This is a genomic window from Leisingera sp. SA215 (assembly GCF_055902035.1).
Genome location: NZ_JBVVXU010000002.1, coordinates 55,915 through 112,043 on the forward strand (window position 1 = coordinate 55,915; position 56,129 = coordinate 112,043).

50 protein-coding genes and 1 tRNA gene are annotated in these 56,129 nt (G+C 61.9%); 24 read left to right on the forward strand and 27 right to left on the reverse strand.

The features are described from left to right. Nucleotides 1–64: 64 nt before the first annotated feature. From AC0KW6_RS04765 to AC0KW6_RS04780, 4 genes are all read left to right on the forward strand, one after another. Entirely contained in the window at nt 65–1,081 is a 1,017-nt protein-coding gene (locus tag AC0KW6_RS04765; protein ID WP_323775790.1) for an amino acid ABC transporter substrate-binding protein, read from the forward strand. Between the two features lie 126 nt (nt 1,082–1,207). After that, nucleotides 1,208–2,476, forward strand: coding sequence for an amino acid ABC transporter permease (locus AC0KW6_RS04770; protein WP_323775789.1), 1,269 nt, complete (start codon nt 1,208–1,210; stop codon nt 2,474–2,476). A gap of 1 nt (nt 2,477) precedes the next feature. Continuing rightward, nucleotides 2,478–3,797, forward strand: coding sequence for an amino acid ABC transporter permease (locus AC0KW6_RS04775; RefSeq protein ID WP_323775788.1), 1,320 nt, complete (start codon nt 2,478–2,480; stop codon nt 3,795–3,797). A 12-nt stretch (nt 3,798–3,809) separates the two neighbouring features. Further along, complete coding sequence (locus AC0KW6_RS04780) at nt 3,810–4,601, forward strand: amino acid ABC transporter ATP-binding protein (protein WP_323775787.1); 792 nt, start codon at nt 3,810–3,812, stop codon at nt 4,599–4,601. Nucleotides 4,602–4,654: 53 nt separating this feature from the next. Here AC0KW6_RS04780 and AC0KW6_RS04785 read toward each other — a convergent pair whose 3' ends face one another. The 4 genes from AC0KW6_RS04785 to AC0KW6_RS04800 form a co-directional block, all read right to left on the reverse strand. Continuing rightward, nucleotides 4,655–5,107, reverse strand: a complete 453-nt coding sequence (locus AC0KW6_RS04785) for a DUF411 domain-containing protein (protein WP_474034250.1) — start codon at nt 5,105–5,107, stop codon at nt 4,655–4,657. A gap of 136 nt (nt 5,108–5,243) precedes the next feature. Next, nucleotides 5,244–5,672: a GNAT family N-acetyltransferase gene (locus tag AC0KW6_RS04790; RefSeq protein ID WP_474034251.1), complete on the reverse strand. Its 429-nt coding sequence runs from the start codon at nt 5,670–5,672 to the stop codon at nt 5,244–5,246. Nucleotides 5,673–5,875: 203 nt separating this feature from the next. Continuing rightward, complete coding sequence (locus tag AC0KW6_RS04795) at nt 5,876–6,373, reverse strand: SixA phosphatase family protein (RefSeq protein WP_474034252.1); 498 nt, start codon at nt 6,371–6,373, stop codon at nt 5,876–5,878. Next, on the reverse strand, nt 6,370–7,080 hold the full coding sequence (locus tag AC0KW6_RS04800; RefSeq protein WP_474034253.1) for a ferredoxin: 711 nt from the start codon (nt 7,078–7,080) through the stop codon (nt 6,370–6,372). The genes AC0KW6_RS04795 and AC0KW6_RS04800 overlap by 4 nt, the downstream gene beginning before the upstream one ends. A gap of 363 nt (nt 7,081–7,443) precedes the next feature. Between AC0KW6_RS04800 and AC0KW6_RS04805 the strand changes: the two genes are divergently transcribed. Next, nucleotides 7,444–7,776 carry a GYD domain-containing protein gene (locus AC0KW6_RS04805; protein ID WP_323775782.1) on the forward strand — a complete coding sequence of 111 codons (333 nt, stop codon included), beginning with the start codon at nt 7,444–7,446 and terminating at the stop codon, nt 7,774–7,776. Nucleotides 7,777–7,957: 181 nt separating this feature from the next. On the opposite strand, the gene AC0KW6_RS04810 is transcribed toward AC0KW6_RS04805, so the two are convergent. The 4 genes from AC0KW6_RS04810 to argB form a co-directional block, all read right to left on the reverse strand. Beyond that, nucleotides 7,958–8,332, reverse strand: coding sequence for a response regulator (locus AC0KW6_RS04810; protein ID WP_323775781.1), 375 nt, complete (start codon nt 8,330–8,332; stop codon nt 7,958–7,960). A 114-nt stretch (nt 8,333–8,446) separates the two neighbouring features. Then, nucleotides 8,447–10,618, reverse strand: a complete 2,172-nt coding sequence (locus AC0KW6_RS04815) for a PAS domain S-box protein (RefSeq protein WP_474034254.1) — start codon at nt 10,616–10,618, stop codon at nt 8,447–8,449. Continuing rightward, a complete protein-coding gene (locus tag AC0KW6_RS04820; protein ID WP_474034255.1) occupies nt 10,593–11,126 on the reverse strand; it encodes a methanogen output domain 1-containing protein in 534 nt (177 codons plus the stop codon). The genes AC0KW6_RS04815 and AC0KW6_RS04820 overlap by 26 nt, the downstream gene beginning before the upstream one ends. 644 nt (nt 11,127–11,770) lie before the next feature. Then, nucleotides 11,771–12,631, reverse strand: coding sequence for an acetylglutamate kinase (gene argB, locus AC0KW6_RS04825; RefSeq protein WP_323775779.1), 861 nt, complete (start codon nt 12,629–12,631; stop codon nt 11,771–11,773). 158 nt (nt 12,632–12,789) lie between these two features. On the opposite strand from argB, the gene AC0KW6_RS04830 reads away from it, so the two are divergent. Next, entirely contained in the window at nt 12,790–13,518 is a 729-nt protein-coding gene (locus tag AC0KW6_RS04830; protein ID WP_323775778.1) for an SDR family NAD(P)-dependent oxidoreductase, read from the forward strand. A 21-nt stretch (nt 13,519–13,539) separates the two neighbouring features. Here the strand turns inward: AC0KW6_RS04830 and AC0KW6_RS04835 are convergent, their stop codons facing one another. The 10 genes from AC0KW6_RS04835 to rpmH form a co-directional block, all read right to left on the reverse strand. After that, nucleotides 13,540–14,937, reverse strand: a complete 1,398-nt coding sequence (locus AC0KW6_RS04835; protein WP_474034256.1) for a PepSY-associated TM helix domain-containing protein — start codon at nt 14,935–14,937, stop codon at nt 13,540–13,542. Between the two features lie 72 nt (nt 14,938–15,009). Beyond that, nucleotides 15,010–15,375 (reverse strand): DUF2946 family protein, encoded by a 366-nt coding sequence (locus AC0KW6_RS04840; protein WP_474034257.1) that lies wholly within the window; start codon nt 15,373–15,375, stop codon nt 15,010–15,012. A gap of 4 nt (nt 15,376–15,379) precedes the next feature. Then, nucleotides 15,380–16,027, reverse strand: a complete 648-nt coding sequence (gene yihA, locus AC0KW6_RS04845; RefSeq protein WP_474034258.1) for a ribosome biogenesis GTP-binding protein YihA/YsxC — start codon at nt 16,025–16,027, stop codon at nt 15,380–15,382. Beyond that, complete coding sequence (locus AC0KW6_RS04850; protein WP_474034259.1) at nt 16,027–16,776, reverse strand: MOSC domain-containing protein; 750 nt, start codon at nt 16,774–16,776, stop codon at nt 16,027–16,029. The genes yihA and AC0KW6_RS04850 overlap by 1 nt, the downstream gene beginning before the upstream one ends. Then, a complete protein-coding gene (yidC, locus tag AC0KW6_RS04855) occupies nt 16,776–18,578 on the reverse strand; it encodes a membrane protein insertase YidC (RefSeq protein ID WP_323778344.1) in 1,803 nt (600 codons plus the stop codon). The genes AC0KW6_RS04850 and yidC overlap by 1 nt, the downstream gene beginning before the upstream one ends. Before the next feature lie 133 nt (nt 18,579–18,711). Beyond that, nucleotides 18,712–20,253, reverse strand: coding sequence for a putative bifunctional diguanylate cyclase/phosphodiesterase (locus AC0KW6_RS04860; protein WP_323778342.1), 1,542 nt, complete (start codon nt 20,251–20,253; stop codon nt 18,712–18,714). Nucleotides 20,254–20,319: 66 nt separating this feature from the next. Continuing rightward, entirely contained in the window at nt 20,320–21,207 is an 888-nt protein-coding gene (gene ttcA / locus AC0KW6_RS04865) for a tRNA 2-thiocytidine(32) synthetase TtcA (RefSeq protein WP_323778340.1), read from the reverse strand. A gap of 55 nt (nt 21,208–21,262) precedes the next feature. After that, nucleotides 21,263–21,493 (reverse strand): membrane protein insertion efficiency factor YidD, encoded by a 231-nt coding sequence (gene yidD / locus AC0KW6_RS04870; protein ID WP_323778338.1) that lies wholly within the window; start codon nt 21,491–21,493, stop codon nt 21,263–21,265. A gap of 64 nt (nt 21,494–21,557) precedes the next feature. Then, nucleotides 21,558–21,986, reverse strand: coding sequence for a ribonuclease P protein component (gene rnpA / locus AC0KW6_RS04875; RefSeq protein WP_323778336.1), 429 nt, complete (start codon nt 21,984–21,986; stop codon nt 21,558–21,560). Nucleotides 21,987–22,009: 23 nt separating this feature from the next. After that, the gene (gene rpmH / locus AC0KW6_RS04880; protein ID WP_008554144.1) at nt 22,010–22,144 is read right to left on the reverse strand and encodes a 50S ribosomal protein L34; all 135 of its coding nucleotides are present in this window, start codon (nt 22,142–22,144) and stop codon (nt 22,010–22,012) included. A gap of 375 nt (nt 22,145–22,519) precedes the next feature. Here rpmH and AC0KW6_RS04885 point away from each other — a divergent pair, with 375 nt between their 5' ends. From AC0KW6_RS04885 to AC0KW6_RS04900, 4 genes are all read left to right on the forward strand, one after another. Then, entirely contained in the window at nt 22,520–23,296 is a 777-nt protein-coding gene (locus AC0KW6_RS04885) for a TVP38/TMEM64 family protein (RefSeq protein WP_323778326.1), read from the forward strand. 2 nt (nt 23,297–23,298) lie between these two features. Then, on the forward strand, nt 23,299–24,717 hold the full coding sequence (locus AC0KW6_RS04890; RefSeq protein WP_474034262.1) for a dihydrolipoyl dehydrogenase family protein: 1,419 nt from the start codon (nt 23,299–23,301) through the stop codon (nt 24,715–24,717). 15 nt (nt 24,718–24,732) lie between these two features. Continuing rightward, nucleotides 24,733–26,118: a sensor histidine kinase gene (locus AC0KW6_RS04895; RefSeq protein WP_474034263.1), complete on the forward strand. Its 1,386-nt coding sequence runs from the start codon at nt 24,733–24,735 to the stop codon at nt 26,116–26,118. 99 nt (nt 26,119–26,217) lie between these two features. After that, nucleotides 26,218–26,294, forward strand: a tRNA-Arg gene (locus AC0KW6_RS04900). Nucleotides 26,295–26,527: 233 nt separating this feature from the next. Here AC0KW6_RS04900 and hmpA read toward each other — a convergent pair. Continuing rightward, nucleotides 26,528–27,718 (reverse strand): NO-inducible flavohemoprotein, encoded by a 1,191-nt coding sequence (gene hmpA, locus AC0KW6_RS04905; protein WP_474034264.1) that lies wholly within the window; start codon nt 27,716–27,718, stop codon nt 26,528–26,530. A 144-nt stretch (nt 27,719–27,862) separates the two neighbouring features. On the opposite strand from hmpA, the gene AC0KW6_RS04910 reads away from it, so the two are divergent. Beyond that, on the forward strand, nt 27,863–28,300 hold the full coding sequence (locus AC0KW6_RS04910) for an RrF2 family transcriptional regulator (protein ID WP_474034265.1): 438 nt from the start codon (nt 27,863–27,865) through the stop codon (nt 28,298–28,300). A 415-nt stretch (nt 28,301–28,715) separates the two neighbouring features. Continuing rightward, complete coding sequence (locus tag AC0KW6_RS04915) at nt 28,716–29,828, forward strand: HPP family protein (protein ID WP_474034266.1); 1,113 nt, start codon at nt 28,716–28,718, stop codon at nt 29,826–29,828. A 292-nt stretch (nt 29,829–30,120) separates the two neighbouring features. On the opposite strand, the gene AC0KW6_RS04920 is transcribed toward AC0KW6_RS04915, so the two are convergent. After that, complete coding sequence (locus tag AC0KW6_RS04920; RefSeq protein WP_323778316.1) at nt 30,121–30,537, reverse strand: RrF2 family transcriptional regulator; 417 nt, start codon at nt 30,535–30,537, stop codon at nt 30,121–30,123. Between the two features lie 239 nt (nt 30,538–30,776). Here AC0KW6_RS04920 and AC0KW6_RS04925 point away from each other — a divergent pair, with 239 nt between their 5' ends. From AC0KW6_RS04925 to AC0KW6_RS04980, 12 genes are all read left to right on the forward strand, one after another. Further along, on the forward strand, nt 30,777–31,817 hold the full coding sequence (locus tag AC0KW6_RS04925) for an NAD(P)H-dependent flavin oxidoreductase (RefSeq protein WP_474034268.1): 1,041 nt from the start codon (nt 30,777–30,779) through the stop codon (nt 31,815–31,817). Then, the gene (locus AC0KW6_RS04930; protein WP_474034269.1) at nt 31,814–32,515 is read left to right on the forward strand and encodes a 5-formyltetrahydrofolate cyclo-ligase; all 702 of its coding nucleotides are present in this window, start codon (nt 31,814–31,816) and stop codon (nt 32,513–32,515) included. Before AC0KW6_RS04925 ends, AC0KW6_RS04930 begins: the two co-directional genes overlap by 4 nt. A 234-nt stretch (nt 32,516–32,749) precedes the next feature. Beyond that, on the forward strand, nt 32,750–33,640 hold the full coding sequence (locus AC0KW6_RS04935) for a LysR family transcriptional regulator (protein WP_474034271.1): 891 nt from the start codon (nt 32,750–32,752) through the stop codon (nt 33,638–33,640). Between the two features lie 86 nt (nt 33,641–33,726). Continuing rightward, complete coding sequence (locus tag AC0KW6_RS04940; RefSeq protein WP_323778309.1) at nt 33,727–34,203, forward strand: formate dehydrogenase subunit gamma; 477 nt, start codon at nt 33,727–33,729, stop codon at nt 34,201–34,203. Beyond that, entirely contained in the window at nt 34,200–35,717 is a 1,518-nt protein-coding gene (locus tag AC0KW6_RS04945) for a formate dehydrogenase beta subunit (RefSeq protein ID WP_474034272.1), read from the forward strand. The genes AC0KW6_RS04940 and AC0KW6_RS04945 overlap by 4 nt, the downstream gene beginning before the upstream one ends. Next, nucleotides 35,714–38,611, forward strand: coding sequence for a formate dehydrogenase subunit alpha (gene fdhF / locus AC0KW6_RS04950; protein WP_474034273.1), 2,898 nt, complete (start codon nt 35,714–35,716; stop codon nt 38,609–38,611). Before AC0KW6_RS04945 ends, fdhF begins: the two co-directional genes overlap by 4 nt. Nucleotides 38,612–38,615: 4 nt before the next feature. Then, nucleotides 38,616–39,437, forward strand: a complete 822-nt coding sequence (fdhD, locus tag AC0KW6_RS04955) for a formate dehydrogenase accessory sulfurtransferase FdhD (protein ID WP_474034274.1) — start codon at nt 38,616–38,618, stop codon at nt 39,435–39,437. Then, nucleotides 39,427–39,648: a formate dehydrogenase subunit delta gene (locus AC0KW6_RS04960; protein WP_323783327.1), complete on the forward strand. Its 222-nt coding sequence runs from the start codon at nt 39,427–39,429 to the stop codon at nt 39,646–39,648. The genes fdhD and AC0KW6_RS04960 overlap by 11 nt, the downstream gene beginning before the upstream one ends. Nucleotides 39,649–39,940: 292 nt before the next feature. After that, nucleotides 39,941–42,442, forward strand: a complete 2,502-nt coding sequence (locus tag AC0KW6_RS04965) for a cation:proton antiporter (RefSeq protein ID WP_323783330.1) — start codon at nt 39,941–39,943, stop codon at nt 42,440–42,442. A gap of 561 nt (nt 42,443–43,003) precedes the next feature. Next, complete coding sequence (locus AC0KW6_RS04970) at nt 43,004–43,456, forward strand: hypothetical protein (protein WP_323783332.1); 453 nt, start codon at nt 43,004–43,006, stop codon at nt 43,454–43,456. A gap of 425 nt (nt 43,457–43,881) precedes the next feature. Further along, entirely contained in the window at nt 43,882–45,141 is a 1,260-nt protein-coding gene (locus AC0KW6_RS04975; RefSeq protein ID WP_323783335.1) for a D-amino acid dehydrogenase, read from the forward strand. A 257-nt stretch (nt 45,142–45,398) separates the two neighbouring features. Beyond that, nucleotides 45,399–45,668, forward strand: a complete 270-nt coding sequence (locus AC0KW6_RS04980; protein WP_474034276.1) for a hypothetical protein — start codon at nt 45,399–45,401, stop codon at nt 45,666–45,668. 416 nt (nt 45,669–46,084) lie between these two features. Here the strand turns inward: AC0KW6_RS04980 and AC0KW6_RS04985 are convergent, their stop codons facing one another. From AC0KW6_RS04985 to AC0KW6_RS05015, 7 genes are all read right to left on the reverse strand, one after another. Beyond that, on the reverse strand, nt 46,085–47,740 hold the full coding sequence (locus tag AC0KW6_RS04985) for a GmrSD restriction endonuclease domain-containing protein (protein ID WP_474034277.1): 1,656 nt from the start codon (nt 47,738–47,740) through the stop codon (nt 46,085–46,087). Nucleotides 47,741–47,803: 63 nt separating this feature from the next. Then, on the reverse strand, nt 47,804–48,439 hold the full coding sequence (locus AC0KW6_RS04990) for a hypothetical protein (protein WP_474034278.1): 636 nt from the start codon (nt 48,437–48,439) through the stop codon (nt 47,804–47,806). Next, nucleotides 48,436–49,926 carry a restriction endonuclease subunit S gene (locus AC0KW6_RS04995; protein ID WP_474034279.1) on the reverse strand — a complete coding sequence of 497 codons (1,491 nt, stop codon included), beginning with the start codon at nt 49,924–49,926 and terminating at the stop codon, nt 48,436–48,438. Before AC0KW6_RS04995 ends, AC0KW6_RS04990 begins: the two co-directional genes overlap by 4 nt. Beyond that, nucleotides 49,923–51,377: a class I SAM-dependent DNA methyltransferase gene (locus tag AC0KW6_RS05000; RefSeq protein WP_474034280.1), complete on the reverse strand. Its 1,455-nt coding sequence runs from the start codon at nt 51,375–51,377 to the stop codon at nt 49,923–49,925. Before AC0KW6_RS05000 ends, AC0KW6_RS04995 begins: the two co-directional genes overlap by 4 nt. Before the next feature lie 46 nt (nt 51,378–51,423). After that, nucleotides 51,424–54,774 carry a type I restriction-modification system endonuclease gene (gene hsdR / locus AC0KW6_RS05005; protein WP_474034281.1) on the reverse strand — a complete coding sequence of 1,117 codons (3,351 nt, stop codon included), beginning with the start codon at nt 54,772–54,774 and terminating at the stop codon, nt 51,424–51,426. 61 nt (nt 54,775–54,835) lie between these two features. Next, nucleotides 54,836–55,390, reverse strand: coding sequence for a recombinase family protein (locus AC0KW6_RS05010; RefSeq protein ID WP_474034283.1), 555 nt, complete (start codon nt 55,388–55,390; stop codon nt 54,836–54,838). Between the two features lie 110 nt (nt 55,391–55,500). Continuing rightward, nucleotides 55,501–56,031 carry a hypothetical protein gene (locus AC0KW6_RS05015; protein WP_474034284.1) on the reverse strand — a complete coding sequence of 177 codons (531 nt, stop codon included), beginning with the start codon at nt 56,029–56,031 and terminating at the stop codon, nt 55,501–55,503. Nucleotides 56,032–56,129: the final 98 nt, after the last annotated feature.

A 56,129-nucleotide genomic window follows, 5' to 3' on the forward strand; every position in this document is an offset into this window, starting at 1 on the left:
TCAATAAGAACCGCTGAATGGCGGACTATGCCGCTGAATGGCGGGCTATCAGGAAGAGGTAAATATGAAAAAATCCGTAATTTTGGGCGCAATGGCTTTTGCCGGTCTTGCGGCGGGTGCAGCATCCGCCGGAACACTCGACGATGTGAAGGCGCGCGGCAAGCTGAACTGCGGCGTTACCGTCGGCCTGGTCGGCTTTGCGGCTCCGAATGCGAACGGGGAATGGGAAGGGTTCGACGTTGCCGTGTGCCGGGCTGTGGCTGCAGCCGTTCTGGGCGACTCGAAAGCCGTTGAATTCGTGCCGACCACCGGCAAAACCCGCTTCACCGCGCTGGCCTCCGGCGAGATCGACATGCTGGCCCGCAACACCACCTGGACCTTCAGCCGCGATGTCGACCTGAAGTTCGAATTCGTCGGCGTCAACTATTATGACGGCCAGGGCTTCATGGTCCCGAAAGAGCTGGGCGTGTCCTCGGCCAAGGAGTTGGACGGCGCCACAGTCTGTATCCAGACCGGCACCACAACCGAGCTGAACCTGGCGGACTTCTTCCGGTCCAACAACATCTCCTACGAGCCGGTTCCGATCGAAACCAATGCCGAAGCGCAGCAGCAGTACCTGGCCGGTGCCTGCGACGTTTACACCACCGACGCCTCCGGCCTGGCGGCGACCCGTGCCACCTTTGATGATCCGGGCGCGCATGTGCTGCTGCCGGAAATCATCTCCAAAGAGCCGCTGGGCCCGCTGGTCCGCCACGGCGACAACGAATGGGGCGATGTGGTCCGCTGGACCCTGAACGCGCTGATCGCGGCTGAAGAGCTGGGCATCACCTCGGCCAATCTGAGCGAAATGTCCGCCGGCACCGAGAACCCGGAAATCAACCGTCTGCTGGGCAGCGAAGGCACCCTGGGCGAGATGCTCGGCCTGGACGCCGCCTGGGCCCAGAATGCGGTCGCTTCGCAGGGTAACTACGGTGAGATCTTTGCCAAGAACATCGGCGAGGACACTCCGGTCGGCCTGGCCCGCGGCCTGAACGCACAGTGGACCGAAGGCGGCCTGCTGTACGCACCGCCGTTCCGCTAACCACACCACCGGGAGGGGCGCAGGACATTCCTGCGCCCTTTTCCTATCAAATAACAACCTCCGGACCGCTGCGGAGCGGGGACAACCCCGCCGGGACAGACCACCGGAGACAGGGGATCACAATATATGTCAACGTTAACTGACCCTCCAAAGGAGCAGTTCCGGCTGTCGATGCTTCTTTACGACACCCGCTACCGGTCGGCGACCATCCAGGTCATCGCGATGTTCGGGTTCATGCTGCTGGCCGCCTGGCTGATCAACAACACGCTGAGCAACCTGGCCGCGCAGGACAAGGCCATCGACTTTGGGTTCTTCACCGAGTCGGCCGGCTATGACATCAACCAGCGCCTGCTGGAGTACACCTCGCGCGACAGCCATCTGCGGGCCGCGCTGATGGGGCTTCTGAACACGCTGGTGGTTGCCGTCCTCGGCTGCATCACCGCCACCATTCTGGGTGTGATCATCGGTGTTCTGCGGCTGTCCTCGAACTGGCTGGTGGCGCGTCTTATGACGATCTACGTCGAGCTGTTCCGCAACGTGCCGGTGCTGCTGTGGATCGTCTTTGTGATGGCGATCCTGATCGAAACCCTGCCGGCGCCACGGGCGTTCCGGGGCGAAAATCCCGAAGCCACGATGAGCCTGGCTGACAGCGTTGCCGTGACCAACCGCGGTGTCTACATCCCCGAGCCGCTGTTCTCGCGCACGCTGGGCGACGTTCATGTGTTCGGCGAGGGCTCGCTGCGGTTTGACGTCAGCCTGGACCTGGTTGCGGTTCTGCTGGTGCTGGGCCTCAGCCTGTGGGGCGCCCACCGGGTGACGCTGCGCGCCAACCGCATTCAGGAAGCCACCGGCGACCGGCCGAAAACCTGGCATATCCGCACCGGCATCATCGTGCTGCCGATGCTGGCGCTGCTGATCGCCCTGGGTTTCCACCTGGGGTACCCGGCGCTGAAGGGCTTCAACTTCCAGGGCGGCACCCATCTGCGCAACTCGCTGATCGCGCTGTGGCTGGCGCTGTCGCTGTACACGGCCGCCTTTATCGCGGAAATCGTGCGCGCCGGAATCATGGCGATCTCCAAGGGCCAGACCGAAGCTGCCGAGGCATTGGGCTTGCGCTCCAACAGGATCATGTCGCTGGTGGTTCTGCCGCAGGCGCTGCGGGTGATCATCCCGCCGCTGATCTCCAACTATCTGAACCTGACCAAGAACTCGTCGCTGGCGATTGCGGTGGGCTATATGGACATCACCGGCACCCTGGGCGGCATCACCATGAACCAGACGGGGCGCGAGCTGGAATGCGTTCTCTTGCTGATGCTGGTGTACCTGGCGATCTCGCTGACCATTTCCGGGGTCATGAACTGGTACAACGAAGCCGTGAAGCTGAAGGAGCGCTGAGATGAGCGGTACCCATTCCCATACCGTCGCCTTTGTCCGCGACACCATGCTTCCGGAACAGGCGCCGCCGGCCTCTGAGGTCGGGGTCATCGGCTGGGCGCGCCATAATCTGTTCTCCAGCTGGTTCAACGCGATTCTGACCATTGCCTCGCTGGCGGCGATCTACTTTGTGCTGGCCGCCATCGTGCCTTGGATCTTGTCGCCGACCTGGGACGGCACCTCGCTGTCCAACTGCCGCGAAACGCTGGCGGCCGCGGGCCATGGCGATGCCCATGGCGCCTGCTGGGGGGTGATCAAGGAGCGCTGGATCCAGCTGATTTTCGGCTTTTACCCGAGCCATCTGTATTGGCGCCCGGTTGCCGCATTTGTCCTTTTGGGCGTGGCGCTGGCCCCGGTGCTGTTCTCGGACAGGGTGCCGTCGAAACTGCTGATCTTTTCGCTGCTTTACCCGTTCATCTTCCCCTGGCTGTTGTGGGGCGGCACCATCTGGATGCCGGTCGCCGCGCTGGCGGGGTTTGTCATCGGCGGGCTGGTCTACAAATTCGCCTCGCAAGCGCTGAGCCCACTTCTGGGGATGATCCTGGGGGTTGCGGCGGCTGTGATCTGGTGGATGCTGCTGGCGGCGCCGGTATCGGGCGCGCTGGATACGATCCTGCCGATTGGCATCGAGGCGGTGGAAAGCCGCAAGTTCGGCGGCTTCATGCTGTCGGTGACCATCGGCGTGGTGGCGATTGCCTGCTCGCTGCCGATCGGCATCGTGCTGGCGCTGGGCCGCCAGTCGGACCTGATGATCGTCAAATACATCTGCGTCGGCTTCATCGAGTTCATCCGCGGGGTGCCGCTGATCACCCTGCTGTTCGTGGCGTCGACGCTGCTGAACATCTTCATGCCGCCCGGCACCAACTTCGACATCATCCTGCGGGTGCTGATCATGGTGACGCTGTTTGCCTCGGCCTATATGGCCGAAGTGATCCGCGGCGGCCTGGCGGCGCTGCCCCGCGGCCAGTACGAGGGGGCGGATTCGCTCGGTCTCGACTACTGGCAGGCGCAGCGGCTGATCATCATGCCGCAGGCGCTGAAGATCTCGATCCCCGGCATCGTTTCGACCTTCATCGGCGTCTTCAAGGACACCACGCTGGTCTCGATCATCGGGCTTCTCGATCCGCTGGGCCTGTCGAACGCCATCCGCGCGGACGCCAATTGGAACGGCATTGTCTGGGAACTTTACGGCTTTATCGCCCTGTTGTTCTTCGTCTTCTGCTTCTCCATGTCCCGCTATTCCATGTACCTGGAGCGCAAGCTTCAGACTGGCCACCGTTAAGGAGTTCAACATATGTCTGAACTTATGACCGACCGTCAAATCGACCGTTCCAAGATGCAGGTGAGCGACAAGGTCGCCATCGAAATCTCCAATATGAACAAGTGGTACGGATCTTTCCACGTGCTGCGCGATATCAACCTGACGGTGAACCAGGGCGAGCGCATCGTCATTGCCGGCCCGTCGGGGTCGGGGAAATCCACCCTGATCCGCTGTCTGAATGCCCTGGAAGAGCATCAGCAGGGCAGGATTGAGGTCGATGGCACCGTCTTGTCCAACGACCTCAAGAACATCGACAAGATCCGCTCGGAAGTGGGAATGGTGTTCCAGCACTTCAACCTGTTCCCGCATCTGTCGATCCTTGAGAACTGCACGCTGGCGCCGATCTGGGTCCGCAAGACGCCCAAGAAGGAAGCCGAAGAACGGGCGATGCACTTCCTGGAAAAGGTGAAGATCCCCGAGCAGGCGGACAAATACCCCGGCCAGCTGTCGGGCGGCCAGCAGCAGCGGGTGGCGATTGCCCGCAGCCTGTGCATGATGCCGCGCATCATGCTGTTCGACGAGCCGACTTCGGCGCTGGACCCGGAGATGATCAAGGAGGTGCTCGACACCATGATCGAGCTTGCCGAGGAAGGCATGACCATGCTCTGCGTCACCCACGAGATGGGCTTTGCCCGGCAGGTGGCGAACCGGGTGATCTTTATGGACGCGGGCCAGATCGTCGAGCAGAACGAGCCCGAGGAGTTCTTCAACAACCCCAAGAGCGACCGCACCAAGCTGTTCCTCAGCCAGATCCTCGGCCACTGAGCCGGGCGGCAGTGCAAATCGGAAAGGCCGGGCACAGCGCCCGGCCTTTTTGTTTACCGGTGGCTGGCAAAGACTTCGCTGCGGCCGTCCGCCGTGATCAGCAGCGTGTCGAACGGCTCGCGCTCATCGCCCATTTCCATTCCCGGCGAGCCGATCGGCATTCCCGGCACCGTCAGCCCCAGCGCCGCAGGGCGCTCCGCCAGAAGCCGCCGGATGTCGGCGGCCGGCACATGGCCCTCGATCACATAGGCGCCGGCCAGCGCGGTGTGGCAGGAGGCCAGCTCGCGGGTGATGCCCAGCTGCTCCTTCATCTGCCACAGCTGGTCATCGGGAACCTCCCGCACCTCAGTTTCCATTCCGGCGGCGGCCAGCCGGTCCGCCCAGGCGGTGCAGCAGCCGCAGCTGGGCGATTTCATGATCCGGATGGTCTCCTGTGCCGCGGCTATGGCAGGCAGCTGGGCAAGCGGCAGGGCAGCTGCGGCGAGCAGCAGGGAACGGCGGTGCATGGCGGTTTCCAATCCTGAAGAACTTTGATCCGCGGCAAGATCTAGGCCCGCGGGGGCGGACATTCCAGATCCCTCCCGCGCGGGATGCGGCCGGGTGCCGCAGGGGGCCGGGGCAGTGCCCGGCCCCCTGCATTGCCTAGCGCGGGTCCAGGATCATGCGGATTTCCGCATGGCCGAAAAACGGGTTCACCTGGCGGCGGGCTTCTGTGAAGCCATACCGGCGGTAGAACCGCTGCGCGCGCGTGTTTGCAGCAAAGACGTCAAGTTCCAGCCGCGGGCGTGAGGCGCAGGCCGTGTCCAGCAGCAGACGGCCAAGCCCGCGGCCCTGCCAGGCGGGCAGGATGAACAGGCCGCCGACCTCTTCGCCGAGCAGCGAGATGAATCCCGCAGGCGTGCCTGCCGGCGCGCTGATCCAGGTCTCTGCCATGTCCAGAAAGGTGTCGCGGATCATGGTCTCGGCCTGAATCACCCGTTCCGGGCTCAGAAACGGATGGGCGAGGGCATTGGCGTCCCGCCAGATGGAAAGAACGGCTTCCTTGTCGGAAGCCTCATAGGGTCTGATCATTGTCAGGGGTTTCCCAGGTTGCGCTGCGCTTTCGGCAGCAAGTGTCCGGTTTTGTCAAGCAACACCATCACGCCGTCAGCCTGAAGGGCTGGCGTTCGCGTTTTGGTCAGTGCATACGGCGCCGCGGCGCTGTAATTCAACGGGACATAAAATCTCCTGGTTTTGTGCGGGCAGACTAGCCTGCGCGCGCAGGCCCCGCAAGCTCACTCCCCCAGCAATTCCCGCGGCACCGCAAAATCGATCGGTTTGCCGCTGCTCCAGCTCAGCTCGCGCCAGCTGCTGATCGCAAATTCCGCCACCAGCGTCGCGCCGGTCGGGTAGTCGTCAAACCGCGCATGGTCCGGCGGGCTGGAGACAATGGAATGGGCAAAGGCAGCGATGCCGGGATTGTGGCAGATCAGCATGACGCGCGGCTGGCTGGCCTCGCTCAGCACCTTGAAGATGATTTCCGAATTGGCTTGATACAGCCGTTCTGTGAATTGCGCAGGCACCCCCAGATCCATCAGCTCGCAGGTCTCGCGGGTGCGCTGCGCGGAGGATGAGATCACCTGATCCGGCACATGCCCGTTCTCGCGCAGCCAGGCGGCTATGGCCGGGGCAGACCGGCGCCCGCGTTTGTTCAGCGGACGGGCGTGGTCGCTGGGAACATTGGTGTCCCAGGCGGATTTGGCATGGCGGGTCAGGATCAGGGTGCAGGTCATCGGGGGTGAAAATGCCTCATGTGGTGCGCGGTTTGTTGCGGGTCCCGGCCGGCGTTGCGGCTGAGCGGGCAGGCCCGGCGGGCAAGACAGCCGCCAGCCATGCAGCCGCCGCCGTCTGGGGTGTCGAGATAGTCGTGGCAGGCCGCCAGATTGTAGGGGCCGCCGTCTGCCAATGCGCTGGCGGGGCAGGCGCTGAGACAGGGGCGGGAGGGGCAGCTGCGGCAGGGGGATTCTGCCAAAGGCGGAGGGGGGATGTCAATTTCCTGTTCGAAATGAAGGGCCCCCCGCAAGGATATCAGCATTCCAGCGAGATCATGCACCATCATCTGTGACGGTGATGTGAAAAACCGCCCCGAGGCCAGCGCCCAGTTGACAAACGGCGTGTAGGGCGGCCCGCCAAAGGGAAAATGGGCCTTGCCGCCCAAATCCTCCGCCAAGGCGCCGACCACCCGCTCAGACCAGCGGTCGACCGGGTGCGGGGCGCCGTCCTTGTGTTCCGGGCTGGTCTTGAAGGCGGGCCAGAACGCCCCGGCGGTGCCGAGCAGGACCAATGTGCCGCCGGCCAGCGCCTTGACGGGCTGCCGGGCTGGATGCAGAGCGCCGCAGACCGCCAGCCCGGCCTGCCGGGCGGCGGCGTCGATCTCGGGATAGGACGGCGCGGCTTGGGCGCGGTGGTCTGGCAGGTCGGTCAAGGGCACATGCGGCATCCGGTCAGGGGGCTTGGCGCGAGACTAACAGCGTAAGCCCGTTTGCCAGAGCGCAAAAACGTCCCGTCCTGTCCTGCCGGCGCCTTCCCGCCGGCGCGGTCAGAAGCGGCGGAACGGCCGCCGCGGGGTCCGTTCCAGCCCGGCCGGGCCGGGCCAGGAAGACAGCAAGGCGGAGGCGGCCCTGATGATCCACATATGCAGCAATGCGCATGTACAGACACAAAGCAAGCCCTGCTGCCGGCCGCGCGCTGATATGCCGGAACGCCGGACTGTGCTATGATCCGTCCCCGGGGGGATGCGGGCCGGACTGTGCGGCATCGGGCCTATGGGCGGCTTGCAGGTTTCGCCCCAGGGAGAGCCAGAATGCCAAGATATATCGTGACCGGCTGCTACACGTCCTCTGCCATGAACGCGATGATTGAAAGCCCCAGTGACCGCGAGGCGGCGGCCCGCGCAATTGTCGAAGCGGCAGGCGGCGCATTGGAAAGCTACTATCTGACCACCGGCGACAGTGATTTTGCGATCCAGGTGACAATTGATGACGCGTCCAGCCTGCTCGCCGGTTTGCTTGCGACGGGCGCCAGCGGGGCCGTCAGCAATCTGAAAACCGTGCGGGCGTTCACCTCGGACGAATTTACCGCCATGCAGAAGAAAGCCGGCAGCATCGCCAAGGCGTATAAAGCGCCAGGAAGCTAAGGCAGCCTGCGGCGGCCGGGGGGGACCGGGGCGGCTGCGGGCTGCCACCGCGTGATGGCCGGCGGTGCGCCGCGGCCCGCGTTGGAAAACCTTCAGGGAAACGGACAACGCTGTCCAAGCGTCGATCTGTTGGCTCCTGGGCGGTCAGTCAGTGTAAATCCGTCAACCAAGGGCAGGAATTTCATAGCCGATCTGATCGCTTTGCCGCCGCGTCCGCGATCATTGCAACAAATACTGATGGGATTGCGGGCTTGCTGATGACCGGTGCTTCTGGCCAGCTGGAGGTGCCCAGCAGGGATTTCCGACCAGTGTGATAAACAAAGGGGATCTGATCACCGGTCAGTCTTTCTGCAACGGCGAGCGACTGCTCCTTACCCAGGTTGACGTCAAGAACTGCAACTGTAATCCGGCGGCTGCTCAGAAGATCCAACGCTTCGTTCACCGATGCTGCCGGTCCAGCAACCTCTGCCCCCGCCTCACGGACCGTTTCTGCCAAATCCATCGCGATCAGGAAGTCATCCTCCACGATCAAGACGAGTTGATTTTCAAGATCCATTTGTCCGGCGAGTCCTGATGAAGCATAGATGTGGGGTATCAACGGTTTATCCGGTCAGTTGGTTCCGCAAAGACAGCACCGCCGGTTGAAACAGTCAGTGAGGCTGATGCGCGGTCAGCGATCAAACGGGAGCATCACCGTCCACTGCAAACCGTCCTTTGCATATGCCAAGTCAACATTTGCGCCGAGTTTTTGTGACACGAAGCTTTTGATTACCGTCTGGCCAAAGCCTGTTTTTTCCGGCGCGCTGACAGGTGGTCCGCCGCGCTCGGTCCAGCTCAGGCGCAGGACCTTGTTCGCGTCATGCGTTTCAAATCCCCATTCGACATGGACCTTGCCTTGCGGGGTCGACCAGGCCCCGTATTTGACGCAGTTCGTCGATAACTCGTGCATTGCAAGGCCGATCACTTCTGCCTCGCCGCTGTTGAGCACGGCCTCAGGGCCGTCACGTTCGAGCCGTTCGCCGCCGCCAGCGAAGGCTTCCAGCTGCTTGTCGACCAAATCTCTGAGAGAGGCGCCGGTCCAACTCTGTCTGACCAGCAAATCGATGGAGACCGCAAGACCGTTCAGGCGTTGCTCGAGCAGGGTCCGGAAATCCTGCATTGATCCGGCTGTTCTCGCCGTTTGCCGCGCGATGGCACCGACCACAGCAAGCTGGTTCTTGGAGCGATGCGACAATTCATGCATCAGAATGTTCTGGTGTTCCTGCGCCGCCTTGCGATCGCTGATATCCCGGATCACGTAAATCAAATACGCCGGTTCGCCTTCGCCTTCGCCGTTGCGTTGCAATGCAACGCTTACATCCCACCACGCGCCACTGCCGTCTGCGCAGAGATGCCGCGCTTCGTATTGCAGGTTGGCAATGGCCCCGGACAGGAGGCTATCGACTTTCCCGGGGTCCGCCGGGCGGTCTTCGGGGTGCAGCAGTTGATCCAGCCTGCGGTGCGCCAGATCGGCGCGGCTGTATCCCGACATTTCACACAGACGATCATTGAACTCCAGCCAGGTGCCGTCCAGTCCGACGTGGGCAATCCCGACCGACGCGTTGTCAAAGGTCCCGCGAAACCGCTGCTCGCTTTCGCGCAGCGCGGCTTCGAAGTGCTGACGTTCCGAAAGGTCGTAGAAATGGCAGACGATACCGGGGCGGCCGTCGGGCAATGTCAAACGTTCGATCTTCCAATCATATGCCTCCACTTGATCGATATCACGCCGGTTCTCCACCGTGTCCGGCGCATGATACGCTTCGCCTGTCGCAAGCGTGTGGCGGAAATGGGCGATGAAGTCGCTGGCCGCCGGTTCGGGCCAGATAATCCGCAGGGCTTCGGCGAAATCGCGCCCGATCAGGGGGCGGACGTTCTCGAACACTTTCTGCGCCCCGACGCTGACCTGAGCGATCCGGAAATCCGCATCGACAGCAAAGATGCCGAAAGGCGACTCGTTGACCAATTGTGCCAGGCTGGCATTTGCAGCCAGCAACGACTGCTCCACCTTCTTGCGGACCGAGATATCGCGCACGATCTTGGAAATTCCGACAATCTCGCCCGCCTCGTTCCGGATCGGTGACGGCGTGACCGATACTGGCAGCAGGCGTCCATCCTTGCACTGCCGCAAGGTTTCGACGGCTCGCAAGGTTTCCCCTGATCCGACCCGGCGCACGAACATCGCCTCTTCGTCGCGCTTTTCCTCCGGCACCAGGCACAGCGCAGTCTGGCCGACGATCTCTGAGGCGCTGTAACCGAACATGTTTTCAGCGCCGTCGTTCCAGCTGGTCACATTGTCCGCCAAATCCTTGCTGTAGATCGCATCCGTCGAGGAGGACACGATTGCCGCAAGATGGGCGCGGGCCTGCTCGGCGCGGTTCCGCCATTCGATTTCCGTTTTCAGCGTCCTGATTTTCTGGTTGAGCTGCTCGAAAGCGGATTTTCCCAGTTCAGCAGGCTGAAGCCGCAGGATGACAAGCGCACCGCCATCTGTCCCCGGACCGGCGGCGCCGCCATGGCAGCTCCAGTCCAAGGATCCTCCGGCCTCGGTCTTCAGGGTGATTTTGCCCGGTAAAGGCCCCCGCGTCCGCGCGCACATGGACAGAAATTTCGCGACCGCTTCCGGTGAGGTGCTAAGATTTCCCAGATCGCTGCCGGGTTCCAAATCGGGATAAGCCCGTCTGAATGGCGGGTTCGCCGCGCGGACAATGCCTGCGGAACTGACGAGCAGACATGCGCGCGTGTCGGACGCCAGGAGCATCTCGAAGGCGCTTTCTATGCTACTCTTGGGATCCAAAATACTCACGCCCGTCCTCCCTTCCGGCCGCCGCGCCGTGCTTCAGATGCACCACCACCCGGCACTCCCGATGACCCGCCGCAATCGTGCGCTGGAGTTCGACTTTTGCATATCCCAAGTTTTCCGCGGCAATGCTGCCAAAGACATTTGACGTCATCATGCACATGGAGGGCCGGCCAAGTACCTTATCGCCGAAGGGACAGGCCCTATTGCCGAGCACAATGCGGTCGTCGTTCTCCTCAATGATGTAGAACTGACCCTCGATCCGGCGTTTCAAATCGACCAGAACCGCGGCTACCTGGCCTCGGGACAGTTTTTCGACAGACAGTGCATTGCGATAAGATTGACCGATGCTTTCGCCGATCGTCGTGCCAACGATACTGATAAACCCCGAAGCGTCTTCGAGACCGACGACGTCTTCGAGCGTCCCGGACAGCTCGCGGATGAGCGTGCGCATGAAACGATCACGGTCAAGGTCAATTTCTGCCGTCGGGATGTCATCGCTTGATCTGGTCATCTCAGTCCCATTCTTGCTGCGCCGTGCTGGAAATGGCCCGTCTTGCGCGGGTGCAGAACAAGTGAAGCGCGCTGATCCTTCACATCTTCTCGCGGTCAACAGATTATCGCGTGGGCGCGGTTCATGGCTATTCGGATCTCTGCGGCTTACGCCGCTGCAGGATTACAACCTATTCCGGCGTTGCGCATTGGGCCACATCTTTTCCTGACGCTGCAGATACGCGTAAGCGGTTTCATGCAGGAAGAAGACGGTGGCGCGCAGCTGCAGCATGCCTTGCGGCGGTCCTGCTGCGCCTCCAAAGGTCACGGACCGCTCCGCCATCTTGGGGGAATTGGGATCCTGCCGGGAACGGACGCCGATCTTCGCCAATGCGGGAAACAAGCGCTTTATCAACGGCGCCACCCCCCGCATAGGCCCGATGGCAACCCGCTGGCCGGTCCTGCCTCCGGCCCGCGATGGGGGCGGCGAAAATCTGCTGAAGAAGACGGGCGGCAACAGGCTTGCGCACCGGGTCCGAGGGCGGCCGGACCGGGTGCGCGGGAAGGTTCAGGCCCGAATTCATACAAGCCGTCAGTGGCTGCAGCGGCGCTTGCTATGTGCAAATGACGGCTGGGCAGCGCCCCTCAAACCCTCTTGAGCCCGTGTCAGGCGCGGATCATCGACCCCGCACCGTGGTCGGTGAACAGCTCCAGCAGCACCGAATTCTGCACCCGCCCGTCAACGATGATGCAGGCGCGCACGCCGCCCCGGACTGCATCCAGCGCGGTTTCGGTCTTGGGGATCATGCCGCCCGCGATCACGCCGCTGGCGGTCATCTCCTCGACATCGGCCGCCGTCAGCTCGGTCACCACGTCGCCGTCGGCGTTCTTGACGCCGGCCACATCGGTCAGCAGCAAGAGCCGGTCGGCGGTCAACGCCTTGGCGATAGCGCCGGCGGCGGTGTCGCCGTTGATATTGTAGGTCTCGCCATTGCGGCCGCCGCCGATCGGGGCGATCACCGGGATCATGTTCTGTTCGAACAGCCCGTGCAGCACCTTGGGGTCCATTTCGGCGGGCGCGCCGACAAAGCCCAGATCCGGGTCGGCCTGATCGCAGGTGATCAGATTGGCGTCCTTGCCCGACAGGCCGACGGCCCGGCCGCCCTGGCGGTTGATCGCCTGCACGATGCGTTTGTTGACGACGCCGGACAGCACCATTTCCACCACTTCCATGGTGGCGGCATCGGTGACCCGCTTGCCGCCCACGAACTCCGACTGGATCTGCAGCTTTTCCAGCATCGCATTGATCATCGGTCCGCCGCCGTGGACGATCACCGGGTTTACCCCGACCTGGCGCATCAGCACGATGTCGCGGGCAAAGGTCTCCATCGCCTCGTCGCTGCCCATGGCGTGGCCGCCCAGCTTGATGACAACAATGGCCCCGTCATAGCGCTGCAGATAGGGCAGGGCGCTTGAGAGGGTCTCGGCAGTGGCAATCCAGTCGCGGTTCATGGTCTGTGTTTTCATCGCTGTCATCATTCCTTTGAGCGAAGGGTTTAGGCGGTTCCGGGGCCGCTGCCAAGCATTGCCTGCGGCAAACCGGGCGGCGCAGCCTGCAGGATGCCATTGCGGTTGCCTGTGCCGGTGGTAGGGTCAGCCTGAAAATCTCCTGTGAGGATCATCAGATGCGTCAGAAGACCCTGCTATTGACCGGCGCCAGCCGCGGAATCGGCCATGCCACGGTGCGCCGTTTCAACGCCGAAGGGTGGCGGGTGATCACCTGTTCGCGGCAGCCGTTCCCTGCGGAATGCCCCTGGGGCGGCGGCCGGGAAAACCATGTGCAGCTGGACCTGTCGGATCCTTCCGACACGATCAACGCGGTGGGCCAGATCCAGGAGCTGCTGGACGGAAAGCTGGATGCGCTGGTCAACAATGCCGGGATTTCGCCGAAAGGGCCGGAGGGGGAGCGGCTGAGCACGCTGGACACCGATCTGATGGACTGGGGCAAGGTGTTCCATGTGAACTTCTTTGCCTCGGTGGTGCTGGCGCGCGGGCTGAAGGATGAGCTGGCGGCGGCCAAGGGATCGGTGGTCAATGTGACCTCGATTGCGGGCAGCCGGGTGCATCCTTTTGCCGGGGCGGCCTATGCCACCTCCAAGGCGGCACTGGCGGCGCTGACGCGGGAAATGGCGCATGATTTCGGCCCCATGGGGGTGCGGGTCAATGCGATTGCGCCGGGAGAGGTGGAAACCGCGATTCTGTCGCCCGGCACCGACAAGATCGTCGAAAAGCTGCCAATGCAGCGGCTGGGCCAGCCCGAGGAGGTGGCCTCGGCGATCTATTTCCTGTGCTCCCAGGAAAGCTCCTATATCTCCGGCACCGAGATCGAGGTGAACGGGGCGCAGCACGTCTAAGGCCTGCGCCCCTGAGCGCGGTCAGCTCACCGCGCGTTTCAGCACCGGCAGATTGCCCAGCAGCAGCACGTCAACCGCCAGCACCGCCAGCAGCACCAGACCGGTCAGCGGGAAGGCAAGCGAGACCAGAACGGCGATCAGCGCGGCGCCTTTCCAGAACGGCATCCCGGCCGGTTCCGGCGGTGCGGCGAGGCGGCTGGCCCCGGCCGGGCGGCGCTTCATCCACATCACCAGGCCGGAGACGCAGACAAAGATCACCGCCAGGCAGAACACCACGTTCAGCACAAAGCTCCAGGTGCCCATCAGACCCATGTGGAAGGGAATGCCGACAGCCATCGCCTTGCCGGCCAGGGAGTAGTCCTGGTATTTCACATCGGCAAGGATCTTGCCGCTGTACTGGTCCACGTGGATGGTGCGGTCGAGGAACGGGTCATCGCCGTCGCCGCTCATGCTGTCGCGGTTGATGGTCCAGACGCCATTTTCGCCGCCGGGATAGGCGAGGCGGAAGCGGCCTTCCATCCCCAGCGTGCGGCCCAGGGCGATAACGCTGCCCGCGTCCACCGCCTGGCCTTGCGGCACCCCGGTGATCCCGGCCTCAGACCCGGAAGCGGGCATCGGGGTCTGTTCCAGCGCCCAGGGCACGTCATTGGTGGACCCGTGGTTCATGCTGGCGTGAATGTCGTCCGACAGGGGCACATTGTCCCATTTCGCCGCCGGGAAGGTGCTCCAGGCCTGCACCAGCTGAGCGCCCCAGATTCCGGTCCACGAGAGGCCGGAGATCAGGAACACCACCAAGAGCGCCGACATCCAGAAGCCGGTCACCGCGTGCAGGTTCTTCCACAGGGCGCGGCCGCGGGCGCGGAAGTTCGGGATAAAGGCGCTGGCGGCATTGCCGCGCGGCCACCACAGGTAGAGCCCGGTCAGAACCAGCACGATGCCAAGGCCGGCGGCAATCTCGATCAGCCGGTCGCCGGTGTCGCCGATCAAGAGGGTGGAGTGGATGTTGTCGGCCAGATCATACCAGCCTGCGCGGCGGTCCCAGACCTTGATCACCTCGCCAGTGTATTGGTCCAGTGCCACCAGACGCTGGCCGTCATCGGTTTTCACACGGAACACCGCGGCCAGATCCGGCGCCTTGGGGCCGATCCATTCGGCGATGGTGCCGGGCTGGGCGGCCAGAACGGCGGCGGATTGGTCTGCGATGCTCAGCTCGGCAGGGCCTTGGGCAACGGTGATTGTCTCGCCGTCGCGGCCATCGAACTGGGTGATGAACATCATCATCAGGCCGGTCACCGCCAGCATGATCAGGAACGGCACCACAAACAGGCCGGCATAGAAGTGCCAGCGCCAGGCGGCGAAGTAGAATTTCTCGGACAGCGGGCGCGATTGGCCCGCGGATTGCGGTTGGCTGGTCGCCATTGGGTCTCTCCATATCGGAACAGGGCCGGGCGCGCAGGGCGCCGGCAAAAATTTTCAGGTTTGTTCAGAAAATCAGGAGAGCGCGGGCGGGCCGCGGGCGTCATAGCGCCAGTGGAAACCGGCGCTGTGATGGGTGAACGTCTCGCGCGACCAGCGGTCTTCCAGCGGGGCGTTCAAACCCAGATCGATCAGATGGTCCGGCAGCAGCGCCACCGCGGCAAGCGCGGCAAAGGGGCAGCTGCGGTCCTCCATCTGCTCCGTGGGGACGTGGTCAACCCCGCCGTCCAGATCAACCCAGGTTTCCACCGGGCCGGTGCCGGTGCAGATCACCAGCAGCACCTTGCCGTCCTGCGCCGATGCCGGCATCCAGCCGGACGGGATCAGCCCGGCCACGGCCAGGGCAATCACAACCAGCAGGGAGGGCAGGCGGCGCAGCATTGTTTTAGAGCCCGGCGATGATCGTGCGCAGGGTGGCGATGCCGTCGCCCTTCTCGGAGGAAGTCAGCACGATCTCAGGGTAGGCGGCGGGGTGTTTGGCCAGCGCGCCCTTGACCTGCTCCAGCACCTTGGCGCGGTCCTTTTCCTTGACCTTGTCGGCCTTGGTCATGACGCATTGGAAGGTGACGGCAGAGCTGTCCAGCAGCTTCATGATCTCTGCGTCCACTGCCTTTACCCCATGGCGGCTGTCGATCAGCACAAAGGCGCGGCGCAGGTTCTGGCGGCCGCTGAGGTAGCGCTTCAGCAGTTTCTGCCATTGCTCCACCACCTTCAGCGGCGCATTGGCGTAGCCATAGCCGGGCAGGTCGACGAGATACAGCTCGGGCCCCTGGGTGAAGAAGTTGATTTCCTGGGTGCGGCCCGGCGTGTTGGAGGCCCGTGCGATGCCCTTGGTGCCGGTCAGCGCGTTGATCAGGCTTGACTTGCCGACATTGGAGCGGCCGGCAAAGCAGACCTCCAGCCGGTCGGCGTCGGGCAGGCCGTTCATCGCGACCACGCCTTTCAGGAATTCGGTCTCGCCGGCAAACAGCTTGCGGCCCTTTTCGGCGGAAATATCATCCGGGGCTTCGGCCAGGGTAAATTGCATCTGCATTACAGAACCTCCAGCGTGTCGCCGCGTTTGACGGAACCGCTGCTGAGAACCTCGGCGCGGATGCCGAAATCAGTGTGGCCCCAATGCGTGCGCAGCGCCTTCAGCGTGTCCGCATCGCGGCTGCCGGTGTCGGGGTTGGTCTCGGTTGCGCGGCAGCGGGTGATGCGGTCGACCACCTTCAGCCGGACCTCGCCCAGGGACAGTTCCTGTCCAACCCAGTCAAATTCGGCAAAGGGTGCCAGCCCGTCCAGCCACAGGTTGCCGCGGAACCGGCGCACGTCCAGATCCTGCTCCAGCTTGTCCCCCAGCGCCGCCAGGGAGCTGCGCGACAGGATTGCCACGGCAGAGAAACTGGCATCCGCCATGCCCCCCGCAGGGGCCTGGATCAGCGTATGCGGCTGCGGGCGTTCGGCGGGGTACAGGGGGGTCAGCCAGTCGATCAGCCGTGCCCCGTCCGTGGCGGGATCCAGCGTGATCGCATCCTGCCGGGGGTGGCGCAGAGTGATGCGCAGCCCCTGTGCGGTCTCAGCCGTTTCGGCGGTGACAGCCATCAGTTCAGGACCAAAGCAGCCGCGGGCAAAATTGCGGCAATGCTGCCAGGCGCCAGTGTCCTCGGCCTTGCCGGTCAGCACCGCCCAGGCCCGGTCCAACGGCATAGGCCCGCCTTTTTCAAGACGGACCTGCTGCAGTGGTTCGGCCTCGATCCCTTTGATCGGGTGCCGCCAGATTTCAGCAAGGGTGGCTGGCATCATTTTTCTGCCTTAGGCTTCTTCTTGAAGCCCGACTTGATGTTGCCGAACACGTCCGGCTTGTAGCCGTGGCTGCGCATGATCAGGTACTGCTGGCTGAAGGTGATTGTGTTGTTCGCAATCCAGTAGACCACCAGGCCGGAGGCAAAGCCGCCGAGCATGAACATGAACACCCAGGGCATCCAGGCAAAGATCATCTGCTGAGTCGGATCGGTGGGGGCCGGGTTCAGTTTCTGCTGCAGCCACATGGAGATGCCGAGCAGGATCGGCAGGATGCCGATGAAGACCAGCGCCAGGATGCTTTCCGGCGCGGGGGGCGCAATCGGCAGCAGCCCGAACAGGTTCATGATTGAGGTCGGATCCGGCGCGCTGAGGTCCTGGAAGGGGCCGAAGAAGGGCGCGTGGCGCAGTTCCAGGGTGACAAAGATCACCTTGTAGAGCGAGAAGAAGATCGGGATCTGGATCAGAATCGGCAGGCAGCCCGCGGCGGGGTTCACCTTTTCCTTCTTGTAGAGCTCCATCATCTCCTTTTGCATCTTCTGGCGGTCGTCGCCGGCGCGCTCCTTGAGCTTCTCCATCTCCGGCTGCAGCTCTTTCATCTTCGCCATCGAGGCATAGGATTTATAGGCCAGCGGGAACACCAGGATCTTGATGACAACGGTCAGGCCGATGATCGCCCAGCCCATGTTGCCGATCAGCACGTTCAGATTGTGCAAGAGCCAGAACATCGGCTTGGTCAGGAAGAAGAACCAGCCCCAGTCGATCACGTCCAGGAAGCCTGCGATGCCTGCCTTTTCGTAGCCGCGGATGGCTTCCCATTCCTTGGCGCCGGCAAACAGCTGGGTGGTTACGTCCGAAGACTGGCCGTCAGCCACGGACACCGTCGGCAGCACGATGTCGGTCTGGTAGATCTCGCGGCGCTCGTCGAATTTGGCGATCGAACGGAAGCCCTGGCCCGGGGTGGGGATCAGCGTCGACATCCAGTAGTGGTCGGTAAAACCGATCCAGCCGTTTTCGGCGACCTGGCGGACCTCGGCCTTGGAGCCGTCGCGGGGATCGGGCTCGAAATCAGCCATGTCGTCATAATCAATCTCGGCCAGCTCACCGTCCGACATGCCGACCAGGCCTTCGTGCAGGATGAAGAAATTCTTCAGGTCTGCCGGCTGGCCGTGGCGGGCCAGGGTGCCATAGGGCGCCAGGGAAACGCTGCCGCCGGAGGCGTTGGTGACGGATTGGGTGACCGAGAACATGTAGTCCTGATCCACCGCGATGGTGCGGTTGAAAGTCAGGCCCTTGCCATTGTCCCAGGTCAGGGTGACGGGGCTGTCCGCGGTCAGGGCGGCGTTTGCCGGGGCGGACCAGATGGTGTTGGCCCCCGGCACGTCGTCCAGCGACAGACCCGCGCCCGGCGCCCAGCCGTAAAGCGCGTAATAGGCACCGGCGTCGCCCACCGGTTTCAGCAATTTGACGATCGGGGAGTTCCCGTCCAGCGTTTCGCGGTAGTCTTTCAGCGACAGATCGTCGATCCGGCCGCCCTGCAGCGAGATGCTGCCGGCCAGGCGCGCGGTGTCGATGGCCACGCGCGGCGCATCCGGGGCTTCGGCGCCTTCCGGGGCGGTTTCTGCCACCGCATCAGCCGAAGCGCTGGGGGCCAGCGCGGCGTCTCCCGCAGGGGCGGTGCTGCTGATCGCGGTTTCCGGCGCCTGTTCCGGCTCTGGCGGCGGGAAAAAGGTGTACCACCCCAGGATCACCAGAAAGCTGAGTACGGTTGCGAGAATTAGATTTTTGTTCTGATCGTCCATTGGGGACTGCCACCTCGTGTAGGGAAGGACACGTGGGGTTCAACAGAGGTGGGCCGCAAAGGTCAAGCAGAATCGCGGCGCGCGGGGGCGGCATAGGGCCCTGCTGCTGCAGAAAATCGAAGGATTTGAACAATCAGGGGGTTTGGCGGCCGATCACGGGCGTGTCCTGCAGTTTGGCCTGATGGGCGGTGATCCAGTCCAGCGTCTGGTCGAACGGCATCGGGCGGCCGATGCCGAAGCCCTGCACATGGCCGCAGCCAAGCTGCGCCAGCAGCGCGTGTTCGCCCGCGGTTTCGACCCCTTCTGCAAGGGTTTCCAGGTCCAGGCGTTCAGCCATGGTGAGGATCGCGGAGATCAGTTTCTGCTGCTCAGGATCCTGATCCGACTTCATCACAAAGGAGCGGTCGATCTTGATGCGGGAAATATTGAAACGGCGCACCGCAGCGATGGAGGCATGGCCGGTGCCGAAATCATCGAGGTCGATGTGGCAGCCCATTTCGCTGAGAGCGAGGATGTTGCGGGTGATCACACCATCGGGCTGATCGGTCATCACGGTTTCCAGAATTTCCACGCAAAGGCGCTCCGGCGGCAGCTCGAACCGTTCAAGCTCCCATTGGATTCGGCCGGCAAGGCCGGGGTTGCGCAGCTCCTGGGTGGCAAAGTTCACCCCGACGCGGGGCACCTGCACGCCGGCCGCATCCCAGGCCTTGATGGCGACCAGGGAATTGTAAAGCATCACCTGGCTCAGCCGGTCCATCAGCCCGGCCTCTTCCAGCGCCGGCAGGAAGGCCGACGGCGGGATCAGCCCCTGCACCGGGTGCGACCAGCGGGCCAGCGCCTCGAACCCGGAAACCCGGCCGGTGTCGGTGCAGATCTGCGGCTGGAACCAGGCCTGAATCTGACCGGATTCCAGCGCCGAAGCGGCTTCTTCGCGCAGGTTGGAGCGGGTCCCGATGCGCTTGGACATATCCACCGAAAAGGCGCGGATGCCGCCGGGGCCGTTGCTTTGCGCCTCGGCCAGGGCGGTCACGGCGGCGCCGGTCCAGTCGGAACCGGTCTTTCCCGGGGCCCGGGTGCGCTGGCAGAAGCCGATGGAGGAGCTGACGTAGATGCTGGTGCCGTCCAGCGGCACAGGTTCCTCGGCGGCGGTCTGCATCCGGCCGGCCAGCTGGATGCAGAGTTCCAGGTCCAGTTGCAGGGTCGGGGCCAGGCAGATGGCAAACCGGCTGTCGCCGATCCGGGCAATGGTATCGTGCTGCCGCAGGACAGAGGCAATCTGCGCGCCGCAGTGCCGGACGATACGGTCGCCGGCCTCAAGGCCGTGGCGGTCCGCCAGTTCCTTGTAGTCATCGAGCTCCAGGACGAAGACGGCAGAGCGCAGATCGGTGTCCGCGCAGTCCTCGTAGATGCGGGCGGTCTCATGCTCGAACCCGTCGCGCAGCAGCATGCCGGTGACACTGTCGCGCGCCATGCCGCCGCCTTGTTTGGTGAAACCGCCGGCAACGGCAATCAGCACCGGCAGGCCAAGCGCCATCGATAGCAGCGCGGTTTCGCCGCCAAGCCAGAAGGCGGCCAGGGTCAGGGCAGGCAGGATAGCGAGCGCAGGAGGCCCGAAAAGTGCCGGAGCAAGGATTTTCCGGAGCCGTCCCAGGAGACCTGATCCCGTGTTTGTCATTCTCAGACCTTTCGTCTGCAGCCAGTCATTCCGGCATGAGATTAAGGTGCTGATCTAACCCGGGAGTTAACGCAACTCGGGAATTTCCGTTAATTCCGGTCGGGAATCCGGGTTCTTCAGTTCCAAACCTGTAAAATCGAACAGTTTCGGGTCCAGCAAGTGCGAGGGCCGGGCATTCATCAGCGCCCGGAACATCACCTGGCGGCGGCCCGGGCTGTTTGATTCCCACTGATCCAGGATCTGTTTCACCTGCTGGCGCTGCAACCCGTCCTGACTGCCGCAGAGATCGCAGGGGATGATCGGATAATTCATCGCGCGGGCGAATTTTTCGCAGTCGGCCTCGGCCACATGGGCCAGCGGGCGGAACAGGAACAGGTCGCCTTCTTCGTTGACCAGCTTGGGCGGCATGGTCGCCAGGCGGCCGCCGTGAAACAGGTTCATAAAGAAGGTTTCCAGGATGTCGTCGCGGTGATGGCCCAGCACCACGGCCGAACAGCCCTCCTCGCGCGCGATGCGGTAGAGGTTGCCGCGGCGCAGGCGCGAACAAAGCGCGCAATAGGTGCGCCCGGCGGGCACCTTGTCGACGACGATGCTGTAGGTGTCCTGATATTCGATCCGGTGCGGCACACCCATCTTTTCCAGGAACTCCGGCAGCACGGTGGCGGGGAAGCCCGGCTGGCCCTGATCCAGATTGCAGGCCAGAAGATCCACCGGCAGAAGGCCGCGCCATTTCAGCTCATACAGAACCGCCAGCAGGGTATAGCTGTCCTTGCCGCCGGACAGGCAGACCAGCCATTTCGGGGTGCTGCCGTCTGTGCGGCGCTCCACCATGCCGTATTGGTCGATGGCCTCGCGCGCATAGCGCACGATGCGTTTGCGGAGTTTCTTGAACTCGGTGGTCGAGGGGGCGCCGGCAAACAGCGGATGGATTTCGTCCAGGTCATCATCAAGCATGGGCGCGCCCTAGCCGAGGAATTGCGTTTTGCCAAGGAAAAAAGGTGTCCCGGCATCAGTCCTTGCTGCCGGGGACCGGGTCATAGCCGTCGCCGCCGAAGGGATGGCAGCGCCCGATCCGGCGGGCGGTCAGCCAGGCGCCGCGGATGGCGCCGTGTTTTTCCAGGGCTTCCAAAGCATAGGCAGAACAGGTGGGCTGATAGCGGCAGTTGAAGCCGACCCAGGGGCTGAACAGCAGCCTGTAGGCATGCACGGGGATTGCAAAGAAGCGGGCCAGCAGGGTCATCGTGCAAAGATAGAGGCAGGGCGGCGGTTGCGCAATGCGGACAGAGGCCGCGTGACGCAATGCCTTATGTGCCGTGGACCTTTCTCAGGGCGTAGATCAGGTCGCGCTTCAGATCCTCGAAGGGGCGCTGGGCGGTCTCCATTGCGCGGCCGATCAGTACATAATCCCAACCGGCGCGGCCATGGCTGGGCAGCACCATCCGCGCGGCTTCGCGCAGGCGGCGCTTGGCGCGGTTGCGGGCCACTGCATTGCCGACCTTTTTGGAGCAGGTGAAGCCGACGCGGATACCATCAGCGTCGCGGCGGTCGCGGCCCTGCAGCATCATTGCCTTGGTGCCCTGCTTGCGCGCGGGCGGGCGGGCGCAGGCCAGGAAGTCGCGGCGCTTGGCCATGACTTCGATCTGCGGCGCAGTACCAGATGCACAAACGGACACCGCCGGAGACTGATCCCCGCGGGCAGCTTGGCCATCCTTGGGGGTCTCCGGCGGTGTCATGTCCGTCGATGCGGGAACTGAGCTTATGCGCTCAGTTCTTTACGACCGCGTGCGCGGCGTGCATTCAGGATCTTGCGGCCTGCCTTGGTGGCCATGCGCGCACGGAAGCCGTGGCGGCGTTTGCGAACCAGGTTCGAAGGCTGATAGGTGCGTTTCATCGCTCCGGTCTCCACATTGTATCTTCGGGCAGGGCGCGGAATCGCCTTCCCGGGGGTCTATCTCGAAGCCCGGTCTTTAGGAGGGAACGGCGGGTAAGTCAAACCCTGCGAGGTGAGAAAACACCTTTTGGGGTAAGAAAACGCCGGTACGCATGGCGGTGCGGGACCCGGGCGTGCAACATTTCTGCCAAAAACCGCGCCAGGACCGCCTCCGGGCAGGGCGGAAGTAACATAGGGGCGGTGATTCTGCCACAAACCTCACGAATCCGGGGGGAGATGATCAAGCCGCCGTGAGACAGGGCTGCCCGGCCTCGCGCCCGGGCCATTTAACACGTAGCAAAAAGGCATTGTTACAGAGACGGACGTAGGAGCGACATGAGCGAGACACCCAAAACCGATTCCCGGCCGAAGGACCAGCCGGGCGCCAAGCCAGGCCTGGCCCGTCACCTGCCGCTGATTGCCGTGGCGGCGGTGGCGCTGATCGGGGCGGTGACGCTGCAAGACCACCTGAGCTTTGACACGCTGCGCGAGAACCGCGAGGCGCTGATGGCGTTCCGCGACCGGAATTATCCGGGTCTCGTGGCGCTGTTCATGGGCCTTTATATTGCGATCGTGCTGTTTTCGCTGCCAGGAGCTGCGGTGGCGTCGGTCACCGGCGGGTTCCTGTTCGGGCTGGTGGCGGGCACCGCGGTCAACGTGATCTCGGCCACCATAGGTGCTGCGGGCATCTTTCTGGCGGCGCGCTGGGGGCTGGGGGCAATGCTGACCGCCAAGATGGAAGCGGCAGAAGGCCGGGTGCAGATGCTGAAACAGGCGCTGCGCGAGAATGAGGTGGAGGTGCTGCTGCTGCTGCGACTGGTGCCGGCGGTGCCGTTTTTCGTGGCCAACCTGCTGCCTGCGCTGGTGGGGGTGAAGTTCCGCAATTTCCTGTGGACCACGGCGGCGGGGATCATTCCGGGCGCCATCGTCTTTACCTGGATCGGGGTCGGTGTGGGGGCGGTGTTCGACCGCGGCGGCGAGCCGGATCTGAGCCTGTTGTGGGAGCCGCATGTAATCGGGCCGATCCTGGGGCTCTGCGTGCTGGCGGCAATGCCGATCCTGGTCAAATCCGTCCGCGGCACCCTGCGCGGCAAAAACAGCAAGGATACCTGAACATGAGCCGCATTGAATGTGATCTACTGGTGATCGGCGCCGGGTCGGGCGGGCTGTCAGTGGCCGCCGGTGCCAGCCAGATGGGGGCATCGGTTGTTCTGCTGGAAGGCCACAAGATGGGCGGCGACTGCCTGAACTACGGCTGTGTGCCTTCCAAGGCGCTGCTGGCCAGCGGCAAGGCAGCGCACAGGCAGGCGCATACCCAAGTCTTTGGGGTGGCGGATCAGCGCCCGCAGCCGGATTATGCCGCGGTCAAGGATCATGTGCAGGCGGTGATCGGCACCATTGCCCCGGCCGACAGCCAGGAACGGTTCGAGCGCCTTGGCGTGCGGGTGATCCGCGAGTTCGGCCGTTTCGTCTCTCCGGCGGAAGTCGAAGCAGGTCCGCACCGGATTACGGCGCGGCGGGTGGTGATTGCCACCGGATCATCGCCGCTGGTGCCGCCGATCCCGGGGCTGGACAAGGTGCCTTTTGAAACAAACGAGACCCTGTTTGACCTGCGCGAGGCGCCGGAGCATCTGCTGATCATCGGCGGCGGCCCGATCGGCATGGAAATGGCGCAGGCGCATGTCCGCCTTGGCTGCAAGGTCACCGTGATCGAAGGGCTGAAGGCGCTGGGCAAGGATGACCCGGAAGCGGCGGCGCTGGTGCTGAATCGTTTGCGCGCTGAAGGGGTCGGGATCGCGGAGGGCGCCATGGTCTCGCGCATCGGCGGCCAGGCCGGCGCGATTGAGGTGGAGACCAGGGACGGCAGCCTGTTCAGGGGCACGCATCTGCTGATGGCGGTGGGACGCAAGGCCAATACGGAGCGGCTGAACCTGCAGGCGGCCGGGATTGAAGCCCGGGCCAACGGTATCAAGGTGGACGGCAGTCTGCGGACCACCAACAAGCGGGTCTATGCCATCGGCGACGTGGCCGGCGGGCTGCAGTTCACCCATGTGGCGGGCTATCAGGCAAGTATTATCATCCGATCTGCCCTGTTCGGCCTGCCGTCGAAGGCCAAGACCAGCCACATCCCCTGGGCCACCTACACCGACCCGGAACTGGCGCAGGCCGGGCTGACCGAAACGCAGGCGCGGGACATTTACGGCGTCAAGCTGGAGGTCGCCCGGTTTGACTACAGCCACAACGACCGCGCCATTGCCGAGCGCAAAGCCGAGGGCTTCATCAAGGTGATGGTTTTCAAGGGCCGTCCGGTGGGGGCCACCATCGCGGGCCATCAGGCGGGCGAACTGATCAGCCTGTGGTCGCTTGCACTGGCCAACCGCCTGAAAATGAGCCAGATTGCAGCCATGGTTGCGCCTTACCCCTCCATCAGTGAGGTTAACAAACGGGTGGCAGGGGCCTATTTCACCCCGCGGCTGTTTGAGAGTAGTCTTGTGAAACGCGCAGTGCGATTGGTTCAGCGCTGGATTCCTTGAGGCAAAGGCAGCGCAATGCTCAACACGCTTTCGGGCAGATTTCTGATCCTGACCACGGTCTTTGTGATGCTGGCCGAGATCCTGATCTTTGTGCCGTCGATTGCGCGGTTCCGCGCGGATTATCTGGCCGACCGGCTGCAGCGGGCGCAGATCGCATCGCTGGCACTGCTGGCCGATGATATGCTGGAGACGGAGCTGGAAGCGGAGCTGCTGGAGAACGCGGGCGTTTTCAACGTGGTGCTGCGCCGCGACGAGATCCGCCAGCTGATGCTGGCCTCGCCGATCCCGCAGCCGATCACCGGGACTTATGATTTGCGTGAGGCCGGGGCGATGACCTTGATCCGCGATGCAATGCTGCGCATGGCCCGTCCCGGAAATGAAATCATCCGGGTGATCGGTGCGCCGGTGCGCGATGCCGGGATCCTGATCGAGGTCACCATGGAAACCGCGCCGCTGCGCGCGGCAATGATCGATTACGGGGTGCGGATCCTGGCTCTGTCGGCGGTGATTTCGGTTTTCACGGCGCTGTTGCTGTTTGTCGCGGTGCGGATTGTGCTGGTGAAGCCGATCAAGGGGGTGGTCGGCTATATGCAGCGCTATGCGGCGGCGCCGGAAGATGCCCGCGGCATCATCCACCCGAGTTCCAGAGTGGTGGAGCTGCGCGAGGCGGAAGAGGCGCTGATGCAGCTGCAAACCGAGCTGACCCACGCGCTGAAACAGCGCGAGCGGCTGGCGCAGCTGGGCGGTGCTGTGGCCAAGGTGAGCCATGATCTGCGCAACATCCTGACCTCGGCGCAGCTGTTCACCGACCGGATCGAGATGAGCGAGGATCCCCTGGTGCGCCGCCTGGCGCCGAAGCTGGTGAATTCGATCACCCGTGCGGTGTCCCTGTGCGAGGGCACCCTGGCGTTCGGGCGCGCGGAAGAGCCATCGCCCACTTTTGCAGTGGTCTGCCTGCATGAGATCACAGCGGATATTGCCGAAAGCGAGCTGCTGGCAGCGGACAGCGGGTTGGTCGGGATCGTCAATGCCGTGCCCAAAGCAATGATGCTGCGCGCCGATTCTGAACAGCTGTTCCGGATCGTGATGAACCTGGTGCGCAACGCCCGGCAGGCGATCATCGCCACTGGCAAGCCGGGGCAGATCACGGTTGATGCGCGCGAGGAAGAGGACGCCTGGTACATTACCGTTGCCGACACCGGACCGGGATTGCCGAAAAGGGCGCAGGACAATCTGTTCACTCCGTTCCAGGGCGGCGCCCGCAAGGGCGGCACCGGGCTGGGCCTGGCCATTGCGGGCGAACTGGCCCGCGGCCATGGCGGATCGGTTGTGCTGAAGGAAACCAGCCCCGGCGGCACAGTGTTCGAGATCTGCCTGCCCAAGGGCGACGGCACGATCTGACACCTGCAGCCGGGCGGGCGGGAATATGCCGGCCGCGCGAAACAAATTTGGCTTTTGGGGTTGCGCCTGTGCGGTGCTATGATTAAACCCCGCCGCAGTGGACCGATAGCTCAGCTGGATAGAGTACTTGACTACGAATCAAGGGGTCGGGGGTTCGAATCCTCCTCGGTCCGCCACTAATCTTCGCACAAGCCTCTGATTATCCAGCCATTTTCAATGGGCTGGTGTCGAGTGTTTCAATTGCGCCGGTTGGCAGCCGCCCGCCGCCTGGGCCGCTGCCACCCGCAAAGCTGATGCGGCCGGCCTTACCCTCACAGGGATTGCGGCAATGGGGTTGCGGCAATCGTGTTTTACCCTGGACGGCTGCCCGGTCCGGAAGACCGCGCGCTCGCGCGCGGTTCCGTTGCTGCTACGCAGCGTCGAATTCCTGGGCCGGCCCGAAGAATTCGTAGAAGATGCGATCCTCGTCAACTCCAGCTGATTTGAGGCCATTCACGGCCATCGCCATAAAACCCTTGGGTCCGCATATGTAGTATTCAGCCTGATTAGTGTTGGTGTTCCGGGCAAGCCACTCTGGCGTGATACGGCCTTCCACGTCGAAGTTCGCGGCTGCCCGGTCTTCGGAACTGGGGTTCTCGAAAAAGGTGACGCACCGGCGGGACAAGGACTGGGCGATATCCGGCATGACGTGATGCCTGCCACTGTGTGTGGCATGGAGGTAGGTCGCAGCGCGGTTGTTTGCAGCCATGAGTTCGAGCATGGAAATCATCGGCGTCAGGCCGACACCGGCCGACAGCAGCACAACCTCGGTCTCCTGTCCGCTCTTCAGGAAAAACTCGCCGGCCGGAGCCGCCGCGTTGAGCACGGTGCCTTCGGCCGCCTGTTCATGCAGCCAGGTGCTTGCCAGGCCGCCTGGCTCGCGCTTTACCGTGATCCGGTAGAAGTCATTCGATGGACCGGAGGAAATCGAATAGTTGCGGCGCAGCTTGCCGGTTCCGGGCAGATCAAGATCGAAGGAAAGATACTGACCCGGCTTGTGCTTCAGCACGTGCTTGCCGTCGACGGGTTTCAGGATGAATGACATGACGTCTGCACTCTCCTGGATCCGTCTGTCGATCCGGAATTCCCGCCAGCCCCGCCAGCCGCCCCGGGCCGCTGCGGTCTCCTGGTACAGCTGCTCTTCGCGGCCGATCAGGATATCGGCCAGGAACCAATAGGCTTCGCCCCAGGCGCGGATCACCTCCTCGGTCGCCGCCTCTTTGAGAACCGCCTTGATTGCGGCCAGAAGGGCGCTGGCAACATGATCGTAATGACGGGGTTCGATTTGCAGGCCGACATGCTTGTTTGCAATACGTTCCACCGCTGCGGCCATCACCGGGAGGTTTTCGATGTTCTGGGCGTAGGCCAGAATCGCGTTGGTCAAAGCTGCGTGCTGCGGGGAGTCGCCATTCTGATGCGACTGGTTGAACAATGTGCGGATTTCCGGGTCGGCCAGCAGCCTGTCGTACATCTCTGCTACAATCTCGCGCCCATGCTGCGCCAGCGCCGGAACAGTCGCCTTTACGGTGTCGATGGTGATTTGGCTGAGTGGCTGTGCCATTGCACGCTCCTGATTTGTCCGTTGGCAGACCCGCGGCCTGCATCGTGGGGTTTCCGCCTGAATCATTCAGGCTGGTTGCATGTATGATTGGAGGATTGAAATATGCAACCCAAATGAATATTAAAAACGCGATCGGAGCCCCGGATGAAGCTGAACCTGACAACGGATTACGCCTTGAGAATTCTTATTTTCCTGGCGTCCAAACCCGAAGAGCTGCACTCGATTGAGACATTGAGCCGCATCTACCGTCTGCCGCACAGTTCGTTGATGAAGATCGTCAGCGAGCTGGTCCGGCAAGGCTACGTCATGAGCATTCGCGGCCGGTACGGCGGCATCAAACTCGGACAGGCGGCAAGCGAAATCAATGTGGGGCAAGTCGTTCGGGTCATGGAAGAAAGCTTTGAAGTTGCCAATTGCGGCGAATGCCTGATCCAGCCTCAATGCGGGCTCCGAGGGGTCTTTGCCGACGCGGTCAATGCGTTTCTGTGCGTCCTCGACCGCAGCACCGTCGCCGATCTGATCAGCAATAAGGAAGACCTGATTCCATTGCTGACTTTGCCAGAGGCGCCAGAACATCCGTAACCTGCCTGGTGAGCCGGCAGGGAAACCCGGGCTGGGTACGGGCAGCGGTCAGGGTCCTGGCAGTGTTTTCTTTGAATTTGCCACAGCTCGGTGCGCTTGCAAGGACCTGCCTATGCTGTGCGGGAGACAGGCTGAAAATTGCGAAGCCGGTCCCGTTCGGCCCGCCAACCGCATGCCGCATCCGGTCTTTAACTGGAAAACAAGGACGAAACGCGGCTTAGCATGCCGTCTTCCTGGCTAGGGTTCCGGATTTCCGGGGCAGCCGGCAATGGCGTCAGGGCTGCAGCATCGCTGGCAGAACATCTGTGTGCCGCACCGGCCGCCGCTGCAGCGTTGCCGGGCAAAAAATGTTTTCATAATGACTGTTTTATGTGCAGGTTGCCGGCGGGTGATTCATTTCCGGGCAGGCGGGACCATGCAGCTGAAGTCAAATCTCTTGCGTCATCTTTCTCCGGCACTGCCGCCAGCACATTTGCGGGAAACCCTGCGCGCGGCGGCGGGCGCTGCGGCCGGGATGGGTGTTTGCGCGATGTTCGCGTTTGCCTGGCCGGAGATCGCAGGCGTTCCAATGAGCCTGCTCGCCCCTCTGGGCGCCTCGGCAGTCCTGATCTATGCCGTTCCGAACTCCCCGCTGGCGCAGCCCTGGTCGGCGATCTGCGGCAATGTTATTTCCGCCGTGGCGGCGGTTGCGGTCCTGCAAGCTGTGCCGGTGCCCTGGGGACCGGTCTTGGCTGTGGCCGCAGCGATCTTTGCAATGATAATCGCGCGGGCCCTGCATCCCCCTGGCGGGGCAATTGCCTTGCTGGCGGCACTGGACCCGGTGCCGGTCCTTGAGGCGGGATTTGCCTTTGCGATTGTGCCAGTTGGGCTTCTGACGGCTGCTTTGGTCCTGACAGGCGTGCTGTATAACCGGGCCACAGGCCGAAAATACCCGTTCCGCCAATCCGTGGAGGCGCCTGTGCAGCCGGAAGAGATCCGCCTGGGTCTCAGCAATGACGAGCTGGAAGAGTTGCTGGAGCGTTTCAATCAATCCACCAACATCGGCGTAGCCGATCTGGGGCGGCTGCTTGCCGCCGCGGAGGAGGAGGCCGCGCAGCACCGGTTTGATGGTGTTACCTGCGGCAGCATCATGACGCAGAACCTGATCACTGTGACGCCCGATGCACCAGTGGCGCAGATTGCACAGTTGTTCCGCCGCCATTCCATCAAGAGTCTTCCGGTTGTGGACGGCAACAAGAAATTCGTCGGACTGATCCTGCAAAGCGATCTGATCGATGCGCTGATACGGGAGGGCAGCCGAAAGTTCCGCCCCGTACGCCAGGGCAAACTGACGGCGAAGCATGTGATGCAGCCGCCTGCCGGCAGTGTCCCGCATGACCTTCCGGTCGGCACTCTCCTGAACCGGCTTGCGCAGCATGGGGTGCAAACCGTGCCGGTAACAAATGATGGCGGCCTGGCAGGCATTCTCACGCGCAGTGACATTATCGGTCTGCTTCTGCGAGGCGCGCAAAACCGGTTGGCTGCCTGAAGATGAAGCCCGTTAGGGGCGCGCGGAACAGGCCGCCTCGTCCGGGTTTGCTTATCTGGCTGGCTTGGGCAGCGGTCAGAAACGCGATTGCTGCCACCAGAGCGCCACCCCGTTTGGCGCCCCCTTGGGTTTGAGCATCAGCTTCTGCAAGCTGTTCAGGCCGTGGATGGACCTGGCCATATCCCGAACAAGGGTGGCCTGAGGCGGTATGGATTTCCAACGGATCTGTCACCGGCGGCCTGCAGGCCAGTGAGGACAAGGGCGCGCATTTCCGGTGCGAGCCGGAGCCGTCTCAAGCTGCGGTTTGAGCCGGTAATGCAATATCTGCAAGTGTTGTCCGGTTCAGATCATCTAGGAAAATCGCCTCCGCCTGACGCAGGCGGGCCTTGAGACGGCAGCGGCCGTCAATCGTGCAATCGCCCCCGCCGTCGCCAAAGCATTCGACCAGCGCCTGTCCTTGCTCCAGCAGCGTCACGACATCACCAAGGCGGATATTTTCCGCAGGCATCCGCAAAAAGGCACCGCCACCGGCGCCACGCCGGGTCTCAACGAGTCCGGCACGCGCCAGCCGCTGCATGATCTTCGTCAGATGGTTCCGGGACAGGCGGAACTCAGCGGCCAGTTCGGCTGTCGAGAACCCTTGCCCCGGCTGGCTTGCCATCCTCATCAGCATTCGAAGGCCGTAATCGGTGAAAGATGTAAGACGCATGCAGCTCCCTTTCAGCATAAATAGGTATTTACTGTACCAATTCCGGCGCGTAGCTTCAAAGTCAAAGCAAGCCGGTCAGGCCGGTGCAGCCACAGCATTCGTAAATGCTGTGCACCCGCATGCCGCGGACCTTGCCGGCACACCTGCGGCGCTGACTGCTGCGCAGGGAAAAGATGGAGTGGAACGGCTTAGCCCGGGCGCCATATTCACGGTATGACAACAAGGGGAGTGGAGTTGAAATGAGCGGCCAAAAAGGCAACAACCTTCAGCACACCCCTCTTTGCGGTCTGCTGGGATGCGATTATCCGGTGCTTTTAGCGGGCATGGGCGGCGTGTCCCGCTGGGAACTGGCGGCAGCCGTCGCCAACGCCGGCGGCTTTGGCATGCTGGGGATGGTGCGCGAAAGCCCGGCGCTGATCACCGAAGAGGTCACCCGGCTCAGGGCTGCCACAGACCGCCCCTTTGCGGTGAATGTCATCCCTGCGGCGACCGAGCCCGCCCTGCTTGACGCGCAACTCGGCTGCTGCCTGGACCTTGGGGTTCCTGCGTTTACCTTCTTCTGGGATGTTGTACCCGAGGCCGTTGCCCGGGTGAAGGCGGCAGGCCGCCTTGTCCTGCACCAGGTTGGCACGGTTGAGGCTGCGCGCGCCGCCGAAGCCGCCGGCGCGGATGTGATTATCGCACAGGGCATCGAGGCGGGCGGCCACGTCCATGGCCGCCGCCCGCTCCGCGGCCTTACCGAAGCAATCCTGGAAACCGTGTCCGTACCGGTTGTTGCCTCAGGGGGCCTCTCCACCGGCGCAGACCTGGCCCGGTTTCTGTCAATGGGCGCCGCCGGGATCCAGTGCGGCACTGCCTTCCTTGCAACCGAAGAAGCCTTTGCCCACCCTTACCACAAGGAACGAGTTGCGGCCGCCACCGGCGCGGACACTGTCCTGACCGATGTCTTCGTGCTGAACTGGCCGGCAGGCGCGGCGGTGCGGGTGCTGGAGAACAGCGTGACCAAGGCGCTCGGCGGCAGTTATCTGGGCCACGATCCGGACGCGCTCCCGCGGGAGGCAATCGCCTGGGACGGCGCCCAGCCGCGGCTGCGGTTCAGCACGGATTCCCCTCTGCGGACCACCACCGGCGACCTTGAGGCAATGGCCCTGTTTGCAGGCCAGGGTGCGGGTGCCATCCGCGGGGTCGTGCCGGCTGCCGAGCGTATCGCGGACATCGTTGCCGGGGCTGAGCGCGTCCTGGGCCGGCCGTTGCCGCCCCGCCAAGGAGCAGTCCAATGAGCCGCAAGTCTGATACCCCGCCTGAACAGAAAGGCTATGCCTCATCGCCCTGCATGGCGGCGGAAACCGGCCTTTACGGCTCGCAGCCCTCCGCCCCGCAGGAGGGCGCGGAGGTTGCCCGCTGGCGGAAGTCCGAACGGAGCCGGCTGCGGGCAGACCGGCTTGCCATGACGGTTGCGGCCCGCCAGGCGGCGGGCGCTGCACTGTCCGGTCATTTGCGGCAGCTGCTCCGGACCCGGTTCGGTGGGGCAGGCGGGCGTGTCATCTCGTTTTACTGGCCGATCAAGGGCGAACCCGACCTGCGCCCGCTGATGGCGGAGTTGCACGCCGAGGGCGCCGCCATTGCCCTGCCCATCGTCGAAACCAAGGCTGCGCCGCTGGTGTTCCGGCTGTGGACACCGGAAACGCAGCTGGTGCGGGGCGATTGGAACATTCCGGTTCCGCCGCCCGGATCCCCCATGCTGTCTCCGGAAATCACCCTGGCGCCGCTGGTGGGCTGGGCCTCTGGCGGTTTCAGGCTGGGCTATGGCGGCGGATATTTTGACCGGACCCTCGCGGCAGTATCGCCGCGCCCCTTTACTATCGGCATCGGCCTGGATAGCGCGCGGCTTCCTACAATTTTCCCGCAACCGCATGACATTCCCTTGGATTCCATTCTCACCGAAGCTGGAGAAAGGTTCGCCAAACCAGGGTCGTAGTGAACATCTGCGGATGACGTGGCGCGGGGTGGCTGGCCGGGTTCTGACCCCGCGGGTTTCCCGCTTGGGTGTTTCATTGGCGCCAGCCGATGCTGCGCGCTACGCCCGGGAAACCTGTGCGAAGCCAGCCACGCGCCGCAAAGGCAGCCGTGCAAGCCGGTTTCCAGTGCAGTCAAACTGCAACCATTCCGGTAGATGTATTGAAATACCCAACATTGATAGAAAAATTCCATCATGCTCGATAAACTTGAGATGTACATCGCGGTCGCCAGAGAAGAACATTTCGGGCGCGCCGCAGCGGCGCTTGGCATTACCCAGCCAACGCTGTCAGCGGGCGTCAAACAATTGGAAGAGCAGCTGGGTGTGCAGCTGATTTTCCGCGGATCACGCTATGGCGGGCTCACTCCAGAGGGGCAAAGCGCGCTGATCTGGGCCAGGAAAATCGTCGGGGATTCGCGGCAGCTGAAGGAGGAGATGCGCTTTTCCCGGCATGGCCTGACCGGCCAGCTGCGCATCGCCGTGATTCCGACGGCGCTGACCTGGGCGGCGAAACTGACAGCCCGGTTCAGTGAAAAACACCCCAATGTGCGGTTCACGATTCTATCGCGCACCTCGGCTGAGATTCTCTCGATGATCGAGAATTTCTCGGTCGACGCAGGTATTTCCTATCTCGACAATGAACCCATGGGCAAGGTCAGCTCGGTGCCGTTGTACCGGGAGCATTATATGCTGGTGTGCCATCGCGCTTCACCTTTCGCGGACCGCAAGACGGTTGGCTGGGCGGAACTGTACGGGCAGAAACTGTGCCTGCTGACGCCGGATATGCAGAACCGCCGGATCATCGACAAGAATTTTCGAGAATCAGGTGTGAGCCCGGAAGCCTGGATCGAGTCGAATTCGACCATTGTTCTTACCGTGAATGTGGAGGACGGCGGCTGGATGACCGTGCTTCCATCGGATATGGCCCGGTCTCTGGCAGCGGGAAAACCGCTGAAAATCATTCCCATGGAGGCGGCCGAAGTCGTTCACACGGTCGGGCTGGTTGCCCCGTACAGGGAGCCTCATACCCCTGTATTAAAGGCACTTCTGACCGAAGCGCGGCGGATGTCGAAGGCCGATCAATAGAAACTCCCTATCGCTCAACGAAATAGCGATATTGATGTAACTATACACGTTCTGGTTTTTCTCAGGCAAATTGCCGGAGGCCAGCTATGCACCCTGAAACGCCAGCGCCGTCCGATCAGGACTTGCGCGCAATCATCTCGGACCATCTGCACCTTGAAGGGCCGCTATTGCCCATTCTGCACGCATTGCAGGAAGCGTGTGGCAGCATTCCCCAGGAGGCCACGCCGCTGATTGCGGATGCGCTGAATATATCCAAGGCGGAAGTGCATGGGGTGATAAGTTTTTATCACGACTTCCGCGAGGTGCCTGCAGGCCGCCATGTGGTGAAGATTTGCCGCGCTGAGGCCTGCCAGGCGGTGGGGGGCAATGCGCTGGCTGAGGCCGCGCGCGCCCGTTTGGGTGTCGAATGGCACGGCACAACCGCAAATGGCGCGGTCACCCTTGAGCCGGTCTACTGCCTGGGGCTGTGCGCCTGCGGCCCGGCCGCAATGGTGGACGGCAAGGTTCACGGCCGCGTGGACGAAGCGCGGATGGCGAACCTGCTGGCGGAGGCCGGGGCATGAAGATCTACGTTCCCATGGACAGCGCCGCCAAGGCGCTGGGCGCCGATGACGTGGCCGCTGCGATCATTGCCGAGGCCGCCAGCCGCGGGCTGGAAATCGAACTGATCCGGAACGGCACCCGCGGCATGATCTGGCTGGAGCCCTTGGTGGAGATTGACCGCGGCGCAGGCCGCGAGGGCTATGGCCCGGTAACACCCGCCGATGTGCCCGCGCTGCTGGACGGCACGCTGAAGGGCCTGGGCAAGGTTGAGGAGATCCCGTTTTTCGCCAGGCAGACCCGGCTCACCTTTGCCCGCTGCGGCGTGACTGATCCGCTGGACCTGGAGGACTATCAGGCACATGGCGGTCTGGCCGGGCTGCGCCGGGCAGCGGGTCTGAAGGCTGCGGAGATTGTTGAAGAGGTCACCCAATCCGGCCTGCGCGGCCGCGGCGGGGCGGGGTTCCCGACCGGGATCAAGTGGAACACGGTGCGGCAGGCCGAAGCGGATCAGAAATACATCGTCTGCAACGCCGACGAGGGCGACAGCGGCACTTTTGCCGATCGCATGATCATGGAAGGCGACCCCTTCTGCCTGATCGAGGGGATGGCGATTGCCGGCCTCGGCGTTGGCGCGACCAAGGGCTATGTCTATCTGCGGTCGGAATATCCCGATGCCATCCGTGTGATGCAGGAGGCCGTCCGCATCGCCCGTGCAAACGGCGTTCTGGGCGCCGATGTTTTGGGGTCGGGCCGGGCCTTTGATATGGAAATCCGCAGCGGTGCGGGCGCCTATGTCTGCGGCGAGGAAACCTCGCTTCTGAACAGTCTTGAGGGCAAGCGCGGCGTGGTGCGGGCCAAACCGCCGCTGCCCGCATTGGAAGGCTTCCTGGGCAAGCCCACCGTGGTCAATAACGTCATCAGCCTCGCCACCGTGCCGGTGATCTTTGAAAAAGGCGCGCAGCATTATGCCGACTTCGGTCTGGGCCGGTCCCGCGGCACCATTCCGGTGCAGATTGCCGGCAACGTGAAGCACGGCGGGCTGTTCGAGACTGGCTTTGGGATGCCGCTGGGCGAGCTGGTGCTGGACATCGCCGGCGGCACTGCCTCCGGCCGGCCGGTGAAGGCGGTGCAGGTCGGCGGCCCGCTGGGCGCCTATATGCCTCTCGAAAAATTCGACACCCCCTTCGGCTATGAGGAGTTCGACGGCGCAGGCGGGCTGATCGGCCATGCCGGCATCGTGGTGTTCGACGACAGTGCCGACATGCTGCAGATGGCACGGTTTGCGATGGAATTCTGCGCCGTGGAAAGCTGCGGCAAATGCACCCCCTGCCGGATCGGCGCGGTGCGCGGTGTGGAAACCATCGACCGCATCGCCGCCGGCGACCCCGGCGCCATCCCGCTGCTGACCGACCTGTGCGAGACGATGACGGACGGTTCGCTTTGCGCTCTGGGCGGGTTCACCCCTTACCCGGTGATGTCCGCACTCACCCATTTCCCCGACGATTTCGCCACCGCCAAGGAGGCCGCAGAATGAAAGACCTGATTATCCCCTGGGACAATGACCGCGACATGGGCACCCCCGCGCGCGAGGGCGCCCCGGTTTCACTGACCATCGACGGCTTTGACATTACCGTGCCCGAGGGCACCTCGGTTATGCGGGCCGCTGCCGAGGCGGGATTCCAGATCCCCAAGCTGTGCGCCACTGACAGTCTTGAGGCCTTCGGATCCTGCCGCCTGTGCGTGGTCGAGATCGACGGCCGCCGGGGCACCCCTGCCTCCTGCACGACGCCGGTGGCGCCGGGCATGGTGGTGCGCACCCAGTCGGAGAAAGTGAAGAAGATCCGCAAGGGCGTGATGGAGCTCTATATCTCCGATCATCCGCTGGACTGCCTGACCTGTGCGGCCAACGGCGATTGCGAGCTGCAGGACATGGCTGGCGCCACCGGCCTGCGCGATGTGCGGTATCAGCCGCCGGCGGCCGGCGGCATGACCAATCATTTCGAGGCGCGCCAGAACGGCGAGGCTAACCCGCAGTACATCCCCAAGGACGACAGCAACCCTTACTTCAGCTACGACCCTTCGAAATGCATCGTCTGCAACCGCTGTGTGCGCGCCTGCGAAGAGGTGCAGGGCACCTTTGCCCTGACCATCGAAGGCCGCGGGTTTGACAGCCGGGTCAGCGCCGGCACCGGCGCGGATGATTTTCTGGCCTCCGACTGCGTCAGCTGCGGCGCCTGCGTGCAGGCCTGCCCGACCGCAACCCTGCAGGAGAAATCGGTGATCGAGCTCGGCACGCCTGAGCGTTCCGTCATCACCACCTGCGCCTATTGCGGCGTCGGCTGCTCCTTCAAGGCCGAACTGAACGGCGACGAGCTGGTGCGCATGGTGCCCTACAAGCACGGCAAGGCCAACCGCGGCCATTCCTGCGTCAAAGGGCGCTTTGCCTATGGCTATGCCAAGCACAAGGACCGTATCCTGAACCCGATGATCCGCGACAGCATCGACGAGCCCTGGCGCGAGGTCTCCTGGGAGGACGCGCTGAGCTTCGCCGCCAACCGGATGCGCGGGCTGCAGGAAAAGCACGGCAAGAAGTCGATCGGCGTGATTACCTCCAGCCGCTGCACCAATGAGGAGACATTCCTGGTGCAGAAACTGGCCCGCGGGGTGTTTGGCAACAACAACACCGACACCTGCGCCCGGGTCTGCCATTCGCCCACCGGTTACGGCCTTGGCCAGACCTTCGGCACCTCGGCCGGCACCCAGGATTTCGACTCGGTCGAGCATACTGATGTGGTGATCGTGATCGGCGCCAACCCGACCGACGGCCACCCGGTTTTTGCCAGCCGCCTGAAAAAGCGCCTGCGCGCCGGTGCCGAGCTGATCGTGATCGACCCGCGCCGCACCAATCTGGTGAAATCGCCGCATATCCAGGCGGCACAGCACCTTGCCCTGCGGCCCGGCACCAATGTTGCCGTGGTGACGGCACTGGCGCATGTGATCGTGACCGAGGGGCTGATGGACGAAGCCTTCATCCGCGAGCGCTGCGACTGGGATGAATTCCAGGTCTATGCCGAGTTCGTCTCCGACCCGCGCCACAGCCCGGAGGCAACGGAATTGCTGACCGGTGTTCCGTCGGCAGAGCTGCGCGCCGCGGCCCGGCTGTTTGCCACCGGCGGAAACGGGGCGATCTACTATGGCCTTGGCGTCACCGAGCACAGCCAGGGCTCGACCACAGTAATGGGCATCGCCAATCTTGCGATGCTCACCGGCAATATCGGCCGCAAGGGCGTGGGGGTGAACCCGCTGCGCGGCCAGAACAATGTGCAGGGCTCCTGCGACATGGGATCGTTCCCGCACGAGCTGCCGGGCTATCGCCATGTGAAAGGCCCCGAGGTACGCGCTGTTTTTGAGGAAGCCTGGGGCGTCGAGATCGACCCCGAACCCGGCCTGCGTATTCCCAACATGCTGGATGCCGCCGTTGCCGGCAGCTTCAAGGGGCTTTACTGCCAGGGCGAGGATATCCTGCAATCCGACCCGGACACCAAACATGTGGCAGCGGGGCTTGCGGCGATGGAATGCGTCATCGTGCATGACCTGTTCCTGAACGAGACCGCGAATTATGCGCATGTGTTCCTGCCCGGCTCCACTTTCCTGGAGAAGGACGGCACCTTCACCAACGCCGAGCGCCGCATCAACCGCGTGCGCAAGGTGATGGCGCCGATGAACGGCTATGCTGATTGGGAAGTGACCCAGTTGCTGGCCAACGCGATGGGTGCGGGCTGGACCTACACTCACCCGTCACAGATCATGGATGAGATCGCCGCGACCACGCCCTCCTTTGCTGGTGTCGATTACGCGCTGCTGGAGGAGAAGGGTTCGGTCCAATGGCCCTGCAATGAGGCGCATCCCGAAGGCACGCCGCTGATGCATGTGGACGGCTTCGTCCGTGGCAAGGGCCGGTTCATCGTCACCGAATATGTGGCGACAGACGAAAAATCCGGTCCCCGCTTCCCGCTGCTGCTGACCACCGGCCGGATCCTCAGCCAGTACAACGTGGGCGCCCAGACCCGGCGCACCGACAACGTGGTGTGGCACGATCAGGACGTGCTGGAAATCCATCCGCACGATGCCGAGGTGCGGGGGGTGAAACAGGGCGGCTGGATCAAACTGGCCTCGCGCTCGGGCGAGACCACCCTGCGGGCCGAGCTGACCGACCGCGTCAGCCCCGGCGTGGTCTACACCACCTTCCACCACCCGGACACGCAAGCCAACGTGATTACCACCGACTTCTCGGACTGGGCCACCAACTGCCCGGAATACAAGGTGACGGCGGTGCAGGTGAGCCTGTCGAACGGGCCGACAGGCTGGCAGGAGGATTACACGGCCCAGGCCCAGCGGTCGCGCCGCATCCTGCCTGCGGCGGAGTAGAAAAATGGCGCTCTGCCCAAGCCAAAGCCTGCCTGGCCTGTCCGTCCGGTGCGACGGGCAGCGCCCGGTGCTGCGCAACCTGCCTGAGGAGCTGCCGGTTGCCATGGTCTTCGAAGGCAGCACCCAGGGTGTGATGATGGCGACGCCTCAGGATATCGAGGATTTCGCCGTGGGCTTTGCCCTCAGCGAGGGCTATGTCCGGCATTTGGGTGAAATTTCAGAGTTCGAAACCGCCGAGCATGGCGGCGGCATCGAGGCCCGTTTCTGGCTGCCGCCGGAGCGTGCCGCAGCGCTGAAGGCACGGCGCCGGGCGATGATGGGGCCGGTGGGCTGCGGGCTTTGCGGTATCGACAGCCTGGACCAGGCGCTGCGCCCGCTGCCGGTGCTGCCTTTGGGCGGTGCGGTATTTGCAGCCGCCGAAGTTGCCCGGGCGGCTGATGCGCTGCGCAGCCACCAGCCCCTGCACGACCAGACTCATGCCACCCATGCGGCGGGCTTCCTGTTGCCGGGGCAGGGCATTGTCCTCGCCCGGGAGGATGTCGGACGCCACAACGCCCTGGATAAGCTGATCGGTGCGCTTGCCCGTGCTGGGATGGACCCGGCATCCGGCGCCATGGTGCTGACCAGCCGGGTGTCGGTTGAAATGGTGCAGAAAACCGTGATGGCCGGCGCCCGCAGCCTGATTGCTGTTTCCGCCCCCACCGCCCATGCGCTGCGCCTGGCCCAGGGCGCAAATCTTACACTCGCCGCCTTTGCCCGCGGCGGCGGCTTTGACCTTTATTCCTGCCCTGAGCGGATCAAAAACGGAGAGAAACATGTCGCCTGAGAAAATGGTGATGATGGCCAACCAGATTGCCACCTTCTTTAAGACCCAGCCTGGCGGCGGCCAGGCCGAAAATGTGGCTGCCCACATCAATGATTTCTGGGAACCGCGGATGCGCAGCCAGCTGATCAGCCATGCCGCAAAGGGGGAAACGGGATTGGACCCGCTGGTGCAAACGGCATTGCCTGCGGTCCGCGCACCCGCTGATGGATAGCTTGCCCGGCCGGCCATTCGGGAGCGCTTTTCCCGCCGTCACCGGAGCGGGGCTGTAAAATTGCAGCACCTCTTAAAAGTCGCTGCGCGCCGGGAGGGCTTTGTGCCGGTGCAATGCGGGGCCATCTTGGCGGATGTGATTGGAGAGGGGCTGTGCGGCCACGCCCCCGGGGGCTTGCGTGGCGCCTCTGCTGGCCTCAGCGCAGGGCGGCCCCGTTTGCCCCGATGAAATTGACGAGCTTAGCCTGCTAAGAGCGGTTTCTGATTCCGCAGTTTTCAGATAATCCAATTTCATGGATATCGTTATTATTTCTGCGGTGATTGCATCGCTCTTTCTTGTGATCGGTGCCGCAGAGCCGCTGGCGGCGCGCCTGCGTCTGCCCTTCAGCGTAATCCTAGCCGTGTTGGGTATCCTCATCGGATCGGGCGCGATCTTTTTCCTTCGCACCGAACTGACCGATGCGCTCAACCCGGTGGCGGAGGCTATCCTTGGCCTGCCGATCAGATCGAACGTCTTTCTCTACATATTCCTGCCGACGCTGCTGTTTCAGGCAACGCTGGGGATGAATCTGCGCCGGATGCTGGACGATTGGGTTCCGATCATGGTTCTGGCGGTCGTGGCAGTTGTCGTTGCGACCCTCGGTGTTGGATATGCGCTGTCCTGGACAAGTGCGCTGCCCTTGGCCGCCTGCCTGCTGGTCGGTGCAATTGTTTCGACAACCGACCCCTCGGCAGTGGTTTCGATCTTCCGGTCGATCTCGGCCCCCCGCCGCCTGTCCCGGATCATCGAAGGTGAAAGCCTGTTGAACGACGCCGCAGCCATCGCACTGTTCGGACTGTTCATGGGCTTTGTGATGCTGGGGGTGCCGGACCCGGACCTGGGCGAGGCCCTGGCACAGTTTCCTGTTCTGATCCTTGGCGGTGCGCTGACCGGCTGGCTGGCAGCGCGCATCGCGATCTGGATGATGGCGCTGTTCAGCGCCCATGAGCTGGCAGTGATCTCGGTCTCCGCCGCGCTGCCCTACCTCGCCTATATCGGATCGGAACAGATTGTCGGCGCGTCGGGGGTGATCGCTGTTGTTGCCGCAGGCCTGACACTTAACCTGGCCGGGCCGGGGCGCCTGCCGCCCCAGGCGTGGACCAGCCTGGGCGAGGTTTGGGGGTTGCTGGCTCATTGGGCCGGGGCACTGATCTTCATCCTAACGGCATTGCTGATCCCCCGGCTGCTGGAAGCGGTTCAGCTCTACGATTTTGTCCTGATCGGTGTTGTAATCCTCGCGGCGATTGCGGCGCGTGCGGTCATCCTGTTCGGGCTGCTGCCCTTGCTGACGCTGATCAAGGTGTCGCCCGCTGTCGAACCGGCTTACCGGACCGCGATCCTGTGGGGCGGGCTGCGTGGGGCTGTCACCCTTGCACTGGCGCTTGCCGTCACCGAAAGCCTGCTCGTCCCTGTCGAGGTCAAGCGTCTGGTCGGTATCCTTGCAACAGGTTTCACCCTGTTCACGCTGCTGGTGCAGGGCACGACGCTGCGGACCGTCATCCGCAGGCTGGGGCTTGACCGCCTGTCACCAATTGACGAGGTGATGTCGCGGCAAGTGGTTGCCGTCGCCCTGCAGACCGTCCGGGAGGATGTGGCGCGGACAACCGAAGATTACGCTCTGCCCCGCGATGTTGTGCGCTCCGAGGCAAAGCTGTTCGGCGAACGGCTGGACGAAGCTGTGAAAGCCACCGAAGAAAGCGAGGAAATTCTTAAACGCGACCGGATCACCCTGGGGCTGATCGCGCTTGCCGGTTTCGAACGGGACACGATTATCCAGCGCGTCCGCGAACGCACGATCTCGGCCCGCATGGCGGAAAAGACCTTGCTGGATGCTGACAGGTTGATCGAAGGCGCGCGCGCAAAGGGGCGCAACGGCTATCAGCAGGCCGCGCGCAGGTCGGTCGCCTATGGCCGCGCCTTCAGGCTGGCAGGGCTGCTTCACGCCAAGCTGGGGCTGTCGGCCCCGCTCGTGCGCCTGACGGCAGACCGGTTCGAGCTGCTGCTGTCGCAACGGCTGACCCTGCGCGATCTCGATGCCTTCATCGAAGGGCGCATCCGCCGTATCCATAGGCGGCGGGTTGCAGACCTTTTGCTCGAAATGCTCGCGCGGCGGATCGAAATGGTGGAGACGGCGCTGGATGGTCTTCGGCTGCAATACCCCGGCTATGCCGAGAAACTGGAACGGCGCTTCATCCGCCGCACCGCCCTTCGGCTTGAGGAGCGGGAATACACTGCCATGCGCGAGGACGGCTTGATCGGTGCGGAAGTCCACACAAACCTGATGCAGGACCTGATGGCGCGCCGCGCCCAGGAGGAAGAGCGCCCGCCGCTCGATATTGCCGTGCAGCGCCTCGAACTCGTGCGGCAGTTTCCCCTGTTTGCAGATATGGACGACAGGACAATCCGGCAACTGGGACGCGCATTGAAAACCCGGTATGCCAATGCCGGCAGCATCGTCTTGCGCAAGGACGGCACTGTGAAAAATGTGTTCTTCATTGCCTCCGGTGCGGTGGAGCTGGAAACAGCCGGTCAGACTTGGCGGCTGGGCCGGGGCGAAATGTTCGGGCAGGTGGCCATCCTGTCGAAGAACGCCCGCAGTGCCGAAGCCCGCGCGATCGCTCCGACGACGCTTCTTGTGCTGGACGTTGCACGGTTCCGGTCTCTGTTGAAAAGAAGCACCGCCTTGCAGGATGCGGTGCGGGCGAGTGCCGAACAGCGTGGCCTGAACCCGGAAGCGCTTCTTGCAAAAAACTGACGTTCCGGATCGAGGTATCCGCTGCGCTTCTGGCAATTTGAATGCCGGTTGTTTCAGCGATAGGCCGGTCAGATGCATTCCCTGAGGTGTTGACCCAGCAGTTTCACGCAATGCATCCTGGTTTCGGCGGCGGCCGCCTAATAGAGACCGCTGCGCTGCGCGCTGTTTTGACGGAGACGTCCGGCACCAAGCTGCTTGGCGAGATGTTCGGGTACGTCACGGACCGCCTGTTGGGGCGCGCACGATGATGTGTTCGCAACCCAGCAGGCGGTATTGCCTGCGAGAGGGGTCATCTGCAGCACGCCCGGAATGGACCGCTTTAGCCAGTACCGCCTGGTTCACGAAATCCGGTGCCGCGCTTATAATTCCGGGACTGATTGACGAATGCTTTCCCCGGTCATAGATTTCCACCCATGATGGAACATGCAGATCTGTTGCGATTTCTACTGCTGAACCGCCCGCTTCCCCGGGCGGACTAGGCGCGACGGCGCCTGCCATATCCCCCGGGGCCTTCTCATTACTCTGATACGCAAGCGGGGCGCTTTCGCCCGAGGAGAAGCCATGTTCGATCCGTTTCAAACCGCACAAACCAGAGGTCCTGACCAGGCCGTATTCAGGGGATTGCGCAGCACACCGATCGCATTGCCGGAAGCCGATCACCGGAAGCTGCAAGAGCATCTCGACGATTGCGCGGCCGCAGTGCAGCCGCAGACGACCCTGCTGTCCTATGTGCTGGCAAACAAACTGATGAACGCCCGGCCGATGGCCGATGTGCATTGCAGTGATTTGGCGGTGGGTGGAAGCCATGTCACATATACGGTTGATGGCGAAGCACCACAGACCGGGTTGCTGGTTCATCATGCGGGACCGGAGCCGATCCGCGGCGTGATCCCCGTTGCCTCGCTTCTAGGAGCGACATTGATAGGCATGCGGGTGGGCCAACGTGCGCCGTTGTTGTGCGAGGACGGGTCCATCAGCAAACTGATTGTGAGCGGAGTCAAGCTTGCGATCTAGGCCCTGCGAACGTCACGCAAGGCCGCAAGAGGAGACGCCCCATGCCCAACTCCCCCCGCATCGGAAGGCCCGCCAGCCGCATCCCGAACACCGGGATCAGCGTGGATGAATTTCCACATTCTGAAGGGCTTGCGGATGGCATGCTGAGAGTTCCGCCGGACCGCTTGTGCGAAGGGGCGGGCTTTCATGGGGTGCAGGCGGAAATCACCGGCGGATGCCGGCGGCGACCAGCCGGCCGCAGCCTGGGGATCAATGGCACATGACGGTTTCAATCGCGGATCCGCCAATCCTGGGCCGGGCGTGCAGGGGGGCGCGAACCCGATAACACTTGTGCCCCGTATTCCGGAGGGAAAAGGGGCAGCAGTAACATTCACTGCAGGTGTGGTGCCAATGGTGCCCGGCCCTGCGTTATAAGGGAAATTGTTATGAAAATCGTCGTTATGGGCGCCGGCGTCATCGGCATCACAACCGCTTACTACCTGGCCAAGCAAGGCGCGGAAGTCGTGGTGATCGACCGCCAGATGGGGCCGGGGCAGGAGACGAGCTATGCCAACGCGGGGCAGCTCAGTTATGGGATGACCTCGCCTTGGGCCGCCCCGGGCATTCCGCTGAAAGCCGTCAAATGGATGTTTATGAAACGCCGCCCGCTGTTTATCTGGCCGTTGATCAGCCCGGTGATGTGGAAATGGTGCGCGCAGATGCTGCGCAACTGCAACGCGGAAAGCTACCGCGTCAACAAGGGGCGCATGGTGCGGGTGTCCAGCTATTCGCGCGATGTCATGCCGGATCTGATCGCTGAGACGGGCATCGAGTACGACGGGCGGCAGCAGGGCACCTTGCAGCTTTTCCGCACGGCGAAACAGTTGAAAGCGTCGAAGGCCGATCAGGACGTTCTGGCGGAATACGGCTCTCCCTACGAAGTGCTGGACCGCGATGGCTGTATCGGCGCGGAGCCGGCGCTGGCCGAAGTGCGGAATAAATTCGTCGGCGGCCTGCGGCTGACTGCGGACCGCACCGGGGACTGCCGGATGTTCACCATCGCGCTGACCGAAAAATGCATCGCGATGGGGGTCGAGTTTCAATACGGCCAGGCGATCAGATCCATCGCGGTCGAGGACGGCAAGATCGCGGGCGTTGATACCGAGATTGCCGGGCGCATCTCGGGCGATGCCTATGTTTGCGCTATGGGCAGCTATGCCGCAGGCGTGCTGAACCCCATCGGGATCAAACTGCCGGTTTATCCCGTAAAAGGTTATTCCGTCACTTTGCCGGTGATAAACGATGCCTGCGCGCCGCAGTCCACGATAATGGACGAGACCCACAAGGTTGCGATCACACGGCTGGGCGACCGCATCCGCGTTGCAGGCCAAGCCGAGATTGCGGGCTATTCCAACCGTTTAGGGCCACATGCCACCAATACGGTCAAACATGTGATCTCCGATCTGTTCCCCAAGGGCGGGGATATCTCGCGCGCGGAAGGCTGGACCGGCCTGCGGCCCATGACGCCGGATGGAACACCGGTCTTGGGGCCGACACAGTATGAAAATCTGTTCCTCAACACCGGTCACGGAACATTGGGTTGGACGATGGCCTGCGGTTCAGGGCGTGCGGTCGCGGACACAGTGCTGGGCAGGGCGCCCGAAATCTCACTGGAGGGCCTTACTGCCGCGCGCTACCAAAAATAAGGCAGCATGCAGCGGCGGGCGGGTGCGGTGCGCTAGGCGCTTGAACATAGCAGGAGGCCGGAGGTGGCTGATGAGTGATGGAGTATTTCAGCCGGCGATCTTTGGGAGAGTATCCGGCCTTCTGTGAATGGGCAATTTGGCCCGCGCGTCCGAACGGCTCCGCCAACTTGATTGCGTGTTTGCAGTGAATGAAGCGCGGAGCACGAAGGTGCCAGCCGCGATGCCGCGCTGCAAGGCTTCGGCTTGCCGGCGAAATCATGTTTTTCACCGATTGGACGTTTCATCTGTTTGCCCCGGGCACGGCCGCTGCTGAAATTCTGCTTGCTGAATGCGGTGTGGCGGCCGGCCGGGAAACCATCGGCTTTCCTCAATCAGGTTTGAACAAGCGGGCAGCGCCGGGCCGGTTCATCCCAGTGCCTCAGCCCTGCTGCTGCCTGCACGGGTGTCAGGGCGTTGAGCGAGATGTGCGCGTCGATGCGGGCAAACAACGGCAAGCCAAATCCGAAAGCGCGCGATGTAGTGCGTGATCTGATTGCGGAGATTGTCATTTCCCTGCCAAAGAAGACGGTGTGCAAGTCGAGGTCAAGGGACGCTTGGGCGCCTTGGTCTCTAAACATTCCAAAAACTTGGGGAAAAGGTGGTAGCGGAGGAGGGATTTGAGGCTGCGATCCATAAGTCTCTGTATATATTGAGTTTTATTTTTAGGCAAGTGTACCCATGTGTACCACCCACTTGCGCGATTTTGCTTGCTAATCTCCAACCTATTACCTCGGCAGCGCCGGTTGTCAGCTCTTCCCAGCCCAAACGCGACGCTTGAGCTGGGCGCAATATCCAAAACACGCGGTTGGGGATAGAGGATTAGCGATAGGCTTCAGTTTCTCTTGCCGCCCTTGAAGAGATCGTCGCCCCAAATCTGACGCAGCGGGATTACAAATTGGAAACCTCAAACAACATCGCCGTTCACTAGCTTCCCAATTCTGCCATGTAGCAACTCAGCACGAGCTTCAAGGAATGCGGTGTAGTCGCCTAATACCAACTGGTCATAAGGCACCAAGTGGCTCTTCAAACGGCGACGTACATCTTCTTCGGTTGCCTTGGCGTCCTTTGCCCGTTCCTTAAGGTATTCGGCTGGCGTTTTGGCGCCGATCTTTCGATTTGTTTTCCAGGAGATAAGAGCACAATTCAGCGCTGTGTTGACCATCTGGTCGGAGTATTCCGGGCTGAGAAGAGCCTTTGGATACACATGGTGATACTCTCGCTTCCGAACGTTCTTGGCACTTACTTTCGCTCCGTCTGCGAAGTCGTAACCACCTGCGGATAGAGATACGACGGTGATAGCTCTGCCAAGTCGGTCTTTACGGCTTGGCCACCCGGCGCGCATAAGCTCCGCCACATCTGGAAGTGGGTTCAAGTCCTCATCAAAAAGTTCTGGCTGTTTTTTGTGTTTGGGGTTGGCGATTAGCTTTTTCAGGCGCCTGAAGTCGGCGAACGCACGGGTTGTTGCAGTCTTCAAGTACCTATCCGTGAAGCTCGCGCGCCAAATCGCCTTTCGGATAACTATGCGCGCCCAACCTTCTTCATCAGCACCATCTTCTGGAACCCCCGCCCAAAGTGCCGCTGAAAGGTAGGTGATCACTTCTGTAGGCAACAGCTTTTCGTTGAATATGCCCTCATCTCTCAGGAAATCGACGGATCTGGCAATTCCAGTGACAACATCTTCCCAGACATTGGCGAGTTTGCCTCCAAAGTCTTTGTCCAGGTAAGTGCGTTTCAGTGGTGGCTCATTATTCAACAGCGCACCTACGGCAAGCACGGTGTCCTCGAGTTTCCCATAATCCTTCGCCGCAGGAACTTTCTCATGCAGGTCATCAATCATGTCATGAAGCGAACCGCGTGCTGTGCGCTCAAGTTGCGCTACCACGATGTCAAAATCCTTAAGTGGCGTCGCTGACGTGTTCATGTTGATGAATACGTCTAAGGCAGTCTCTTGCTCTGTCGTAACAGGCAAAGAGAGGAATGGGATCATGTAGCCTGCAAGTCGTTGACGAAGCTTGCTGATAGTGCGGTCTGTTGCCCTGTCGACGTCGGCTTGCTCGGCCCAATTTTCCAACTTTTGCTCCCCCTCGGCACCAGGACAGAGGATAGAAACGGGAAACAGATTTTTTTTAAACGTAGCCTTTGGATCGTTCGCCCAAGCGGGCATCCGGTTCCCGAATTTGTTGTAGTATCGTTTGACGATCTGCACGTCCGGCACGTCCTCGTCCTCCAGCGACACGAAGACGGTGAACTCCTCGTACAGATCGTTGAGGGACTTCCACAATGCGGTCATGCGTTGCTGCCCATCAAGCAGGTTCAATTGCGGTAGGCCTGTGGGCTCAGGGGCGTTCGAGATAGGGCGGGAATGGAAGAGCTCCTTGTCTCCGACTTCGAGCACCAGCAAGGCACCAATCGGTAGGGAGGGTGACCGCAGGGTGTTTTCCAACACCCCTTCGATCTGGTTTGGCCTCCATGCCTCAAATCTTTGGAAACGGGGTAATGTGACTTGAGCCCCGCGGATCATTGCGAACCAATCTTCTACTGACTTTGAGCGTGCTTCCATAAAATCATCCTCACAATAAATCTGGCAATTTGGGTATTAAGTCTTTCAACTGAATTAGATCATTTAGCCTGAGCTGGTGAACTCCGGCTGCCCCTCGGGCCTATCGACAGGCAATACTTCAATCTCATTAAGTGGAATGACGGTATCGACGCGAAAGGCAAGTTGTGACAGCAGGGCGTTCGACGCTGGGTTTCCGGTTAGCATCTCAAAAGGGAAGACGCCTCCACCCTCACTTCGAATGGCAGACTGGGGCACCGGTGGTAGCTTTAAAACCACAGGCTTAGGTTCAAGTTTAAGGAAGTCTTTGATCTCAGAGTATGTCTGCAAGCCTTCGGAAATAGGGGCAATGCCCCGACGCTCCCCGACTTTGATGGCTGTCTCGACGAACGACAATAACTCTGGAGCCCGCTGGGCATAGGAGGAAGCTTTGCCGTATCCGCCTGCTGCATAGACGTCACCGTAGACAAAATTCATTCCGGCGGCCCCGCCTCTAACGGCGGCCTGGATCGGCAATAGTTCCATATAATCAGGGTCGGTGTAGTCTGTGTCGTCAAACTGGAGCAGTGGAAATGCCCAGCGGAGGAAATCCATCACGCGCCAATCGGCCATGACGTTTCGCCCGCCAAGGCCGTGCTTTTCGATTTGGGGTAGCAGGTGCTCTGAGGTTCCGTGCCAGAGCTGAAAGGGGAAAACAGTCACGACGCTACCTTCTTTTTTCGTCCGCGTTTGGGTTTGGGGACGTTGGCGCGGGCTTCACGGATGCGGGCGAGGAGGGCGCTGGCGGGTTCGTCGTTCGGGTCTTGGGGGACCAGCTCGCCCCGAAAGGCCTTGGCGAGGAGCTGCGCCTCTAGTCGTTCCAGTAAATCTGCCGCGCGGGTGGCCTCGGCCACCATCCGGTCAATCCGGGCGAAGGCGGCTTCGATCCGGCGGACGATTTCGGATTGTTCTTCAAAAGTCGCAAGGGGAATGGGAAACGCCTTGAATAGGGTCAGGTCAATGCGGAGCCTTGTCATGCCGAAGGCCAACTCCTTGACCACATTCAGCGCTATGGGAGAGTTGAAGAAGTGCATCAAGTATTTCGCCGATACTACGGATTGGTCGATGTTCATTTTCATAACGTCCGGCGTCACCATCGCGGTTCCGATCTCTTCGGGGTAAATGCATGCAACCCCTGGTGGGTCACCTAGTTTCGTTACCAAGAGCTCGCCACCAAATACCGAGTACGGTTGGTGAAGTTCCTTCCAGACGGTGGGGTCCATGAAACCGGGTTTGTGTGTTTTATACTCGCCTGCACCAACGTGGCGCAGGAAGATTATGGGAACGCCTGCATCACGGAAGTCCTTTGCTTTGAAGATGGTTCCAAAGGGCCCTGCGCATATCGCGTTGGAGCTGTCTTCAGCCAGTTGATAGTTTGGGGTCCACGCCCAACTTAGTGGTAGCTGAGCGAGTTTGAGTTCATCCAGGGCCGCCCGTTTGCCTTTCACCTTGAGCTTGCCAGTCTTTCGCGACATCGCAGCAGAGACCTCTGTTTTAGCGCTTGCGACATCGTTGTTTTCGCTGCGCCAATCCGCCGTCAGCTCGCCCCGGAAGGCGGCGGCGAGGGTGGCTTTTTTGGCGCGGATGGCGAGGGCTTGGACATGGGTCAGGTGATCTTTGGCGGCGCGGGTCCGGGCCGAGAGCTGGTCCAGCTTCTCCACAATCCGCCTCTGCTCCGCGAGGGGTGGGAGGGGGAACGGGAGTTGTTCTAGGTACGGTTTAGGCACACGTCTTTGACCAACTGCGCCGGTCATGTGTTTCGCAGCTTCATCGCGGAACGATTTCTGTCGCAGATATCGCCAGAGGTAGTCCGCAAGGATGCCCTCACTGGGGCGTAAGACGTGAAACTCGGTTGATCCGCAAGCAATGCCATTTTTGAGGTCACGCGCGATTGCAGACTTACCATTCTCCATGCAAGGCGTGATCTTGGCGAAGATGACGTCTCCATCAGCGAAGTGCGTAAAGCCTTTCCACGTCTCCGCTAGGGGGCGCTCCTTTGGTTCTGAGATAGTGCCAGAGTGCTCGTTCACGGCGGGCATTGGAACGAAGCTAATGACTTGATCGCGGTTCGTTTCGGGATCGTGTTTGGGATTGAACGTAACGAGATCGACCAAAGTCGATGCTTCCCACCCCTTTGGCAAGTCACTCATTCTGCAGCCACTTCGGTTGGCTCGGCGGAGGCGAGCTCCTCAGACAAGGCTTCGATCTCGCGCAGTGCCTCCGACAGATGCCCCATGATGGTTGCCGTGATCTCGGCGGGGTCGGTCAGCCCGTCCTCTGGGTCATCTTCTGCATCGCGCAGCCATGTGATGTCGAGGTTGTCGCCCCGCGCGGCAATCTCTTCGCGCGTGAAGCGGCGGAAGCGGCCTTGTTGCCCCTCGTCTTTGCGCTCGGACTTGCCATATGGATCATCGCCAAAGGCGGTTTCGAACGCGGCAAAATGCGCCTCGGTCAGCGGATTGGTCTTGCCGAATGACGGCATCTGCACGCGCATGTCGTAGACCCAAACGTCGGATGTGTTGCCGTCCTGCTCCTTGCCGCGCGTGAAAAAGATCACGTTGGTCTTCACCCCTTGGGCATAGAAAATCCCTGTGGGCAGGCGCAGGATCGTGTGCAGGTCACACCAATTCATCAGCATCCGCCGCAGGGCCTGACCGCGCCCGTCCTCGAACAACACGTTGTCGGGAACGACAATGGCCGCCCGCCCGCCGGGTTTCAGCTTGCGGATGCAATGTTCCACAAAGGGGAGCTGGTAGGAAGATACATTGTGGGTCTCGGTAAAATCATCGCGGGTGGGCTTGCCGCCTGCGGGGCCAAAGGGCGGGTTGGCGAGGATCAGGTTTGCGTCTTCGACACCAGCGCCATGCGGCGCGAGGGTCGAGGCAAGGTCGATCTTATCCGTGCCAACGCCATGCAGCGCGAGGTTCATCAGCAGCAGGCGATAGGTTCCGGGGACGTTTTCAACGCCTTGAATGGCGTGGTTGATCTGGAAGTCCTGATCCTTGGGATCCAGTTCGAAAAAGTCGTCGGTTGCCGCCCTGATGTAGCTGTCAGCGGCGATTAGGAAGCCGCCTGTGCCTGCTGCCGGGTCAGAGATGACCTCCCCCGGCTGAGGCTTCATCAGGCGTGTCATGGAGGCGATCAGAGGGCGCGGGGTGAAGTACTGGCCCGCGCCCCGCTTGGTCTCTTCTGCGTTCTTTTGCAGCAGCCCCTCGTAGAGGTCGCCAAAGCTGTCGCGCTCGTCGGTGAACCAGTGCAGCTCGTCAATGGCTGTGGTGAGTGCATCAAGGTTCTTGGGTTCACGAATGAAGGTATGCGCGTTCTCAAAGATGGCTTGAACGGTGCGGGATTTGGCTTCGGTCCCGATGTTCGCCAAGAGATCGCGATAGTGGTCAAGCTTGGGCTTGCCTTCCATCTTGACTAGCTCCCGCCAGCGGTACTTGCCGGGGATGGCCTCTCCGTCCTTGCCCTTCTCCTGCATCATCTTGAGAAACAGCAGGTAGGTGAGTTCCGTCACATACTGCTGATAGGTGATCCCATCCTTGCGCAGGATCGTGCAGAGCCGCCAAAGCTTGGCGACGATGTCATGGACGGCGTTCATTGTCTGTCTTCTTCCTCTGCCCTGCCGCATGGCTGCGTGTGGGTGGTTATGCGCTGGCCCAGATGGCGTCATTCAGGTCTTGTAGAACAGTTTCCAGATGGTTGTCGAATGCTTGATTGATGACGTCGAAGCCACCGTTCTGGGCGAAGGCACCTTCGTTCAGTAAGGCCGGATCACCGATGGGTTGTTCCTTGAGAGCACGTCCCAGGCGGCGTACCCATTGCCGCTGGGTCTTGGTCCAGTCGCGGGAGGCCTCGATCTTGGCCACAGCGTTGTCCACCCGAGTGGTATAGGGCACCAGCGGGTCGCCAATGGCTGCTTGCCTGATGAAACCAATGATGTGGGCTGCAATATCTGCGTTGCGTGTACGGCCATATGCAGAGCGCAACGCGGTTTCCGAGAAGCCATTCTCATCAAGTGTGTTGGCGATGTCCTTAAGCGCCTTGCGGGTCAGTTCGCGTGGGCGCTGGGTGGCCGCAATCAGGCCGGGAAGTTGGTTCATGTTCTCCCGGATGTAGCGCTCAAAGCTCTCGATGTAGTCTTCGGGCGTGAGGTTGTCGCCAAACACTTCCTCGATGCGGAGAAGTTCATCCTCATGATTAGAGATGAACTGCTTCGATCCGCCACCTTCGGAACGATCCTTCCGGTCGAGAACCTCGACCACACGAGGGGTATCGGTCAGGAAGGTCTCGATCTCCGCCGGATCAGACAGTTGCAGCCAGTCCATAAAGGTTTCGATGTCCTGACCCGCGACGCGTTCAAAATGCTCTGCGTTCTCAGGTGAGATACGTCGCGCTTTCAGTCGGGTACGCACGATGATCTGGTCGCACACAAAGCTCTTGTCGAGCGGGTCGCTGGCGTTCGTTAAGTCCTGTGCGAGCTGTGTGAATGTTATGTTGGGGTTAGCCACGACCGGACGCATATCCGTCATCGCCTGTAAGTTGGCGTAGAGGTCCACCGCATCGAAGATACGGAAGAACTCTTTGCCGATCTCGTCTGCTTTGCGCGTCGCACGGCCAATCATCTGGTCGTAAAGGATGCGGCTGTTGATCCGGCGTACGAAGACCAAGTCGGTGATCTTGGGGATGTCCACACCGGTTGTAAGCAGATCGACGGTCACGACATATTTGGGGCGGTCATCGTTTCGGAAACGGCGGATCACGTCAGAGGGTCGGTCGGCCTTCCCTGTGATTTTTTCCACCAGCCCTTTCGGTTGCGGCCCATACTCCTGCTCTAACGCACGCTGTAGCTCTTCAACCAATAGGTCGGCATGATCGTCGCGAGATGCGAAGATCAGCACCTTGCCGGGGCTGTCGGGTGGGACTTCCTCGGCGATGGTCTCACAGACAACGCGATTAAATGCGCGTGTGTGGACCCGTTTGTTGAACTGCTCGACCTCAAAGTCGATCTCGTCGGGTAACTCCGCCTGTTCGACCTCTCCCGTCTTCATGTCGATCAGATCAACGGTCTCACCGCCTTCGAAGTGAATGCCTGCTTCGTTCAATGCGGTTACGATCCGCTTGGGCGGCAGGTGGTCGATCAGGTGGCCATCAATCACAGCTTGGCGATAGCTGTAGCGGTACACGGGATGCCCAAAGATTTCGGATGTGTGCAGTGCGGGCGTGGCTGTCAGAGCGACCTTCGTGGCGTCAAAGAAGTCCAACACCTTGCGGTACTTGGAGAGGTAGTCTTCGGTGTTGCGGAACTCGATGTCTTCTTCGCGGAGTTCCGCATCCAGTGTATAGCCTCGGTGGGCTTCATCCACGATGATGCAATCGTACAGGCCGGGGGTTAGCTTTTCATCGTCGTCAGAAGCGTACATCATGCGCTTAACGAGAGACTGAACCGTGGCGATTTGCACCCTGTCTTCCCGTTCAGGCAGACGCTTGCCCAGCCCGGCGACATTGTAAGTCTCAGAGAACTTCAAAAGGCCCTCTAGCTCGGTGTTTTCGAACGCCTGAAAGGTCTGCTCGGCCAGCGTGCGCCTATCCACAAGGAACAAGATGCGGCGAAAGCGCTTGTGCTTAAGCAGCCGGTACATGAGCGCGATGCAGGTGCGGGTCTTACCCGTTCCCGTTGCCATCGCCACAAGGATGTCCCTCTGCCCTTCGCCGATTGCCTCCTCAATCGCTGTGATGGCTTCCTTCTGGTAGGGGCGAAGCCCGCCATAGTTGAACGGCTCATTGCGCAGGTCTTCGATTGACGATTGAGTTTCCTGCTCCAGCTTCGCCCGTATGTCGTCTGGGCTGAACCACTCGGGCAGGGGAACTGAGCGGTTTGTTTCCACCCTTGCATCCCAGAACCAGATACCTGACTTCTCTTTATACTGCTTTACGAAGCCGCGCCCATTCGTGGCGAACAAGAACGGTACTCGATAACTGTCGCCGGTATGGTCGTACGGCGCACCGTCAACCACGGCTTCAGGGTCAAGGCGCACATCCCGACCATAACGCATGGCTTGATTAAGCACGCCGGGCACATCGGTTCTGTCGTGCTTGGCCTCGACTAGACCAACGCAGCGTCCACCCAAGAACATTGCATAGTCCACCGGGCCAGACGAAGTCGGCCATTCTGCTATTGCGATGGCATGGGCCTGATCGGGGCGCGTCCCCTTAGAGTGACGTAGCCTCTGAGTGTCAGCTTCCCATCCAGCGTCCCGCAACTGGCTGTCGATCAGCGCACGAGTTTCGGCCTCGTTCAGTACAAGCGGCACATCCGCTGGGATCGGGTCACCTTGTGCGGCTTCTTGCACCGTGTTCAGCCGAGACAATAGCTCCGCATTGGTTTCCTCATGCTCAGCAGCGAGTGTTTCCCAGACCTCACGTTCCTCTTTGGCTTGAGCGGCCTTCTCCTCAGCCGACAGGCGGCGCTGGCCCTCCTCCTCGGCCTTTGCCTTCGCGCGTTCTGCGTCAGACAGCGCATCCATGTACTTCTGTTGCAGGTCGACGAGTTCGGACTGGATGTCTGCCTCGATCTCGCCTCGCGCTTTGGGCGGCACGAACTGCGGGGAAGTAAATGAACGATCACCCCAACGCCGATGAAACCAAACACCCAATGCAAAGGCGAACTGCAAAGCCCGCAAAGCATCCTCACGGGAGCCAGTGAATTCGTGGGTAGCGGTGTTACCCTTCTTTCTGATCAGGTGGAAGGCGTCGGAAACCTTCTTGTCCAATACGCCTTGCCTCAGCAGCGCGTTAAGCAACTCAATCTGAGTGCCGCGCACCGCTGAAACCATCTTGGCTTTGGCAGCAACATGGCTGGCAAGCAGCTCTCCAAACTGCCTGACCTTGATCAATGTCGTATTGGGATCATCAGCGAAGTTCGCTTCTGCGCTCCCTGCAAGCTGTCTGAGCTTTGGGTCATGAATGATCAGGAACTCAAAGTTCAATGACTTCATCAAAGGGTCTTCCCGCTAAATGCATCCGCTTAAACGATACGTGCACCGGGGTTCACGGTGCTTACTGTTTCAGCACACGGTAAAGGGTAGAGCGGCCCAATGAAAGTCGCTTTGCAATGTCAGGGATCTTGACACCTTGATCTTTTAGAACGCGGGCTTGCTCAATCTTTTCCACTGGCAAGGGCACCCGACCCCTGTATTTGCCTGCCGCCTTTGCTTTGGCGATGCCCTCGCGTTGGCGTTCCAACATCATCTCACGTTCAAATTGCGCCATCGCCGCGAACATTGTCAGCATGAGTTTGCCGCTCGGGGATTTGGTGTCCACCTCAGCGCCACCGAAATCAAGGATGCGGAGGGCTACGCCCTTGGCTTCCAGCTCATCAACGATCTTGAGCAGGTGCTGGGTGGAACGTGCAAGACGGTCCAGCTTAGTGACAACGAGGGTGTCTTTTCGCCGCACAAACTTCAGCACATTATCCAGCTCGGCGCGCTGGGCAACCGAGGAAACCTGTTCGCTGAACACCTCTTCGCACCCAGCTTGGATGAGATCACGTTTCTGGGCCTCAAACCCTGCGACCTGATCGGCGGTTGATGTACGTGCGTAGCCTACCTGCATGATGAATGTCCCAATAGCATCTAGAGATGAAGAGAAAGGCGTCTCTCTTTGTAAAATCACTTCATAGAGACAGGTTTCAGGCGGCGCGGTCTGTCTCTGATAACCCCGCCCTATAGAGAACCGGGAAGGGTTTGTGCCCGTGCGCTGGGCGGTTGCGTCCAGCCGATGTTGAACGCGTTGTCATTCTTGAACCGCTTAGGCTCTGTGCAGGGCAGGGAGGCCTTCAGATGGTCTGCAAACTCCTGCCAGCCCCCATAGACAGTTTGCCCCTCGTTGAAGGCGGGAACGACGATACAGGCTGAGGCACCTGCATTGCCGTCCGCATCGCGATGGTCCCATATATGTGCGGCGAAGTTCTTTTCGTTGCTTGCGCATTTGAGGCCCAGTCTGTGCCCCAGCGCATTCAGGCTGGCGGAGCGAAAGCCAGAGCGCACGATGATGGAGCCGAACTCAGACACGATGGGTTCCAGCACATTGGCGCACAGCCCGCGCCCCATCTGGATAGCCAGTTCAGCGTCATCGGGCATGTTGACGACGCCATACGCAGCGGCGATTTCAGAATGGAGGAACTGGCGGAAGGTGAAGTGCTTGGACAGCTTGACGCGTCCGAGCCTTTCCAGTTCCCAGAAGGTAGATTTCATATTGGGCCTCAAGGGGGTGGGTGCAAAGGGCGGCGTTGCTGCTGCGGTCCAATGCGCGCAGGCAATACCCTCCTTGCACCCGGGTTCATTTTCGAGCG

What these genes read in the sequence shown, in the direction of transcription:
- AC0KW6_RS04765 (WP_323775790.1), top strand. Translation starts at nt 65, where the DNA reads ATGAAAAAATCCGTAATTTTGGGCGCAATGGCTTTTGCCGGTCTTGCG.
- AC0KW6_RS04770 (WP_323775789.1), top strand. Translation starts at nt 1,208, where the DNA reads ATGTCAACGTTAACTGACCCTCCAAAGGAGCAGTTCCGGCTGTCGATG.
- AC0KW6_RS04775 (WP_323775788.1), top strand. Translation starts at nt 2,478, where the DNA reads ATGAGCGGTACCCATTCCCATACCGTCGCCTTTGTCCGCGACACCATG.
- AC0KW6_RS04780 (WP_323775787.1), top strand. Translation starts at nt 3,810, where the DNA reads ATGTCTGAACTTATGACCGACCGTCAAATCGACCGTTCCAAGATGCAG.
- AC0KW6_RS04785 (WP_474034250.1), bottom strand. Translation starts at nt 5,107, where the DNA reads ATGCACCGCCGTTCCCTGCTGCTCGCCGCAGCTGCCCTGCCGCTTGCC.
- AC0KW6_RS04790 (WP_474034251.1), bottom strand. Translation starts at nt 5,672, where the DNA reads ATGATCAGACCCTATGAGGCTTCCGACAAGGAAGCCGTTCTTTCCATC.
- AC0KW6_RS04795 (WP_474034252.1), bottom strand. Translation starts at nt 6,373, where the DNA reads ATGACCTGCACCCTGATCCTGACCCGCCATGCCAAATCCGCCTGGGAC.
- AC0KW6_RS04800 (WP_474034253.1), bottom strand. Translation starts at nt 7,080, where the DNA reads ATGCCGCATGTGCCCTTGACCGACCTGCCAGACCACCGCGCCCAAGCC.
- AC0KW6_RS04805 (WP_323775782.1), top strand. Translation starts at nt 7,444, where the DNA reads ATGCCAAGATATATCGTGACCGGCTGCTACACGTCCTCTGCCATGAAC.
- AC0KW6_RS04810 (WP_323775781.1), bottom strand. Translation starts at nt 8,332, where the DNA reads ATGGATCTTGAAAATCAACTCGTCTTGATCGTGGAGGATGACTTCCTG.
- AC0KW6_RS04820 (WP_474034255.1), bottom strand. Translation starts at nt 11,126, where the DNA reads ATGACCAGATCAAGCGATGACATCCCGACGGCAGAAATTGACCTTGAC.
- argB (WP_323775779.1), bottom strand. Translation starts at nt 12,631, where the DNA reads ATGAAAACACAGACCATGAACCGCGACTGGATTGCCACTGCCGAGACC.
- AC0KW6_RS04830 (WP_323775778.1), top strand. Translation starts at nt 12,790, where the DNA reads ATGCGTCAGAAGACCCTGCTATTGACCGGCGCCAGCCGCGGAATCGGC.
- AC0KW6_RS04835 (WP_474034256.1), bottom strand. Translation starts at nt 14,937, where the DNA reads ATGGCGACCAGCCAACCGCAATCCGCGGGCCAATCGCGCCCGCTGTCC.
- AC0KW6_RS04840 (WP_474034257.1), bottom strand. Translation starts at nt 15,375, where the DNA reads ATGCTGCGCCGCCTGCCCTCCCTGCTGGTTGTGATTGCCCTGGCCGTG.
- yihA (WP_474034258.1), bottom strand. Translation starts at nt 16,027, where the DNA reads ATGCAGATGCAATTTACCCTGGCCGAAGCCCCGGATGATATTTCCGCC.
- AC0KW6_RS04850 (WP_474034259.1), bottom strand. Translation starts at nt 16,776, where the DNA reads ATGCCAGCCACCCTTGCTGAAATCTGGCGGCACCCGATCAAAGGGATC.
- yidC (WP_323778344.1), bottom strand. Translation starts at nt 18,578, where the DNA reads ATGGACGATCAGAACAAAAATCTAATTCTCGCAACCGTACTCAGCTTT.
- AC0KW6_RS04860 (WP_323778342.1), bottom strand. Translation starts at nt 20,253, where the DNA reads ATGACAAACACGGGATCAGGTCTCCTGGGACGGCTCCGGAAAATCCTT.
- ttcA (WP_323778340.1), bottom strand. Translation starts at nt 21,207, where the DNA reads ATGCTTGATGATGACCTGGACGAAATCCATCCGCTGTTTGCCGGCGCC.
- yidD (WP_323778338.1), bottom strand. Translation starts at nt 21,493, where the DNA reads ATGACCCTGCTGGCCCGCTTCTTTGCAATCCCCGTGCATGCCTACAGG.
- rnpA (WP_323778336.1), bottom strand. Translation starts at nt 21,986, where the DNA reads ATGACACCGCCGGAGACCCCCAAGGATGGCCAAGCTGCCCGCGGGGAT.
- rpmH (WP_008554144.1), bottom strand. Translation starts at nt 22,144, where the DNA reads ATGAAACGCACCTATCAGCCTTCGAACCTGGTTCGCAAACGCCGCCAC.
- AC0KW6_RS04885 (WP_323778326.1), top strand. Translation starts at nt 22,520, where the DNA reads ATGAGCGAGACACCCAAAACCGATTCCCGGCCGAAGGACCAGCCGGGC.
- AC0KW6_RS04890 (WP_474034262.1), top strand. Translation starts at nt 23,299, where the DNA reads ATGAGCCGCATTGAATGTGATCTACTGGTGATCGGCGCCGGGTCGGGC.
- AC0KW6_RS04895 (WP_474034263.1), top strand. Translation starts at nt 24,733, where the DNA reads ATGCTCAACACGCTTTCGGGCAGATTTCTGATCCTGACCACGGTCTTT.
- hmpA (WP_474034264.1), bottom strand. Translation starts at nt 27,718, where the DNA reads ATGGCACAGCCACTCAGCCAAATCACCATCGACACCGTAAAGGCGACT.
- AC0KW6_RS04910 (WP_474034265.1), top strand. Translation starts at nt 27,863, where the DNA reads ATGAAGCTGAACCTGACAACGGATTACGCCTTGAGAATTCTTATTTTC.
- AC0KW6_RS04915 (WP_474034266.1), top strand. Translation starts at nt 28,716, where the DNA reads ATGCAGCTGAAGTCAAATCTCTTGCGTCATCTTTCTCCGGCACTGCCG.
- AC0KW6_RS04920 (WP_323778316.1), bottom strand. Translation starts at nt 30,537, where the DNA reads ATGCGTCTTACATCTTTCACCGATTACGGCCTTCGAATGCTGATGAGG.
- AC0KW6_RS04925 (WP_474034268.1), top strand. Translation starts at nt 30,777, where the DNA reads ATGAGCGGCCAAAAAGGCAACAACCTTCAGCACACCCCTCTTTGCGGT.
- AC0KW6_RS04930 (WP_474034269.1), top strand. Translation starts at nt 31,814, where the DNA reads ATGAGCCGCAAGTCTGATACCCCGCCTGAACAGAAAGGCTATGCCTCA.
- AC0KW6_RS04935 (WP_474034271.1), top strand. Translation starts at nt 32,750, where the DNA reads ATGCTCGATAAACTTGAGATGTACATCGCGGTCGCCAGAGAAGAACAT.
- AC0KW6_RS04940 (WP_323778309.1), top strand. Translation starts at nt 33,727, where the DNA reads ATGCACCCTGAAACGCCAGCGCCGTCCGATCAGGACTTGCGCGCAATC.
- AC0KW6_RS04945 (WP_474034272.1), top strand. Translation starts at nt 34,200, where the DNA reads ATGAAGATCTACGTTCCCATGGACAGCGCCGCCAAGGCGCTGGGCGCC.
- fdhF (WP_474034273.1), top strand. Translation starts at nt 35,714, where the DNA reads ATGAAAGACCTGATTATCCCCTGGGACAATGACCGCGACATGGGCACC.
- fdhD (WP_474034274.1), top strand. Translation starts at nt 38,616, where the DNA reads ATGGCGCTCTGCCCAAGCCAAAGCCTGCCTGGCCTGTCCGTCCGGTGC.
- AC0KW6_RS04960 (WP_323783327.1), top strand. Translation starts at nt 39,427, where the DNA reads ATGTCGCCTGAGAAAATGGTGATGATGGCCAACCAGATTGCCACCTTC.
- AC0KW6_RS04965 (WP_323783330.1), top strand. Translation starts at nt 39,941, where the DNA reads ATGGATATCGTTATTATTTCTGCGGTGATTGCATCGCTCTTTCTTGTG.
- AC0KW6_RS04970 (WP_323783332.1), top strand. Translation starts at nt 43,004, where the DNA reads ATGTTCGATCCGTTTCAAACCGCACAAACCAGAGGTCCTGACCAGGCC.
- AC0KW6_RS04975 (WP_323783335.1), top strand. Translation starts at nt 43,882, where the DNA reads ATGAAAATCGTCGTTATGGGCGCCGGCGTCATCGGCATCACAACCGCT.
- AC0KW6_RS04980 (WP_474034276.1), top strand. Translation starts at nt 45,399, where the DNA reads ATGTTTTTCACCGATTGGACGTTTCATCTGTTTGCCCCGGGCACGGCC.
- AC0KW6_RS04985 (WP_474034277.1), bottom strand. Translation starts at nt 47,740, where the DNA reads ATGGAAGCACGCTCAAAGTCAGTAGAAGATTGGTTCGCAATGATCCGC.
- AC0KW6_RS04995 (WP_474034279.1), bottom strand. Translation starts at nt 49,926, where the DNA reads ATGAGTGACTTGCCAAAGGGGTGGGAAGCATCGACTTTGGTCGATCTC.
- AC0KW6_RS05000 (WP_474034280.1), bottom strand. Translation starts at nt 51,377, where the DNA reads ATGAACGCCGTCCATGACATCGTCGCCAAGCTTTGGCGGCTCTGCACG.
- hsdR (WP_474034281.1), bottom strand. Translation starts at nt 54,774, where the DNA reads ATGAAGTCATTGAACTTTGAGTTCCTGATCATTCATGACCCAAAGCTC.
- AC0KW6_RS05010 (WP_474034283.1), bottom strand. Translation starts at nt 55,390, where the DNA reads ATGCAGGTAGGCTACGCACGTACATCAACCGCCGATCAGGTCGCAGGG.
- AC0KW6_RS05015 (WP_474034284.1), bottom strand. Translation starts at nt 56,031, where the DNA reads ATGAAATCTACCTTCTGGGAACTGGAAAGGCTCGGACGCGTCAAGCTG.